This is a genomic window from Paenibacillus sp. J31P316 (assembly GCF_056269105.1).
Genome location: NZ_JBWDNI010000013.1, coordinates 57672 through 113151 on the forward strand (window position 1 = coordinate 57672; position 55480 = coordinate 113151).

Sequence of the window (55480 nt, forward strand, 5' to 3'; positions counted from 1 at the left end):
TCGACTCTAGATTGAATTCCATTTCAGCACCTTCTTCTTCCAGGCGTAGAGTAGTCCGATCAATAAAAGTCCCGTAAAGATCGCCATTTCAACAAGCACAAAAAGGCCGAGCTGCTTATACGCGACGGCCCACGGATATAGGAAAACGGTTTCGACATCAAAGACGACAAACATAAGCGCAAACAAGTAGTAGCGCACGTTGAAACGAACTTGCCCCTCCCCTACGGGCTCGTTCCCGCTCTCGTAAGTGGTTTTCTTCTCTTCGTTCGGCTTGTTCGGCCGAAGAAGCCGCCCGACGGTTAACGCGACCACCGGAAGCAAAATTCCGAGCAGAATGAAAATCGTCACGATAACGTAATTGTTGATGTACTTCTCCACAACTTTCGCCTCCATGGTTAGGGATCTATAGGGCGTTATACGTGCGGTGAACTTGGACAAAATTCCCTCACAATTATAACAAAACCTGCCACTTGCGTCTATGACCCAGTTGGATGCGCTTACTAGGCCCACCCACCAGTTATGCCCAACTCCCTTCGACTTAAGAACGCCCGCCGTTTGAAATCTATATGCTCGTTCGCGCCGATTAAGTTGTGACGAATTCCGGAACACTGCCAAAACGCAAAAAATCCCCCTTCGGATGAAAGAAGGAGGAGCTTGCTCAACAGGGCTATGGAAGGCACTGGTGCTCGAATACGAAAGGTTCGAAAGCTCGAATACGAAAGGTTGGGTTTCAGGAATAGGAAAGTCCAGATGAATGGCTTTCTTTGAAAAAGCTAAATGACTATCCCAGCGCCTTTCCGAACCGCTTCTTCATTGGCTTTGAACGGGTTTGGATTGGGATGCGGACATGGCAGGGACGGCGAATTCTACCGTTCCCGGCGAATCGGAGTCCGAATCTCCCTCTCTCGCCTTCGCCGCGGCCATTGCCGCGACTTTCTTGCCCCTCGCTATGAGGACGAAGACGAAGAGGTAATAGAGCCAATAACAGGCGAATTCTTCCAGGGACGGATCCTCCGAATAACCGAGAAACGCCTTAAGGAAGACGCCTACTTGACCATGGAACACCGGATGATGCCCGGTATCGCGTATATAATTGGCTTCATCGATCGGATGCTCGGGGAGCAGCCACGTCAAATCATACATCGCCGCGATTTGGCCGCCCGGTGTCTTATAGACGCTGCCGATCACGCGCAAATCCTGCATGACGCCGATCGCCTGCACCAACAACCCGGCTGCGATCATGATGAGGAACACGCTCGTAAGCTTGAAGAACGTGCCGATCTGAATCTTCTTGCTGCCTTTGAACACGACCAGCCCGAGGACTGCCGCCGCGGCTAGACCCGCGAGCGCTCCCCAGCTCTGAATGACCTTGGAAATATCGCCGTTCGAAATCGCCGCGAAGAAGAAGACGGTCTCCACGCCTTCGCGCAGCGTCACGAGGAAGGAGTGAACGATCATGTTGAGCGCGCCTCCGGCCGTAAGAATGAGCGCCACCTTGCTCTGCAGCTTGCTTCGCATCTCGCGGTTCTGCTTACTCATGAACAGGATCATATGCGTCAGCAATCCCGCCGAGACGAGCAGGATTCCGATCCGCATGTAATCCTTGCTGCCCATGGTCGCGTAACCGTCCAGCACGTTCTGGAACAGCATGGCGACGCCGAGGCTTGCCGCTACCGCGAGCGCGACGCCGAGCCAGACGAACTTGTTCCATTTGGACTGTCCGATCCGGTTCAAATACGAAATAATGATGCCGACGATTAATATCGCTTCGAACGCTTCGCGAAACGTGATGAGAAATGCCTGCAAGTTCATGGTGAACGCTCACTCCTTAACCTTTACCTTGTTCGCCGGCCTGCGTGGGCCGAGCAGCTACAGTAGCCCTTTGCGGCGCGCCCAATAGACGGCGCCGCCGCCAATGACGACGATTCCGGCGATGACGCCGACGGTAATCGCTGGATTTGTCTTGTTCTCCCGGGCCATGGCGGCATGCTGCTTGGTGCCGTCGATGGTATCGGGTTCGGCCGCCTGCGCGGCGTCATCCGGGTTGTTCGCGCCATCGTTCTTCCCGCCGCCTGCGGCCGCTTGGCCAGGCGTATACGGGAAGAGCGGCTTCAGCGCGCCATACGCCCGGTTGACGGCGGCTTCGAGCCCCTTCGCGTCGGCTTCCTTCTGGCCTACGCCGAATAAACCGGGATTGCCGATCGCTTCCAGCGCGGCGTCAAAATCGGCGGATACGCCGTCCAGCTCCGCCTTGGACAGCTTCGCTTCCGCGTAAGGAACAAGCGCCTCGTATGTCGCGCGGGCTTTGGCCAGCAGGAGCTTCGCCTGCGTGTAATCGGCGATGCTTTGAATCGCACTGTCGAATCGCCGATCCAAATTCATGATCATCAACGCTTTATAATTGGCAATCGTTACATCCAGATTCTGGGATTGTATATTAGCATCCAGCGTCGCGGCGACATCTTCGCCGAAATGGGAGGCAATCTCGTCCCGCCTTTCCTTATGGGCGGCTTCCGCGCCCTTCCAGTCCGCCGGCGATTTGGCGAGGTCGGCTACGACGAGCTTGAACGTCTCGGCTACGTCCTCCGTGTTGGCATCCCCATAGGAGTAAGCCCATGCGCCCGCGGGCGCCACAGCGAGGAATAGCGCAACGAGCAGCATCACGGTCTTCAACAGCATGCGCATGATTGCAATTCACCTTTTCCTGGTCGTCTTTGCTTGTTCGCAAGGCGCACCTGTGGAGTCCGCCCGCTAACAACGATAATCATTTTCAATTAGCGTGTCAATAGGTTAATTAGATGCTTCCGCTCAGCTCAAAAGCGAATATAACCGATGTGAAATCGCCACGGAACGCGCATGGAACGCGCATAGTCCGCGGCTCAGCGGCCGCCTATCCATTGGTATAGCGTAATGTCATGATAAACTGGCTCGAACAGCGGGTCACTGCTATACACCGCTATTGGCTTCACGCGATCCTTCAACGATCCGACCTGCGCTTCGAAGCCCTTCAGCACATGGTCGGTGAGCAGAATCGTAGCTCCGGGATCCGCTTGGACGTCCGCCATAAAATAATCGTACGTTTCGATCCGCCGGTTGGTTAACGGCATGCCCAGGTAATCCAGGACGCGCGTCTCCTCGTAGGTATAGACGACGAAACGCTTGTCCGGGTTAGCCTCAGCCAGCCCCCTCAGGCCCTGCTCGAGCTGGTAGACCGCCGGCGGCTCGCCAGCCTGCCGCGCGATCAGCGCGCTGCCCTGCGCGGCCTGGAGCGCGACCACGCCGGCGGCGATCAGCGCGCCGGCGGTTCGCAGCGCGCGGCGGATGCCCTCGCCGCGCGGGGATGCGCCGGCGCCGGGGTCTGCCGGCGCCGGCGTCCGCTGCGGAGCAGCGGCGTCTTCGCCGGGCGCCGCCGGCGAAGCTTGCGCGGCGGGCCGCGCTGGCGGCGCTGCCGCGCAGAGCAGCGCAAGCAGCAGCCACATCACGCCGATGAGGGGCGTGATGTGGCGCGGCTTGTCGATGTTCTGCGCCAGCAGCGCCCAGGCGCCGTAGGCGCCCGCGAGCGCGGCGAGCGCGCCCGGCAGCCCCGGGCGGCGGAGCCACGCGGCCGCCGCCCGGGGCCCGGGACGAGCGCCGGCGCTCGCGCTGCCGCGGGGCGGGCGAGGCCGCGCCCCCGCGGAGAGCACGGCGGCGAGCAGCAGCGCCGCCGCCGCAGCGAACAGCGCCGTGGACCGGGCGAACATCCCGGTCCACAGCACGTTGTCGCCCGCGAAGCGAAGCACGCGCTCCGCGAACGAAACTTCGACGCCGGCGGAAGCTACGCCGCCGCCCCACTGGCTGAAGTGGCCTTCCGTGAAGGCCACGGCCAGCTTAATGAACCCCCGCACCCCGCCTTCGCTCAGCGCGAGGCCGGCCAGCCATAAGAGCTGGAAGCCCCCCGCGATCGCGAGGAACAGAAGCAACCGCGGCCAGAGCTTTCTTCGCCCGCATCTCCAGTCCGTCAAGGCCAAGCCCAGTACCCAGGCCACGCCCAACCCGAACGGGGCGAACGACAGGCGCACGCCCATCAATACGCCGAACAGAAACGCCGCGGCGGTCATTCGGCCCCATGTTCGGCGTTCCATCGCCCGCTGCCATGCCCACAAGTACCACCACAATACGGCGATGCCTGCCGCTTCCGACATCGGACGGACGCTTTGCAGCCATAAATAAGGCGAGGTCAGCAGAAGCAGCACGACAAGCAGCGTCCACAGGGGCGATAACCGTCGCCGTGCGAGCCGCCAGATCGGATAGACGGATGCCGCTCCGAGTATGATGTTCAACGATTCATAGGCATGGACAGCGTCGCCGCCGATCAACCTTCGCATCGCCACGGCCCCCGCCACGAAGTAGGGATAACCCGGAAAATGCGGCTGCATTGCGAGCAAATCGAACCTATCCAGAGCCCGTACGAAATCCACCTCATCCCAGCTCGCGGCAAACGGGCTGCGATGAGCCCAGCTGATCGCAGCCCAAGCAAGCGCGATCAACACGGCGATCACGGGCGATACTGCTTTTAGAGCCGCGGCAGTGCGTAATTCGGCTGGCAATCTCTGACTGCCTCTTTCAACTTCAGCGCCTAATCCCTTAAATCCGCCGAGACCCGAATCACCGCCCGCTGCTCGTCGCTGCCCGTCCGTCTCTCCGCGCCCTTGTTCCGACATTCCCGTACGCTCCCATCATGCCTTTACATCTCGGTCTCGCCTTGCTTTACCCCAGAACACACACAGCGCGAATCATTGCTTTACCCATACCGCTGTTCACCCTTCGCCTGCGACTGCGCCGGCATCGCCCCGTTCCCAACACGTCTGACCACCGCAAGCGCCGCCGGCATTTCCTGCCGCGTCCACCCGCGTTTCTTCACGGGCCGTCGCATTTCCCTCCAGACCGCAGGCAGAACATGCCCCAGGTACTTGCGAAACTTAATAAACGATTGCCCATGTACGCGAACCTGATACGTAATCGGCACTTCTTCCATGACAAACCCTTGACGGACCAGGTTAAGCGTCAACACCTGCGCGTAATTATAGTCGTGGATAATCTCCGCCCGCGCCATCGCTTCACGCGAAAAGCCGCGCATACCGGATTGTCCGTCCCAAATGAAGCGCCGCAGGAGCACGGCCTGCAGCAGCGTGAAACAAATATTCCCGAGGCGCCTGTGCAGCTTCATGCCGCGGATGGTCCCTTTGAATCGGGAGCCCATCGTATAGTCCGCACGGCCCGCGCAAATCGGCGCGATGACGTTCGGAATTTCCTCTGCGGGATACTCGTTATCCGCATCGATCATCAGCCCGATATCGGCGCCCAGCCGGAGACAACCTGCAAGCCCCTCCCGCACGGCCGCACCCAAACCGCGGTTTGATGGGAAGGATAAGACATGGTCTGCGCCCGCCCGGCGTGCTTCCTCGACTGTTCCATCCGTGGAACCATCGTCGATGACCAGCACCTCGACGGTCCATTCCCGTCCTATTTCCCGGGGAATCCTCGCAATGACCTGACCGATATTCCGTTCCTCGTCGTGGGCGGGAAGAAATACGACCAGCTTTCTCTTCTTCATGCTGTTCAACTTCTTTCTAGCGATGTCATTCCATTCGTTCTATTCAAAAGCATCCGTCAGCACCGGCGCCCGACTGTGGCTAGGGAGCGGCGCCCGCAGCAAATAACTGAGCGTAGGCGCCACCGAGACGAGCGAATGCTTCGCGTCCACCTTGACGCCCGCACGTACATGAGGGCCGTGCAAGAAGAACGGCACGTAGCGCTCGCCTTCGTCCAGATGGCCATGCCCGCCGATACCATCGGCTTGGCCATGGTCCGCGCACACGATGAAGGTCGCGTTCTCCGCGTCGCCCCTCTCCGTCAGCCATGCCGCGAACTCGGCGATGAGCGCATCCGCTTCTTCAATCTTTTGCCGATATTCATCATACAATGCACCCATGCTGTGGCCCGTTTGGTCGGTCGCAATAAATTGCACGATCAGCAGATCGGGATTCTGCTCCGCCATAATCAGCTTGGCCCGTTCCATGATGTTGCGATCCGCCTTATCGTTATGCATGACGGCCGTGACACTCTCCACGTCGTCGCCCATGGCGTCGATCAAGTGCGCGATGCCGAGCAGACGACCGCGTTTACCCACCTTGCGCAGGCTGTCGAAGATGGACTCCACCTTGATGCCGAGCTTCCACACCATATTGGACGTAATGCCATGCTCGCGCGGATAAGCTCCCGTGAACATCGAGGAGAAGCACACGACCGTCCGTGCCGGGTACAACGTCTCCATCTGGGTATATTCGGTGCCTTCCGCGCGCCATTTCTTGAGAAAAGGCGCATCCGCCTCCTCGAACCGGTCTTTTCGCATGCCGTCGATGACGAGCACGAACACTTTGCCGTCGGTCCGATCCGCGGGCTTGTCGACCTTCGCCGCATGACCTGGAATCTCTTTCGGCTTCCAATCGAACAAATTGCGATGCAGCACCCAAGCATAAATCGCCGTACCGATCAGGAACAACGCATACGTCCCCCAGCCAAAATCATGGCCGACTGATGCGGCATCCGACCACCTCGCCCCCGTCGTATCAACGATGAACAGCAACAGCAGAAACTTCGGCAGCTGCTCCTGCGCGTTGCCGCTCGTGGAATCGCTGTTCTTCAGCACCAGCTTCCAAAACCGTCTGAAATTCCACCACGACGTCCCGATCCGCAAGTGGTAATAAAACGTGCCCCAGAAATAGATCGTAAAGAACAGGAACAAGCCGATGCCAAGCGCGTACAACCCCATATCAAGAGGCGCATCCCGCCACAGCACCAAAGCCGCAACGACGGGAAGCCATAGGTAATTCCGGAGGAATAACGGAAAATCATAATAAAAATATAGCGCGAAGAGCGGCAGCGCCGCGATCAGCCCCAAGCCGAACTGTGCCCAGAAGCCGCCCTCACCCCACGCTTGGATATGGTAGAGCGCATAGACCGCGATCGTGAAAATCGGCGTAAACGGCTTCCCCTCGTTCAACAAATTCCAGCAGCGCGCCGCAACGATTTCAAACCCCGACGCTTTCTTCATTCTTCTTGCCCCTCTCCTCCGCGCAGCCGCATCCGGCTCCGCAATTCCGTCCCGTTTCATCCGTTCCTTCCATGCCCTGCAATGAGAACCGTTATCATGAAGTATAGTTGCACGTACTAGCCCCGTCAAACTATTTCCCGCATGCAAAAAGGCCGACTCCCTGCAGACAATTGCTTCTGCATAAGAATCGGCCTACTCGCCCGGGCAGCGCCTTGAGCGAAACGCGCAGCGCCGCCCATTGGGCGGCGCCGGCAATGTTATATCAAATCGTTAGCCTTGTTTAACCGCGATCCGGTTCATTGCGCGCTGCAGCGAAAGCTCGGCACGCAATTGATCGTAATCGTCCTTCTTGCCGTTCAGGCGCTGTTCGGCGCGCTGTTTGGCCGCTTCCGCGCGAGCGAGATCGATATCGCCCGGCAGTTCCGCGCTTTCGGCCAAGATAACGACTTTATCCTTGCGGATTTCGAGGAAACCGCCGCCAACGGCGATTTTCTCTTCAGCGTTCTTCTTCTTGATCGTAATGGGAGCGATCTTCAAAGGCGTGACCATCGGGATATGATTCGGCATAATGCCCATCTCGCCCTCGGAGCCTTTGACGATCACCATATTTACATCCTCAGCGTAAACCTTACGCTCAGGCGTTACGATTTCCAGTAAAAAGGAGCTCATGATCTTACCCTCCCATGCGCCCTACGAGGTAAGACGCAACTTCGTTAGCTTAGGCGAATTAAACCTCTTGTGCGAGTTTTTGCGCCTTCGCAACTGCATCTTCGATCGTTCCGACGTTGTGGAATGCCGGTTCTGGAAGGTCGTCATGCTTGCCTTCGAGAATTTCCTTGAAGCTGCGTACCGTTTCTTTAACCGGTACGTACAGGCCTGGCATACCATTGAACGCTTCGGCAACGTGAAGCGGCTGCGACAGGAACAATTGGATACGACGAGCGCGGATAACGATGAGTTTGTCTTCTTCGGACAACTCGTCCATACCGAGGATCGCGATGATATCCAAAAGCTCTTTGTAGCGTTGCAGCAATTTCTTAACGCTTTGAGCGACTTGGTAATGCTCTTCGCCAAGGATCTCAGGCGTCAGGATACGGGAAGACGAAGCGAGCGGATCTACGGCCGGGAAGATACCCATGGCAGCGATGTTACGCTCAAGGTTAGTCGTTGCGTCCAAGTGGGCAAACGCCGTTGCAGGAGCCGGATCCGTATAGTCATCGGCAGGAACGTAGATCGCTTGAATGGAAGTAACGGAACCCTTTTTCGTCGAAGTGATACGCTCTTGCAGTTGACCCATTTCAGTTGCCAGCGTAGGCTGGTAACCTACTGCGGACGGCATACGGCCGAGCAATGCGGATACTTCGGAACCGGCTTGCGTAAAGCGGAAGATGTTATCGACGAACAGCAGAACGTCTCTTCCTTCTACGTCACGGAAATACTCAGCCATCGTCAAGCCTGTCAGTGCCACGCGAAGACGCGCGCCTGGAGGCTCGTTCATTTGACCGAATACCATCGCGGTTTTAGCGATAACGCCGGAATCGCTCATCTCGTGGTAAAGGTCATTACCTTCACGAGTACGCTCGCCGACGCCGGCGAATACGGAGATACCGCCGTGCTCTTGCGCGATGTTGTGGATCAGCTCTTGCATCGTTACGGTTTTACCTACGCCCGCGCCGCCGAAGAGACCGATTTTACCGCCTTTGGAGTAAGGAGCCATAAGGTCGATAACCTTGATGCCTGTTTCCAGGATTTCTTGGGAAGTCGACAGCTCTTCGAAAGGAGGAGCTTGACGGTGGATCGGGTTAGCGATCGAACGGTCAACGTCGCCGTTGTTGTCGATTGGATCGCCGAGTACGTTGAATACGCGACCCAGCGTAGCCGGACCTACAGGAACCGTGATCGGGTTGCCCGTATCTACGGCTTCCGTACCTCTGACAAGACCGTCAGTGGACGACATTGCAACGCAGCGAACCAAGTTGTCACCGAGATGAGTCGCGACTTCAACCGTCAGGTTGATGTTGACTTCGCCTGGGTTTTGCGCTTGTTTCACAATTTTGATTGCATTCAGAATCTCAGGCAGATGGCCGTTCTCGAACGCGATGTCGACAACCGGACCTGTGACCTGGACTACATGCCCCTTGCTCATTCTTGTACCTCCTAAAAGCTTTCCGGAGGAAAGCTTGCTCCGGAAGCGTAATCTTGAAAAGTTTTCCGGAGGAAAACTCTCTCCGGAAGCATAAACTTTGAGCTTTCCGGAGGAAAGCTTGCTCCGGAAGCGTAATCTTGAAAACCTTATATCACTGTTCCGAAGGAGCCCCTTCGGAACGATCGTTTGAACTTATTGCTGTGCGTTCGCACCGCCGACGATTTCCGCGATTTCCTGCGTGATCGCCGCTTGACGCGCACGGTTGTACGTCAACGTCAAGCCCGCGATCATCTTCGTCGCGTTCTTCGTTGCATTGCCCATTGCGGTCATACGTGCGCCGAACTCGCTCGCTTTGCCTTCCAATACCGCGCTGTAAATCACCGTCTCCGCGTATTTAGGCAGCAGCACGTCGAGTACCTTCTCAGGCGACGGCTCATATTCGTAGTTCGCCTTCGCGCCCGTAAACTGCGACTGATCCAGTGGGAGCAGCTGCTTGATGACAGGCACTTGGGTCATTGCATTGTAGAATTGGTTGTACACCAGGTTCAGTTCATCGTATTTGCCGCTTTCGAAACCCTTGACAGCAGCTGCCGCCAACGATTTGACATCGGCAAATTTCGGCGAATCGGAAAGTCCCGTTACTTCATCCGCAAGGGCAATGCCCCGGCGCTTGAAGTAATCGCGGCCTTTACGCCCGATGACGAACACGTCGTATTCAGCAGGAGACTTATGTTTCTCCTGGATCGTAACCCATACCTTACGAAGCACGTTCGCATTGTATCCGCCCGCCAAACCGCGGTCCGACGTGACGACCAGATAGGCCGTACGCTTGACTTCGCGGCTTTGCAGCATCGGATGCTTGATCGTGCCTCCGCCCGACGCGATGCTCGCTACGACTTCTTTGATCTTGTCGGTATATGGACGGGATGCTACCGCAGCCTCTTGCGCTTTTCTAAGCTTCGAGGACGCTACCATCTCCATTGCCTTCGTAATCTGCTTCGTATTTTGCGTGGTCTTGATCGAGCGTTTGATTTCGCGCATACCTTTAGCCATTCGTTGTCACCACCTTATTACCGGCTTTCCTGGCGAAGCTTCGCTTCGCCCTTGGCCGGTTCTATTCCGCGCTATTATTCGAACCGCACGCACGGCGTGCGGCCCGAAGGTCAAGATATGGTTTATACCGACACCGCAAAGCTGTTTTTGAAGGATTTGATCGCTTCAACCAGTACTTTCTCGTTGTCGGAAGTCAGATCTTTGGTATCGCGGATGGAAGCGAAAATTTCCGGCTTGTTGGCATCCACGTAAGCAAGGAGTCCTGCTTCGAAGCGACGTACATCCTGTACAGGAATGTCGTCCGTATGTCCGCGCGTAACCGTGTACAGCGATACGACTTGGCGTTCTACCGGCAGCGGCTGGTTAACGCCCTGCTTCAGAATTTCAAGCGTACGCTCGCCGCGGTTCAGACGGGACTGCGTGACTTTATCAAGATCGGAACCGAATGCTGCGAAGGCAGCCAATTCACGGTATTGGGCAAGGTCGGTTTTGAGCGTACCCGCAACTTTTTTCATGGCTTTGATTTGAGCGGAGCTACCTACACGGGATACAGAGTTACCAACGTTAACCGCTGGACGCTGACCGGAGTAGAACAGGTCGGACTCAAGGAAGATTTGACCGTCCGTAATCGAGATTACGTTCGTCGGGATGTAAGCCGAGATATCGCCGGCTTGCGTCTCGATGAATGGCAGAGCGGTCAAGGAACCGCCGCCGAGCTCATCGTTCAGCTTCGCTGCGCGCTCCAGCAAACGGGAGTGCAGGTAGAATACGTCACCTGGGTAAGCTTCCCGACCCGGAGGACGGCGGAGCAGCAAGGAAAGCTCACGGTATGCTGCCGCTTGTTTGGAAAGGTCATCGTAGATAACGAGAACGTGTTTGCCGTTGTACATGAAGTACTCGCCCATCGAGCAGCCCGTGTAAGGCGCGATGTAAAGAAGCGGGGACGGCTCGGAAGCGCTCGCCGTTACGACGATCGTGTACTCCAAAGCGCCTTGTTGGCGAAGGGATTCAACAACCGTACGAACCGTGGATTGCTTTTGTCCGATTGCAACGTAGATACAAATCACACCGTTGCCTTTTTGGTTAACGATCGTGTCGATCGCGATTTGCGTTTTACCCGTTTGACGGTCGCCGATGATAAGCTCCCGTTGGCCGCGGCCGATCGGAATCATGGCATCGATTGCTTTGATACCCGTTTGCATCGGCTCGAATACCGATTTACGAGCCATAACGCCCGGTGCCGGAGATTCGATTGGACGCGTAGCCGTTGTTGCGATCGGTCCGTTGCCGTCGACCGGTTGACCCAGTGCGTTAACGACGCGGCCCAGAAGCGCTTCGCCTACCGGTACTTCCATGATGCGGCCGGTTCTTTTCACTTGGTCGCCTTCGCGGATGCCCGTGTACGGTCCCATGATAACGACACCGACGTTGCTCTCTTCAAGGTTAAGGGCCATGCCCATAACGCCGTTCGAGAATTCGAGCAGTTCGCCAGCCATTGCGTTCTCAAGGCCGTGAACGCGAGCGATACCGTCACCGACTTGGATGACCGTACCGACGTCTACGACTTGAATTTCGGATTTAAATTGTTCGATCTGTTGTTTAATCAGCGTGCTGATTTCATCAGGTCTGATACTCAATTCCGTTCACCCCTATCTACAATGCTTGAGTTTTCAATGCTTGTTCAAGTCGAGCAAGCTTGCCGGAAAGGCTGCCGTCGTACAGACGGTCGCCGATGCGCACTTGTACGCCGCCGAGCAGAGCCGGTTCAACGATTTGATTCGCGATAATGCGTTTGCCGACCATTTCGCCGAATTGCGCCGAAACTTTGGCCAATTCTTCGTTAGACAACGATTTTGCCGTATATATCGTAGCGTGTGCCTGACCGAGCGCCTCTCCCGCCACTTTCGTATAAGCTTCGTATACGTCGCCGATCGCGCCTTGACGGCCGCGGACGATCAGAAGCTCTACCGTATTCAGAACCATAACCGATACTTTGTCGGACAAGGCACCTTTGATGATGGCGATCTTCTGGCTGACTTCAACGTTCGGCAATGCCAGGAATTTGCGGATTTGCGCATCCCCTGTCAAAGCTTCGACGACGACTTTCAGCTGCGTCTCGACATCAGCGACGGCGTTGTTGCTCTGTGCCAGTTCGAACAGCGCTTTAGCGTAGCGTTTAGCTACGACGCTCTCGCGGCTCATTTGCTTCCAACCTCGTTCAAGTATTGGTTAACGAGCTGCTCTTGGGACTTGTCATCGATTTGTTTCTCGATGATTTTGGATGCGATCATAACGGACATGCCGCTAACTTGGCCGCGAAGAGCCGCGATCGCTTTGTTTTTCTCGTTCTCGATATCTTTGACCGCTTCGTCCTTCAGGCGAGTCGCCTCGGATTTAGCAGTGTGTACGATCTCGTCCGCTTGCTTCGAGCTCGTTTGTTTGGCTTGCTCGATAATGTCATACGCGTCTTTACGTGCTTGCTGAAGACTGGATTTTTGCTCTTCGTATTGCTGTTCTGCTTGCTTGCGGCTGTTCTCCGCGCTCTCAAGCTGTTCCTTCACGAACTGCTTGCGCTGTTCCATGATGGAAAGCAGAGGACCGAACGCATAGCGGCTAAGCAGCCAGTATAGAATTCCGAAGGCAATCAGTTGGATGAAAAAATTTGTCCATACGATATCCAACGTACGTCACTCCTTTCCGTAAATTAGCCGGCCGCCACTAAAGCTGCCAGCAAAAGGAAGGCGCGGAGGCAATGGCACTCCCCGCCAGTTTTGCAAGTTCGCTATTAAGCTTCGCCGTAGAAAATGAACGCAAGAACGAGGGAGATAATTGGAAGTGCCTCGACCAGCGCGACACCGATGAACATTGTTGTTTGAAGCGTACCGCGAAGTTCTGGTTGACGGGAAATACCTTCTACCGTACGACCTACGATCAAACCGTTACCAATACCTGCGCCCAGTGCTCCCAGACCGAATACAATTGCTGCTGCAATTAAAGCTGTTGCTCCCATTAGAGAAATCCTCCTTAAATGTTTGAAAATAGTAGTTTTATATTGTCCCGCGTTGGAGCGGGGTTGTTACTGTGTTAATGGTCTTCGTGAACGATAGCCTGCGACATGTATACCATTGTCAGCATGACGAATACGAAAGATTGGATCGCGCCGATAAACATACTGAAGCCCTGCCACACGATCAGCGCCGGAATACCTACCCAGCTCAGCTGCATGATGACGGAAATCATAACTTCACCCGCGAAAATGTTACCGTAGAGACGCAGCGACAGAGACAACGGCTTCGAGATTTCCTTGATGACGTTCAGCGGGAAGAAAGGAATGTAAGGCTCGAAATAGTGTTTCAGGTAATGTTTACGGTTACGGCGCAAGCCCTCAACGTGCGTGAGAACGATGACGATCGCCATCAAAGCACCTGCAACGGCCACGTCTGCGGTAGGCGATTTCCACCAGGAGATGTGCGCCTCTTCTTCACCGTGGAGATTCAATTCCATGCCGAGGAAGGTCGCTCCGTGATGTGCTTCCGTGACGATGCCGAGCGGAAGGCCAAGCATATTCGCCACGAACAGATACATGATCAAGGAAATGCCGAGGACCAAGTAAGGACGACCCTTCTTGATATCCATCGAGGTTCCGATCAGGTTAATGACGAACTCGATTACCCACTCCAAGAAGTTTTGCATCTTTGTCGGATTCGTTACGGATGCACCCCGAACCGCCACTTTTGCAAGCACGAACACGATTATGCTGGTGATAACAATGGTGAGGATTGCAGCGAGGTCCCAACGCATGCCGAGCCAATGCACTTCAGGAAAAATATGTTCCATTAGTTGTTTTCACCCCTTTCATCGGAGAAATGCCTTGCTGCCGATCTGCCCTTGGATCGAAATCCCAGTATGAGTGTTGCCAATTGGGCAACAAATAATCCCGCGACCGTTCCGTAGACGTTGAAAGAAAAGTACCTGGTTGCCACGACTGCCGCAAGCAGACCGATGCACGCGCGCGTCAAAAATCCTAAATTGCCGCGCCGTTTAATTCCGGCTGCCGCGTTAGCGCCCGCCCGTTGTACTTTCCAGGAAAGATGGAAGGCGTTTACAAGACTTGCCGCAGTGCCGAGAACAAGTCCGCCGAAGAGCGATTCTCGTTCTGGAAACAGGGCCCATCCAACGAAACAGAGAGACAAAAAAAAGAACGTAATACGCATGACCGTTCGAAGGTGGCCGGACAAATCATCCATTAGTTTGCTTTGCCCCCTGTGAACGTTCGAATCAAAAGCACCGTCATAATGACGGCCACGACAAAACCCGCAGCCATGCCGACAATGCCGCCATTTCCGGCGTCAATTTTCGACCCGATCCAGTAGCCTAGTCCGAGACATGCACCTATGGTGCCGCCGACAGATCCGATGAGGCCCATTGCCCGCCACGGATTATCGCCGAGAGTGCCGTTCGCCGCGTTGCGTTTCTTGTCGTTATCGGATGGATTCATCGTTGAATCACTCCAAAACTCTTATTTATTTTAGCCAAGCTGGTTCCGATTTGTCAATTGATATAAATTCAAACATTTAGTGAACGGTCAGCCGAAAACCCTTGATTTACCTAGGGTTTCCGGTTTTCCAAACCGTACAGTAGCACTGTATGCTGTAGCGTTGGCGGGCATGCCTGCCTAGCAGCGCAAACTATGAACGTTGTGTGAACGGCTCAGGGCGTTCCGCGCGCTTTCCAAAATGATGCAGAATCGCCTGTACAATCCGGACAGAAGCTTGTCCATCGCCGTATGGATTAGCCGCTTTGCTCATTCGACTGTACAACTCTTCGTCCGACAACAACGCCCGCGCCCGATCGTAAACGACATCCTCATCGGTGCCGACAAGCTCCAGCGTCCCGGCCTGAATGCCCTCCGGACGCTCCGTCGTATCGCGAAGCACGAGCGTCGGCACGCCAAAGGACGGCGCTTCTTCCTGCAAGCCCCCGGAATCGGTCATGATCATATGCGTATGCGGATAGAAATTGTGGAATTCGAACACGTCGAGCGGCTCAATCAGCTTAATCCGCGGATGGTTGCCGAGAATTTCGTTTGCCGGTTCGCGTACGGCCGGATTCATGTGCACGGCGTAGACGATCGCGACATCCTCGAATTCGTCTGCAATCCGCTTCACCGCCCGGAAAATGTTGCGATGCGGCTCGCCCAGCGACTCCCGGCGATGCGCCGTCATAAGGATCAGCCGCTTGCCCGCAGCCCATTCGAGCACCGGATGCGTGAAGGATGCCTCAACCGTGTATTGAAACACGTCCGTCGCCGTGTTGCCCGTTATGTAGATTGCCGATTCCGGCTTGTTTTCCTTGCGCAGGTTGTCTGCCGCTTGATCGGTCGGCGCAAAATGCACGTCCGAGAGCACGCCGGCCAGCTGGCGGTTCATTTCTTCCGGATACGGCGACATTTTGTTCCATGTGCGAAGTCCCGCTTCGACATGGCCGATTTGAATTTGCTGCGCGAACGAGGCGTAGCTCGCAAGGAACGTCGTCTGCGTATCGCCGTGGACAAGCACGATATCCGGCTTCGATTCGCGAAGAACCGGCTCCAGCCCTTCCAATACGCGAACCGTCGTTTCTGTCAGCGTTTGTCTTTCTTTCATGACGTTCAGATCGTAATCCGGCGTGATTTTGAAAAAATCGAGCACTTGGTCGAGCATTTGCCGGTGCTGCGCCGTGACGCAGACGACCGATTCGATTTCATCGGGATGTTTCTCAAGCTCCAGTACGAGCGGAGCCATCTTCACCGCTTCCGGCCGCGTGCCGAAAATGGTCATTACTTTCAACTTTGCCAATGGGAGTCACTCCTAATTATTTGGTTCCGAACATGCGGTCGCCGGCATCGCCGAGACCTGGCACGATATAGCCGTGGTCGTTGAGATGGCTGTCGAGCGAAGCCAAGAAAATATCGACGTCGGGATGCGCCTCTTGAACGGCCTTCACGCCCTCCGGCGCCGCGATCAGGCACATCAGCTTGATCTGCGTGCACCCGCGGGATTTGAGCGACGCGATCGCCGCGTTCGCGGATCCGCCCGTCGCCAGCATCGGGTCGACAACGATCAGCAGCCTTTCCGTAGCGTCGGCCGGCAGGTTCACGTAATATTCGACGGGCTGCAGCGTCTCCGGGTTGCGGAACAGTCCGATATGTCCGACTTTAGCGGCGGGAATCAGCTTCAGCATGCCTTCCACCATGCCAAGGCCGGCACGCAAAATCGGAATCAAGCCTAACATACGGCCGGAGACGACTTTGCTCGGCGCTTCGACGATCGGCGTCTGGACGTTAATCGTCTCGAGCGGCAGATCGCGCGTAATCTCGTAAGCCATCATGGTCGCGATCTCGTCTACAAGCTCGCGGAAATCTTTTGTCTTGGTGTCTTTGTCGCGAATATACGTCAGCTTATGCTGAATGAGCGGATGGTCGCAAATTGTAAGAGTGCCCATTATTCATCCTCCTGAAAATCTTCTTCAACTGAGTATTATAACATTCGACATCCAATTGTGCACACGCGGCCCCGAAGCCCCCGAATCCTATGCAAAGTATGCCCGAATGCGCCGATTTCTTGCAATTGAAGAGGACCCACGGGACAGCGGATAACAGCGCGAACTAAACGCGCTAGTCGCCGCCTCCCCCGCCGCACGAGGATCCGCCTCCGCAGGACGATCCACTGTCGCTGCCACCGCCGCACGAGGCCCCGTTGTCGCTGCCGTTGTCGCAGGATGATCCATCTCCACTGTTGGAGCCATCCCCGTTGCTGCAGGCGAAAGCGTCTCCGCCGCTCCCGTTGTCCGGATCCTCATCCGGTTGGTAATCGTCCATTCGGGAAGGAAATAAATCCGCAGGACCCCAAGAAGAGAAGAAGAAGGCTCCCGACAATGCGCCCGTCATCAAACCCGCGGAATTCCAATCGGAGTCATAGGCGGCCCTTGAGGGCTCCTCATGGCGCGAAGCGGCAAGTCCTCTCCCCCGCTCGATCAAGTAATCGACCGTCGCCGCCAGATCCGGAAACAGCCCCGCGGAGCGAACGTTAAACCGATTGCCCTTAAGCGTATCCGCATCGGTCGATTCCAGCGTTTCAATCAGCTCCCGCGGCATCGGCGTCCGGTAGAACGCTCCCCACAGGCGCGCGCTTCCGACAGCAGGCAGGAACAGCTCGCCGTAGATCCAATCGAACCAGGCGCGCTCTCCAGGATCAGGCTTGGCGTCCGTCGCATGCGGCGCGTGATGGATAAGCTGTCCGCAGAAGCCGTTGCAGAAGGTCTCGTATTCCCGCGTGAACATGAGCATCTCATGCCACACGTCGTCGACCTTCGCGCTGTACATCGGTACGCCGCGAAGCACGCCGCACATCAGAAAATACCGCTTCAGCTCGAACCAGCGCCAGCTCCATTCCGCATCGCGAAGGCTAGGCTCGCCGCGAAGAACCCGGTCCTTGACGCGCACCTCGAAGTCCGGCGTCAATGCCGCTTCCAGCCGTACGGCTGCGGGATGAGCCGGGTGTCCCTCGGGTACGCCGAGGTATTCCGGCGGTACGGGAAGCGGCGCAGTGGAGCGGTTCATGCGCGGACGGCTCCCGCCGCCGCGGACGGATGCGCCATTCTTCGACTTCATGATATTCGACAGGATGACCACGGCAACCAAAACGATAATAATGAGTAACAGAGGCACTCGAACACACTCCCCCTTCCGGAATAGATATCTCCATCATAGCATGTGCGCCGCAGGCAACATGCGGTTTTTGAGGAAAAATTAACTTATGCGATCTTGCGCATTTACTTGCGCATAAAAAATCCCTCTCCGGCAAGAACAACGCTTGGCGCATTGTTCTTGCGGAAAGGGATCCATGTGCCTCCGGCTCGCGCAAGAAGCCGAGTGGCTCTTAGCCGCGGAGCAGCAGCCGATTCATATGATCAACCGTAAACTTGACGCCTTGCTCGCCAAGCTCTCCCGTCCACGTGCTGGAATGCGGCTCGATGCTCAGGCCGCCTTGGTAACCGACGCCGTACAGGATCGCCATGAACGTTCCCCAGTCGGTTTGGTCGAGACCTGCCGGCGGATCGTCGAAGCGCTTGCCGTTCACGATGACCGAGCCTTTGATATGCACATGCAGGAAACGGTGCCCCCAATCCGTCATCTCGCGCAAATAGTCCTGTCCGTTGTAACGGGCATGGGACGGGTCGAATTTGATGCCGAGCTCCGGCAGGTGGCCGTGAATGAGCTTCCACGCCGTCTCGTCGACAATATAGCTGTTCCAGTGGCAATTGTACGTCGCGATGCGGACGCCGCGGTCGCGGCCGTAATCCAACAGCTTCTCCAAGTAGGCAATGGAGGCGCGGACGTTCTCGAAATACGACAGTTCTTCAACGTAGTTGGCTCCGCAGACGAAGACCGGGCAGCCAAGCTCCTGACAAGCGTCGATCAGCGCGTAGGAAGCTTGCAGCTCTTCCTCGACGATGCTTCCGTCCTTCGCGATCCGGTCCGGGCCCCAGCGGCCGATCGAACCTACGGCGACGCCGGTGCGCTCGCTTGCTGCTTTCAATTCGGCTACCTTAGCTGTGAAATCGCTCGCCGGCGTGCCGACGTTAATGCAAAACTCCAAAAATTCCAGGCCGAGTCCGGCGGCATAATCGAAACTTTCCGCCTTCGGGTCGGCAATGATGCCCAATTTCATGTTCGAGTCTCCTCCACGATCCATAGTATGCGCGCTCAGCCGCAGGACGGCCGATCGTTTATGGATTCGACGGAGCACCGCTTTCCCCTGCCTCCGCTTCGTAAATTGAAAAACCAAAAAGCCATTGACCTGCTGCAAAGTGCAGCGGCCAATGGCTCTCGTAAAGGGCGGACAGCGCGAAGCCTAAGCTGCGGCCGCCCACATTTAGATTATCTTAATAAGCGATGCCCGGGTAAAGCGGGTATTGCGACACAAGATCGCTGACCATGCCGCGTGCTTTCTCAAGCACGGCTTCGTCTTTCGGGTTCTTCAGCGTCATCGCGATGACTTGCGCGATCGTGTTCATCGCATCTACGCCCATGCCGCGGGAAGTCGCCGCAGGCGTGCCGATACGGATACCGCTCGTGATGAACGGGCTAGTCGGATCAAACGGAATCGCGTTTTTGTTGACCGTAATTTGGACGGAATCCAGTACATGCTCGGCGTCTTTGCCCGTGATGTTCAGGTTGCGCAGATCGATCAGCATGAGGTGATTGTCCGTGCCGCCGGAAACGATGTTGATGCCTTGCGCGATCAGTCCTTCAGCCAACGCTTTGGCGTTGTCGATGACGTTCTTGCCGTATTCTTTGAACGAAGGCTGCAGCGCTTCGCCGAATGCAACTGCTTTGGCCGCGATAATGTGCATCAACGGGCCGCCTTGGGAGCCTGGGAATACCGCTTTGTCGATCGCTTGCGCCCATGCTTTGCGGCACAGGATCATACCGCCGCGAGGTCCGCGAAGCGTCTTGTGCGTCGTCGTCGTCACGAAGTGCGCGTGCGGCACCGGGCTTGGGTGAAGACCCGCGGCCACGAGGCCAGCGATATGCGCCATGTCAACGAAGAGCAGCGCGCCTACGTCGTTCGCGATTTGGCCGAGTTTCTCGAAATCGATGATGCGCGGGTACGCCGAAGCGCCTGCGACGATCATGCGAGGGCGGTGCTTGAATGCCAGCTTGCGCACTTCTTCGTAATCGATCGTGAACGTGTTCTCGTTAACGCCGTAAGCTACGAAGTTATACAGCAGGCCGGATGCATTGACCGGGCTTCCGTGCGTCAGGTGACCGCCGTGCGCGAGGTTCATGCCGAGTACGGTGTCCCCAGGATTCAAGGCTGCCAGGTAAACAGCCATGTTCGCTTGCGCGCCGGAGTGAGGCTGAACGTTGGCATGCTCTGCGCCGAACAGTTCTTTGGCACGGTTGCGCGCGATATCTTCCGCGATATCGACATGCTCGCAGCCGCCGTAGTAGCGTTTACCCGGATAGCCTTCGGCGTACTTATTCGTCAGAACGGAGCCCATGGCTTCAAGAACCGCCTCGGAGACGATGTTCTCGGATGCGATCAGCTCGATGTTGTCGCGCTGGCGTTGCAGCTCCAGGCCCATGGCTTTCAAAATTTCGGGATCTTGCTTACGTAGGTTTTCCATAATTGTATATCCTCCTAAAAGTTAGATGAGCGCAGCCCGATGCCGGGAAATACGTGATGATTCGGAAAAACAATCAACCCGACCTTGAGGCATACGCGTAGTAATGACAATGTTTAGTCACAATTGCTGCTAGTAGAGTCTGCCTCCGCCTCGCGTACATAAACCGCACGTTCCCCGCCGATCAGCTTCGGCCTCGTAAAGGCCATCGTCAAATGAGCGGATCCGATCGAACGGACGGATGGCCGTACCGGCACCGCGACGCGCTTCAAATGCATGCCGATGAACGTATCGCCGATATCGATGCCGGCATGCGCCTGCACGGTTTCGACGAGGCAAGCGTCAGGCAGCGCTCGGAACGCGTAGGCCGCCATGGAGCCGCCCGCCTTGCGTACCGGAACAGCCGATACGAGCTCGAGCCCGTAGCGCTCCGCCGCTTCGCGTTCGATGACAAGCGCCCTGTTCAAGTGCTCGCAGCATTGAAATACCGGGTAAAACCCAAGCTCGCGCCGCACCGCCTCGATGCCGGCATAGATCGCTTCCGCCGTCTCCAGCGTGCCGGACGTGCCGATCCGCTGGCCCAGCACCTCGCTCGTGGACACGCCCACGACGAGCAGCTGCCCTTGTCGAAGGCCTCCCGCTGCCGACAGCTCGCGAACGGCCGTCTCCACGTCGCTCGTCAGCCGTGCCGGCTGCCAAGCCGCTTCCGTATCCGTATGGCTCACGGTCATCCGCTCCTTATTCCGCGTGCGCGGGATGCGCGTATTTCGATTCGATCTGCTTCACTTTGCTCAAGCGGCCGACATGACGCTCGCCGCCTGAGAACGGCGTCTCCAGCCAGATGCGGATGATTTCCTGCGCCATGCCCGGTCCGATGACGCGCTCGCCCATAGCCAATACGTTGGTGTCGTTATGGTCGCGCGTAGCCTGTGCCGAAAACATGTCGTGCACGAGCGCGCAGCGGATGCCCGTTACTTTGTTCGCGGCGATCGACATGCCGATGCCGGTGCCGCAAATGAGAATACCCCGGTCAGCTTTCCCTTGCGCGACCAGCTCGCATACCGGCAGCGCATAATCCGGATAATCAACGGACTGCTCGCAGTCGCAGCCGACATCCTCCACTTCATGGCCCAGCGATTGAATGAAAGGGACTACGACTTCCTTTAGGCTATAGCCCCCGTGGTCTGCTCCGATGGCGATTTTCATCCTGCATATACCTCCCGATTGAGACCGCGCGATGGCGGAAATTGTCGATTCACAATGGTTCTAGTATACCTGATTTCGCTGGAAAAGACGAAAAAAGAGCAAGCATGCTTACGCACGCTGCTCTTTGCCCAGGCGACCGGCCGTATGATCCGATGCTCCACCGTGGTTGGACCCACTTTCGTCGCCAGTTACATCGGAAACCGTCTTTAATTGCTTTTATCATACCGGATCATGCCGGCAAAATCAATCCGTTCCGGACGAAATGCCCCACCCAATTATTTACGCTGCTGCAGCCGGTCGAGCAGCTTGTGGAGGGCTTTCTCGATCTCCGCGGCGCTCTCCTCGTAGATCTGCAGCGAGCCGCCGAAGGGATCGGCGATGTCGAAGCTCGGGATGCCAGCTTCCAGCTCCAGCAGCCTGCGGCGCTCCGCGTCCGTCAGCTGCCCGCCGAGCGCCTGCTTCATTTGAAAATCCGTGTACAGGCTCTCGAGCTCCGCGATGCGCCGCTGTCCTTCTTCGTCGTGATGCACGAATTCCAGCAGCGTATGCGTCTTGTCGACGGCCGCCGGGAAGCGCTGGAGCAGATGCCGTTTGTGGCTGGCCGTCATCGTCAATATGAGGTCGGCCCAGGTAACCGAACCGCTCTCGAGCGCGGTGGAGCCGTTGTTATGTTGAATGTCCCGGCGGCGAAGCACGGACTGCGCGTTCGTCGATACGGGCAATCCGTCGACGGTGGATACGCCGGCGGAGCGGACCTCCAGCGCCATGCCGCGCTTCTGGGCCAGAGACCGAAGCATAGCCTCCGCCATCGGCGAACGGCAGGTGTTACCGGTACATACGAATAAGATCCGTTTCATACGAGAAACCTCCTCTAGGTTGATTGTTGGCTTACTGTCTTCAGAATATGATCAACAGCCCAAACGTAAATAGAATGACGCCGCCGATCGCTTCCCCATATTCGCCCAGGCTGGAGCTGACCCTGCGGCCGAGCATCAGCCCCGCGATCGACATGCAGCCGCCGGCCAAGCCGAACAACAGCACAGCGACCAGCATATCCACGGCGAACATGCCAAGCGATAGTCCGACCGAGAACGAATCGATGCTGACGCTGAGGGCGAAGATCAGCATGCCCCATGCGCTGCGGGGATTGATCGACGTCACCGCCCCTCCGCGGAGCGAGGTGTAAATCATATGGCCGCCGAGCAAGAGCAGCAGCCCTCCCCCGGCCAGAGCGGCCACGCTGCCAAGCAGCGCGCCGACGTAATTGCCCGTAAAAATGCCCATCACCGGCATCAAGATATGAAAAAGCGCGATGAGCGCGCTCAGCTTGAGAATATCCAGCAGCCGAATGCCTTTGAGCCCGATGCCCACGCCAAGCGAAAATGCATCCATCCCGAGTGCCAGCGCGATGATAACCAGTGTCATCAACTGCCCCGCGTGCATGCCCGCCTCAACCATGCCGAACCACTCCCTGTCCATAATCTCATCCAAGCATATGCGGACAAGGTTGGAAAGATGACCGGAAGGGCTGGGGCGATTGGCGGGAGAGCTTGTGGAGGGCGGAAACGGCGATTCGAAGCGCCGGGGGCAGGTTACCGCCGGGCGCCCGGACAGTTGGCGGTTGTGATTCTATGCGTTCTGCCGCGAGGGTGCGCAATTCGTGCGGCAGACACTGCGGGCGTGGCTGGGATAAAGTGCGGCCGGCGGCACCCGGCGCACCCTTCGCCGGAATTCTGGCTGGCGTTACGCATGTGGTGCTCGAGGTGCACCTCTTGGCTGGCATCGTCCAGTTTTCGGCCAATGTGGTGCACTAGGTGCACCTCTTCAGCGAAATGGGATGCACTGCTTACCGCGCGAGCAGGCTGCGACGCGAGGGTCGCGCTAGACGCGGACGACGGAGTGGCCGGCTGCCTTGGCCAGGCGGTTCATGAGCGCGTGCCCGATGCCGTGCTCGGGGCACGTCTCGGCCCAGATGCGCTGCACCCCCTGCGCATCGAACTCGCGCAGCGAGGCGTATAAGCCGTGCGCGGCAGTGTCGAGCCGCGCCAGGCTGCCGACGACGAGCACGCAGTCGGCCTCGTACCGAGCGGCATGCTCGGCAAAGGCGAGCACGCCGGTCCGCTCGCCGCTCTCCCGCGCTTGGCGGACGGCGGCGGCGATCCAGGCCGCGACCGCATCGGGGTCGCCTTTGACCAGCTGCATCTGCCCTTGCGGCGCATAGTGCGCGTACTTCATGCCGGGCGATCGCGGAGCCTGCGCGGCACCCGCGTCTTCCGCGGCCTCCGGCGCGGCGACGGCGTCATAGACGACCGCCGCGCCGGCCTCCTGCAGCGCCTCGGCGGTCACCCCGCCCGGCCGCAAGATACGTACCGTGCCGCCGTCCACCACCTCGACGACGGTCGACTCCAGTCCCACGCCGGCGGCGCCGCCATCGACGATCCCGTCGATGCGGCCGCTCAAGTCGCCCTGCACATGCGAGGCAAGCGTCGGACTCGGACGGCCCGAGCGGTTGGCGCTTGGCGCGGCGAGCGGGCAGCCCGATTCCGCGATTAGCGCGAGCGCAACGGCGTGTGCAGGCATGCGCACGGCCACCGTATCGAGGCCTGCGGTGACGCGCGCGGATACCGCGCCCGGCTTCACGGGCAGCACGATCGTCAGCGGTCCCGGCCAAAACCGGTCCATGAGACGATCCGCTAACGCGCCGGCTCCCTCGGACTCCAGCGGCAGCGTCAGCTCCGCGAGCTGCGCAAGGTCCGAGATATGAACGATGAGCGGATTGTCCGAAGGCCTGCCTTTGGCCTCGAATATCCGCGCCACCGCTTCCGTTCGGCGCGCGTCGGCGCCAAGCCCGTACACGGTCTCCGTCGGGAAGGCGACGGTGCCGCCCGCTCTTAACAGTTCCGCGGCCGCTCTCAGCTGCTCACGATCCGGGTCCTGGCTGTCCACGCTCCAAAAGCTTGTATTTCGTACAGGTAAATTCATGTTCACGGTCGGTTCTCCAGCTTCTGCAAAAATGCTTCTTTTTATAGCTATTATACCATACGCGTCACCGCATGAAACAAAGCGCCACTTACGGCGCAGGACAGGGTGGAACAAAAAAACAGCAGGCCCATTCGCATAACGCGAGTGAGCCTGTTGCCCGTCATTAGCTGAACAGATGCTTGAAAAAGCTGAAGATCGATTTGAGCAGCTCCCACAGGAAGAACTTCACTTCCGGCTGCTGCGGCGCGCCGTTGTCGCTTCCGTCTGCCGTAGGGGCTTTCGCGTCTGCCTGCTTCACGTTTGCTGCGTTGTCCGCTTGCTTGCCGCCGCTATTTCCGGCATCGCCTGCCTTGGCTGTCGCTGTCGTCACTGCCGCTGCCGCCGGCGTCGAAGCTTCGCCGCTTACGGCATCCACGAAGCAGAGGGGAGGAAACAGCACGCACCACCAGTTTTGTCCGGCACCAGCGCCGAGGGTGATGCGAAGGGCTTCATAGTTGCCTGCGGGATAAACTTCCGTGCCATATATTTTGGTGGGGAACGGGACGATGCCGAGTTCCGCCTTGTAGCCGTAATGGAATCCGCGCGCATTCAGCTTCGCGGCAATCAGGGTGTCGATGTCGTCCATGTGGGCATTGATCGTGCTGCGGGCTTCCTCGATCGTTTGCGGACCGGTGACCCAGGTTTTCATTTCTTCGACGATCGCATCGCGAACCTCGCGTTTGACCAGTTGGTCCGTGGCGCTGTCCGAATTAGCGAGAATGCGCAGACGGATGGATTCCGTAGGAATGCTGCCGCCGGCAATCGCCGCATCGGCACGCTGGAGCTCCCAGCTCATTAGAAGAATTGCCGCAATCAGAACAACGTAGCCATACACCGGACGATAAGGAAAACGGGAATAAGTGCGGATCATTTGACACAAGCTCCTTTGTGGCACCCGTCGGTGCGGCGGCTTGCGTTCCGGAACGATAATACTCCCATTATGTCCGGCGATGGCAGTCTCTAAACCTAGCAATCTAGTGAAAATGGGATTGTTTGCGGGCCTTAGTGGCCCGTCGGCGTCAACCGCTTGCCAGCGCTCCCCCCACACGCCGACGCAAAAAAGCCAGCTCCCTCGGCAAAGGAGGCTGGCTTGTTGATTCTTATTAGGGGCAAATTCGCGCCAAGCGTCTTATTCCACCGCCAGGACATGGCGGTCGATGCCCGCATAGTCCGGGATGATGCGGACTTCGCGCCAAGCGCCGATGCCGCGAAGCAGGTCGGCGACGGCCTCGGCCTGGCCGATGCCAAGCTCGAAGCCGACGATGCGCGGTAGCGCGGACAACTGCAAGAGCTGCTCCGCCATGCGGCGGTACGGCGTGAGGCCGTCGTCGCCGCCGTCGAGCGCGAGCCGCGGCTCGTGATCGCGCACCTCCGGCTGCAGGCCGGCAATGTCGCCCGCCGGAATATACGGCGGGTTGGAGACGAGCACGTCGACGCGCAGTCCGGCTACGCCCCCGGCCGCGCCATCGACGCTGCCGGGCCGCGGCTGCGCGAACGGCCCGAGCAGGTCGCCCTGCACGAACGTCATGCGCGCCTCCGCCTCATGGCGCGCCGCGTTCGTGCGGGCGACCGCCAGCGCGTCCGGCGACAGGTCGGACGCGCACACCCGCCATCGCGGACGCAGCGTCGCCAGCGTCACGCCGATGGCGCCGCTGCCCGTGCCGACATCGACGACCGTCGGCACGGTAGAGCCGGCCGCGGCAAGCGGCTCGCCGGCTCCGGCAGCCTTTGCGCCTTCTGCTCCCGCCGGCCCGCCGGTACCAGCAGCCTCTGCGTCTTCTGCTTTCGCTGGCCTCTCGGCTCCCGTTCCTGCCGTTGCCGCCTCCGGCCACAGCCGATCGGCCGCTTCCAGCACGGCCTCCACGAGCAGCTCGGTCTCCGGCCGCGGGATGAGCACGGCAGGCGTCACCGCGAACGGCAAGCCGTAGAACCACTGCTCGCCGATCAGATATTGCACGGGCTCGCCCGCGGCTTTGCGAGCCAACAGCTCCCGCCACCGCGTATAGTGCTGCGGCGGAAACAGCTCCCGCCAATCGCGCAACAGCTGCGCGCGATCAAGCCCAAGCACATGCAGCAGCAAGAGCTCGGCATTGCTGCGCGGCTCCATGATGCCTCGCGCTTGCAGCATCGCGACCGCCTTCAGGCAAGCATCCGCAATCGTCATGGGGACGAGCAGCGACACGCCGACACCCTCTGCGTCTAACAGCGCCGCCACTTCTTCGGCGACTGCATCGCCTTCCTGTCCCGGCCGTCCGTCATTTCCCACATCGCCTTCGCGATCCTTGTGCTCCGCCATCTCTGCACGCTCCCTCCATCCATGTACCTATCCGTTTCCATCATGCGCTCCACTTCGGCATGCACCAAAAACGGGAGCGCACCAAGGGAGAACACTGAAATCCTTTCAGCGTTTTCCCAAGGCTGCTCCCGTTCATCTCAACGATTCCGAACGCTTACGCGAGGTTCTCGCGTTCCATCAATTCCGTCTGCGCCGTCAGCGTCAGCGCGTTGATGATCTCTTCCATGTCGCCGTTCAGCACGGAGTCCAGCTTATGCAGCGTCAGACCGATACGGTGATCGGTTACGCGGCTCTGCGGGTAGTTGTACGTGCGGATCCGCTCGCTGCGGTCGCCCGTGCCCACTTTGCTTTTGCGTTCGCCGGCATACTTGGCTTCTTCCTCTTGGCGCTTCAAATCCGAGATCCGCGCGCGAAGCACTTGAAGAGCCTTCGCCTTGTTCTCGTTCTGGGACTTGCCGTCCTGACACTGCGCCATGATGCCCGTCGGCACGTGAAGCACGCGCACGGCGGATTTGGTCGTGTTGACGGACTGGCCGCCCGCACCGCTGGAGCAGTAGGTATCGACGCGAATGTCTTTATCGAGAATCTCGACTTCGACCTCTTCGACCTCCGGCATAACAGCTACCGTCGACGTCGATGTGTGAATCCGGCCGCCGGATTCCGTTACCGGAATACGCTGCACGCGGTGCGCGCCGCTCTCGTATTTCAGCTTGCTGTATGCGCCTTTGCCCGTCACCATGAAGATAACCTCTTTGAAGCCGCCGAGATCGCTCTCGCTCGCTTCCATCAGCTCCACGCGCCAGCCTTGCGTATCGGCGAATTTCATGTACATCCGGTACAAATCCGACGCGAACAAAGCCGCCTCGTCGCCGCCGGCCGCGCCGCGGATCTCGACAATGACGTTCTTATCGTCGTTCGGATCTTTCGGAAGCAGCAGCACGTGAATCTCTTCTTCCAGCTCCGTCATGCGCGTGCTCAGTTCGTCGATTTCCATCTTGACCATCTCGCGCATGTCATCGTCGAGCTTCTCGTTCTGCATGACTTTCGCATCGTCAAGCTGCTCGGATACCTGCTTATATTCCGTAAATGCCGTATAAGTGGGCTGCAAATCCGACTGTTCCTTGGAGAGCTCGCGCAGTCGCTTCGGATCACTTGCCACATCCGGATCGCACAACAGCTCGCTCAACTTCTCGTATCGATCGGCGAGTGCCTGTAAACGGTCCAACACTGTCCTTCACCTCTATATTGTTTTAGAATAAATCCAATCTTCGTCTCCTTAGTATAACATAACGCGCCGCATTCCATAAACGTGACAATTTTGGAGAATTGGCATGCATCGGATATCGAAGGCAGCTTTCTTCAAAAAAAGAAACCTTCCGCTCGCGGCCGGCTTGGCGTTGTTCGCCTCAGCGGCCGCCCGGACGCATTCGCGTCCCGCGGAAGATCCCTTCTACTGGCCTTACGTCAAAGCCGATTACTCAGTCATGACATTGTAGCTCGTCACTTCGTCAACCGCCAAGCGGATCGTCGCGTGTCCCGGCTTCGCCGCTTTGCCGACCGCGATCAGCATGATCGGCAGGTAACGCTCGCTGACGCCGAACATTTCTTTGAACTTCGCGGCATCATAACCGCCCATCGGCACCGTATCCCAGCCGCGCGCGCGCGCCGCAAGCATCAATTGCATGGAGACCAAGCCGCCGTCCGTTGCCACGATCTTCGATCTCACTTCGGAAGGCAGGGCCGAATACATCCCGACCGAGCGTTCCACGAACGCTTTCGCCGTGTCGGCCGGCATGAAGCCCGCTTCGACCGCGCGACCGAAAATCGTCTCGGTCAGCTTGTAGGATTCCAAATCGCCCAGCACGGCGATAATCGCGGAGGCTTCCACCACTTGCTGCTGATTGAACGCGATCGGCAGCAGCTGCTGCTTCAGCTCCTCGGAATCGATGACGAGAAAGCGCCAAGGCTGGAGGTTCGAAGAAGACGGGGCAAGCATCGCATCGGCGAGCAGCCCGTTCATTTCCTCGCGGGAAATCTTGAAGCTTGGATCGTACGATCTAACGGAGCGACGCTCGCGGATAACCGTGGAAAACGCTTGTTCTTCGACTTGCTTTTGTTGAATAGACATCATGAATTCCTCCTATGAATTTGTCTGTGTTAAATTTTGCACAGTATGGATCAAAAAAATATGCGTCGCTTGCAGTGTATGTGTCTCCGATCAAACTGTTGCGTATAACGCACAGTATAAGACGAAAAAAAATCGATGTCAACCGCCTGTTTTTTGCTTGCTGTCGCAATTGGTGGTCCGGTCGGCCAGATCGCCAAGCGTGTATCTCCCCAGGAGCGCTTGCAGCGATTTGTCCATCTCCGTCGAAATTTCGGAGAAGATGGCATTCATCTCCACGCCGAACGGATGCGAGCCCGTCGTCTCTTTCATGCCATTGCAAAGCGGGTCCGCGACCTGCAGCGCGTTGAAGACGTCGGAGAGCGAAACCGTATAAGGGTCTTTGCGCAGGCGATAGCCGCCGTCCCGGCCTTCGCGCGTCTCTAAAATGCCTTCTCTGGCGAGAATGGCGAGGATGCGCCGAAGCAACGTCGGCTCGGATTGAAGCTGGAGAGCGAGTTCCGCGCTCGGACAAGTTTGGACTTTGTCCCGGGACAAAATGACGAGCGCCTGCAAGGCAAGCCCAAACCATTTGGGATTATGGGAGCCCGTGCATTTCTCCATGTTCATTTTGATTCCCTCCTTTAGCTTCGTGTGCTTGAATTGTATCGAATCCTCGCGCCCCCGGCAAGAGGCAAATCCCTGCCCTTGTACGCGAGGCGAGCCGTTTGCCGACATCGCCGGACGCAGGAGAAGGTGACGCGAGCCACTCCGAAGGCGGCAGCCGATACGCACGCAAGCAAAAGACCCGGTTGCCCGGGTCCCAGTCCATCGCGCGTTAGCAACGCCGATCTTATACGTTGAAACGGAAATGCATGACGTCGCCGTCCTGCACCACGTATTCTTTGCCTTCCAGGCGCAGCTGGCCGCGCTCTTTGGCCGCGTTCATGGAACCCGCCGCCATCAGATCGTCGTAAGACACGACTTCGGCACGGATAAAGCCGCGTTCGAAATCGGTATGAATGACGCCAGCCGCTTGCGGCGCCTTCATGCCCTTGCGGATCGTCCATGCGCGTACTTCCTGTACGCCGGCCGTGAAGTACGTGTACAAGCCAAGCAGCTTGTAAGCCGCGTGGATAAGGCGGTTCAAGCCCGATTCCGTCAGGCCGAGCTCTTCCAGGAACATTTCCTTGTCTTCGCCTTCCAGCTCCGCGATCTCGGCTTCCACCTTCGCGCTGATCGGCACGACTTGCGCGCCTTCCGCTTTCGCGAATTCGCGCACGAGCTCGACGTAGCTGTTGCCGTCGGAATTCGCCGCTTCGCCTTCGCTGACGTTCGCAGCGTACAGCACCGGCTTCATCGTGAGCAGGTGAAGATCGCGCACGAGCGCCTTTTCCTCGTCGGAAAGCTCGATGCTGCGCGCCGGCTGATCGTTGTACAGCGCTTCTTTGATACGTTCCAGCGTCTCCACCTCTTGGGCAACCTTCTTGTCGCCGCCCTTCAGGTTTTTGCGGGAACGCTCGATTTTGCGGTCGACGGAGTCGATGTCCGCCAAGATCAACTCCAGGTTGATCGTGTTGATGTCGCCGATCGGGTCCACTTTGCCGGATACGTGCGTGATGTTGTCGTCCTGGAAGCAGCGCACCACGTGCACGATCGCGTCTACCTCGCGGATATGGGCGAGGAACTTGTTGCCTAGGCCTTCGCCTTTGCTCGCGCCCTTCACGATGCCCGCGATATCGATGAATTCGAAGGCGGTCGGCACCGTCTTGTTCGGCACCACCAATTCCGTCAATTTATCCAAACGCTCGTCCGGCACCTCCACGACCCCGACGTTCGGGTCGATCGTGCAGAACGGATAGTTCGCGGACTCCGCGCCCGCTTGCGTAATTGCGTTAAACAGCGTCGATTTGCCTACGTTCGGCAAGCCGACGATACCAGCTTTCAAAGCCATTGCCGTACACCCCTGTTCCGTATTAAACAATCTCAGGCCATTATACATGAAGGGGCATAAATAAAAAAGGCGAATCCGTCCCCTTCCCGCAATTTGCCTGCTGCCTTTCCGCGGTCTTCGCGCCGCGGCCTCCCGGCTCCGCGCAAGGCATGGAGCCCTGAAAGCGGGTCTTTACGCCGACCCCGTTTGAATGGGCTTTTTCCCTTTTCTCGCATTTGCTCCGTTGCGGGAACCGATGCCAGCCTTTAGGACCAGCGGCCGAGCGTCCACCCGAATCAACCCGCTCCGAACGCATGCCTGCCGTGCAATCCGAACATACTACGTGCGACGCAACCTTATGGAGGTGAATCGGCATGGAGAACAAGACCCACGAAGGCAATTACAAAGGCACGACCCATATGAAAGCCAAAAACCAAGACATGGCCTTCGTCAACGATACATTGGAGGACGCCAAGTCCATCACGAATTACAGCAGCGTGAAGAAGAAAACGGATAAGTAACGCGCGAGTGGGACTTCCTGCGACGACGAAAAAAGGCGCCCATGCCGGTCTCTTCGACCGAATGGGCGCCTTTGTTGTCGTTCCATGCCGTATTCAATTAGAAGCAAGCTACGCACCGCCGCCTGCCGCGCCCGTATAAATATGGATCGCATCCCGCAGGAATTCCGCCGCCCCGGGCTGGCTCGCGTCGTAATACGCCCGGAAGCGCTCGTCGTCCACATACATCTGCGCTAGATTGGCATGTGCCTCCTTGCTGTAGCGGTCCCAATAGAAGCTCAACCACTGGCGATGAAGATCCGCTGCGCGCTGCGCGATCTCGCCTGCCGGATCCCCGGTCTTGAACGCTTCCGCAAGCGTATCGGTTACCTCCTGCGTCAGTCGGTTCAATTGCTCATGCTGCTCCTGCGTCATGCCCTTCAGCTTGGCGTTCGACTTGTTCACGGAATCGTCGCCGTATTTCTCCCGCGCTTCCTTGCCGTATTGCCGCTCGTTATCGTCGATCATCCGCTGCTTGAAGCCCTCGAATTTCTCTTGGTCGCTCATGTCCGTTCTCCCTTCGGCCGATGCGATCGTTTTCTCCACGTTCGCGATAAGCGCATCGAGCTGTTTTCGTTTATCGAGAAGCTGTTCGCGGTGCCGGCGCAGGGCCGCCTCGGAGTCGAAGGCCGGATCCGTCAGGATCGCTTTGATCTGGTCCAAGTGAACGCCCAGCTCCCGGTAAAAGAGAATCTGCTGCAGCCTGCCGACCTCCGCCTGACCGTAAATCCGATAGCCGGACGCATTCGTCCTGGCCGGCTTCAAGAGACCGATCTCATCGTAAAACCGCAGCGTCCGCGTGCTGATTCCCGCGAGCCTGCCCAGCTTTTGCACGGTGTATTCCACCTTCTCACCTCCCGATAACCTCACTCTACACGTTGACGCAACGTGAATGTCAAACCCGAATTTTCAGGGAAAATGTTTCGCTCGCCGACTCCGTACAGCAAGCAGCTCCTTCCGCTTTCTATAGCCGGCTTCTACGGCCGGCCAAATCAAAACCCGGCGCGCTGCCGCACCGGGTCATTAGAGTTGTCGCATGGTCGAGCGCCTCCGCTGCATGCGAAAACGCTTCTAGATCCACGCGTCTTTGGAATAGCCGCGCTCTTCCCAGTACCCGGTATGATCCTCCGCGATCAGCTCGATCCGGTTCAGCCACTTGACGGACTTGTAGGCGTACATCTTCGGCACGACGAGCCGCACCGGACCGCCGAAATCGCTTGGAATCGGCTTTCCGTCGTGCATGACGGCAACGATGATATCGTCCATGTCTGCTTGCTCGAGTGTCAGCGAATCCGTGTAGACGCCGTCGCCCGAATAGAACTTGACCATTTGAGCGCTCGACTTCACCCCTGCCATGCGCAGCAGGTCCTTCAGCTTGATGCCTTCCCACGTATTGTTGTACACGGACCAGCCCGTGACGCAGTGAAAGTCGCTGACCTGCACCTCGCGCTTCAACGCCACGAACTGCTCCCAGTTCCATTGCAGCTTCTTGTCGACCAAGCCGTCGACGGCGAAGGAGAAAGTGCCGTTATCGAACTTCGGGATCGGCGTGACCGTGTAGACGCGAAACGAACCTTTGCTGCCTCCTCCGATCGGCGGACTGGAAGCCGGCAGCGGCGACGGCGCGGGAAACAGCCGGTTCGCATCCTTCTCCACCGCCAAGTTGTAATCCGTGCCGGAGCCCAGCTGATTGCCGAGCCATTTCAGGAACGACGGCCCCGCCGCGATGGCGATACCAGCGCCAATCGCCGTCTTGATGAAGGTCGCCCGCGACATAACGGGCGTAGGCTTGGCGGCGGGATGCAGACCGTCGTTCCTGCCCGAGCCGGCGGCAGCCGCCGCGCCTTCGCCGACCCGCCCGGTCTTCACGGTGCGGCGGTGCGGCTCCTTGAGCCATTTGAGCCGGGTAACGGAATGATAGACGACGTACGGCAGGCCGATCCACGTGAGCAGATCATGAATCAGCAGCGCATTACTCGACCAGCGCGGTCCGATGGCCCGGAACTGCCAGAGCAGGAGGCCCGAGATCAGCCAACCGACGAGCAGCGCAAGCACGATGACGACGTTGGCCTTTTGCGCCGTTTTCCCTCGCAGCTGCTTCCAGTGCTTTCCGGCAAGCAGCAAGTAATATGCGACCGGCACGAGCGACGCGATCCCGACGATGATGTGAACGTACCGGATGATGACGCGGCCTTCGCCGAGAATGCCGCGCCATAGCCCTTGAAACAAAATCAACCCCGTAAACGCCAGCACAACGACAATCCAACCGTTCCAGGCATGCAGGGACACCAGCTTCTTGCCATAGCCCTTGCGTACCGCCGCCAGCCACTTCGGCATGGAATCGACTCCCTTTCCGCATGAGTTCACTTATAGTAACGCTTGCCGCATGATTACGGTTCGATAATACCGGCCGTACCATGAATCCGGACTCGCTTTTCCTTGTTATTCCTATTATAACGCTTCGGGCCATTTGAAACGAACAGGCTTGCTGTTTGATTCCGCAAAAATCAGGAGTTTTCTTATTGATTGGACCATGTTTTTGCCCGAAAGAATACGAATCATTTCAGGGAAAGTATTTTATTCGAAATACTACCTTGACAGTCATAGTAGTATATCGTATTATACAGACATGGAGGTGATGAGATGAGCGAGAACAAAATCACATCCGATCTGCTTCGCGGACATACGGATACCATGATATTAAGGATCTTGTCCGAAGCAGACCGCTACGGATACGAAATTGTCAAGCTGATTGCCGAGCGTTCGGGCGGCGAGTATGAGTTAAAAGAAGCGACGATGTACTCCAGCGTCAGACGTCTTGAGACCGACGGCGATATCGAGTGGTACTGGGGCGATGAGTCTCAAGGCGGTCGGCGCAAGTATTTCAGGATTACCGACAAGGGCAAGGGTACGTACACCCGGAACAAAAGCAACTGGGAGTATGCACAGCGCGTACTAGAAAACTTATTATAAGGAGCGATTGTGATGACGAATCCGAAATTGACGAACTACTTGAACGGTGTTTTCGCAGCATACGACGAGGTAAAAAGCGTCACCGAGTTAAAGGCCGACCTGCTTATCGATCTGCAGGAGCGTTACCGCGAACTCAAGGCCGAAGGCAAGGATGACGAAACGGCCTTCGAGATGACCATCGACAGCATCGGCGACATCGAGCAGACGGTTATGGAGGTCGCCAACCTCTCCCGTTCGTTGGAGCGGCAAGTGGTAACCAACCTAAGCGCGAGCAATCTGGCTAAGAGCGACTTTGCGGGCGTTACGGCGCATAAGGGACAATTCAATGCCAGCGCGATGCGCGGTTCCGACTTTGCTGGCGCGGACTTGACCGGAAGCTCATTCAAGAGCAGCGACATTCGCGATGCCAATTTCGACGGCGCGAATCTGACCGACTGCATCCTGACCGCCAATGACCTTTCGAACGCGAGCTTCAATAAAACGATTCTCGTCCGCACCAACTTCAGCGTATCCGGCCTGGACGGCGCCAAATTCACGGGCGCAAGGCTGACCGACGTCACGCTAACCAAAACGGACCTGAGAAAAACAATCTTCGACGGCTGCATCTTCGACGGCGCGGTCTTCGAAAGTTCCGACCTGAGCGGGCAGCGTTTCGACGGGCAAACCTTTATCGGCGTCAAGTTCGACAAGTCGGCCTTGAACGAGGCTTCGTTTAGAGGCGCCACATTCAAGAACGTGTCTTTCCAAGCGTATTTCTCGCTGACCAATAAATATTACCGTTCCATCAAAACGATCTGCTTCGACGATGCCGTCATGGATAAGCTGACCTTTGCCGCGCTTAAAGGCATGGGAGCCGATTTGTCCAAAGTTACTGTTCGCTAAGGTATACGAAACGCTAAGTGAATGCTTTCGGTGCTGCGTTTCTTACGGAACGCCAAGAGTATGCTTTCGATGCTGCGTTTCTCACGAAACGCCAAGCTTATGCTTTCGATGCTGCGTTTCTTACGAAACGCCAAGCTTATGCTTTCGATGCTGCGTTTCTTACGAAACGCCTGAGGAGGAAACGGAAATGCCCATTCATTCGATTCAAGTAAAAGGACTGCACAAGGCCTACAAGCAGCATCAAGTGCTGAAAGGCGTTGATTTCGAGGTGGAGAAAGGCAGCATCTTCGCCCTGCTCGGCTCCAACGGGGCGGGCAAGACGACGGTCGTCAAAATCCTCACCACGCTGCTTAAGCAAGACGGCGGTACGGCCACGATCAACGGGTTCGACGTCGCGTCCAAACCCGACAGCGTGCGGCAGGCGATCAGTTTGACCGGGCAATTCGCCGCCGTGGACGAAATTTTGACCGGACGGGAAAATCTGATCATGATCGCCAAGCTGCGCTACCTCAAAAATCCGCGCCAGGTTGCGGAAGACTTGCTGAAACGCTTCGGCCTCACAGAGGCAGCCGACCGCAGGGCGTCTACGTATTCGGGCGGCATGCGCCGCAGGCTCGACATCGCTTTGAGCCTTGTGGGCCAACCGCAGATTATTTTCCTCGACGAGCCGACCACCGGGCTTGACCCCGAGGCGCGCATCGAGGTGTGGAAGATCGTGAAGGAGCTTGCGAACGGCGGCACGACGGTACTCCTGACCACGCAGTACCTGGAAGAAGCAGAGCAGCTTGCCGACCGAATCGCCATCCTTCACGAGGGTAGAATCATCGCCAGCGGCACGCTTGCGGAGCTAAAAAGCTTGTTCCCATCCGCAAAGGTGGAGTACGTGGAGAAACAGCCGTCATTGGAAGAGATCTTCCTTTCCATTATCGGCAAGAAGGAGGGCGCCTAAATGGAGGCCGTAAAAAAACATTTTTTCAACGATTTGAGCGTGATGCTCGGACGTTCCATGCGTCATATTTCCCGCAGCTTGGACACGATCATCTCGGTAACGATCATGCCGATCGCCATGATGCTGCTGTTCGTCTACGTGTTCGGCGGCGCCATTCAAGCCGGAACGGATAACTACGTGAATTACCTGCTGCCCGGCATATTGTTGATCGCGATCGCGAGCGGCGTAGCCTACACGGCTTTCCGATTGTTTACGGATGTGCAGCGAGGCATATTCGAACGGTTTCATACCATGCCGATTTCGCGTTCCACCTTATTGTGGGGACATGTGCTGACTTCCCTGGTATCCAACGCCATCTCCCTTCTCGTCATCATTCTCGTAGCGTTGATTATGGGCTTTCGTTCGCCGGCGGGAATCTTGTCATGGCTCGCAGTCGTCGGCATACTCGTGCTGTTTACGCTGGCATTGACTTGGGTCGCGGCCATTGCCGGGCTTTCCGCCAAAACGGTGGATGGCGCAAGCGCCTTTTCCTACCCGATCATCTTCCTGCCGTTTATCAGCTCGGCGTTCGTGCCGACCGAGTCGATGCCGAAGGTCGTGCGAGCCTTTGCCGAGAACCAGCCGGTGACCTCGATCGTGGAAGCGATCCGCGCGCTGTTGTCGGGACAGCCGGTGGGCAATGATATCTGGGTCGCTCTTGCGTGGTGCGTCGGAATTATGCTCGTAGCCTATTTCTTCGCGATGAGGGTGTATAAAAAGAAAGTATGAACATGAAATGGAACTTCGCGGATTTCGATTCCTTCAGAAGCATCGCAAAAAAGCAGCATCAAACGCTATGATCATCCGTTCCGATCAAGCGTTTGATGCTGCTTATTATTTTGCAACGGTAGTTGTGGGCGGCCGACAGCGCAGCTGTCCGCACACCGCGAAGCCAAGCGAAGCTAGCCCAAAATAAAACGGGGCGAGACGAAGGAGAGCGACCTTGGTGCGAAGCACCACGGAAGCGCTAATTCGTCTCGCCCCGGATCCCGGGCTAGCGAGCTCCCCCAAGGGGGAGGGGGCATCGCCCCAATATCCACGCCGCGGAGGTTTGCGAATGGGGACGACTTTGGTGCGGAGCACCACGGGAGTCCCCATCGCAACACCGAAGCTTAGATCTGGCCTTGGATTTTATTCTTCAGCGAATCCTTGGATTGCAGGCCGACCATTTTGTCGACAGGCTGTCCGTCTTTGAACAGGATCAGCGTAGGGATGGACATAACGCCGAATTGGGAAGCCAATTCAGGCTCTTCGTCCACGTTGATTTTGCCGATGCTCGCCGTGCCGGCAAGCTCAGTGGAAAGCTCCTCTACGATCGGAAGCTGCATTTTGCAAGGTCCGCACCATGGTGCCCAGAAATCTACGAGCGTTACGCCGCTCTCGATGCTTTGGTTAAAGTTGTCTTTCGTCAATACTTGTGCCATAACACAATCATCCTCTCTACAGATAAGTTCGAAACTATGGGAAGGGACAAACCCGTCTCACCGATAAAAAGCTAGCATTCCTTGCATTCCTTGATCTGGCCTAAAACATCGGAAATCGTAATTCCGCCGAAGTAAGCCTCCAGCTGCTTCTCCGCCTTGCAGAAGATCCCATCCATCACTTCCTGCATGTTGGAGCCGACGACACAATCCATATCCGGATTGCCCGAGCACCAGCTCGGGATAACAGAGCCCTGCGCCATGAGCCGATAGATATCGGCCAAATTAACGATCCCCGGGTCCAATGTCAGCCGGTAGCCGCCGCCCGCGCCTTCCCGCGTATCGACATAGCCGCCGCGCTTCAAGCAGCTCATGACTTTACGAATCCGGGCAGGATTGGTAGAGACGTTCTCGGCGATGGCCTCGCTTGGCGCCATTCGCTCCGGCAAGTAAGCCAAGTAAACTAAACTGTGGACGGCAATCGTGAATTCGCTGTTCATGGTTTAAGGCACCCCGCTTTGTACTGTAATCATATCAGTTACAGTTGAAGCTGTCAACGGCGTTTGCCTTATTATTTTGCGAAAAACGTCATCTTCTTATTCACGATCCGCCGGCTAATCCAGCTCGAACAGCTTCAACTGCTCCGGCTCCTCCTTCGGCGGCGGCAGCTCGAAGGAGCCTCTTGGCGGGAGCTGCCCCAGCATGGCCATCAGCTGCAAGGCATTGTCGGCAGCATCGCCGCCGGAATTATTGTTGAATAACACGCACACCTCATTCGACAGCTGCTCGAGCCGCCGCAGCCGTTCGGCCCACTCCGCAAGCTCCTGCTCGTTGTACCGGTACAAGTAACGTACATCGCGCCAGTTCGGCTGTCCCGCCGACACCCAGCCGTCCGCGTTGCGGCCGTGGAATCGCACGATCGTGAGCGCATCGTCGGCTGCTCCCTCCACGATCGGAACGGAACCGTCCCCAACCTGCGGCTCGTCGCAGACGGTATGGATCCACCCCTCGCGCCGCGCGAAGGCCAGCGTCTTCTCCCGCATCTCGCCGGCAAACCAGCTTTGGTGGCGGAACTCCAGCGCGCACCGAACATCGCCCATGCGGGCTTTGGCGGCTCGCAGCACCTCGACGTTCTGGCGCGTGCAGTTGAACCAAGGCGGATATTGGAACAGCACGGCCATCAGCTTCCCCGCCGCCCGGATCGGTGCAATGGCTTCCAGAAACGCGCGGAACATCGCTTCCTCTCCATCGAACGGATGGCTGCCGTTGCCGCCGCGGGCATGGCCCGTCATGCCCTGGTAGGCTTTGATGACGAAACGAAAGCCTTCCGGTGTATCGCTCGCCCATTTCTCCATGATGTGCGGCGCTTGGATGGCGTAGAACGTGCTGTCTACCTCTACTACCCGAAACCAATGCGCATAAACCGGCAGTTTGTTGCGCGAAGCACCGGCTTCCCGGTACAGCTCGGAATGGTCGCCCCAGCCGCACAGCCCGATTTCAATCACAGCCATCCCCTCCTCACGTTCGCCATTCTGGTCACCTTCGCCGTACTTTATTCCGAAAAAATGTCATTTTCCATCCTTCGCTCGTGCAGCATGAATGCGATAAAAGCACGAACCTGGCGCGAAATCTGTTCCTCGTGCCGGTATACGAGGCAGATATGGCGCCGGTTCGCGTACTGCGGCAGGTCTCGCATGACGAGTTCGCCGGACGCCGCTTCCCGCACGAAGCTCCGTCTGGGCAGCACGCCGACGCCGATGTTGCATTTAACGGCTTCCTTGATCGTCTCGATCGCACCCAGCTCCATGAACGCGTCCCACCGCAATCCGATGCCCGCCGCCCACTCGTCCGTCAGCTTGCGCGACGTGGAGCCGGCTTCGTGCAGGAGAAACGTCTGACGCCTCAGCTGCTCCACCGTCAGCTCGGGGCTATGCGCGAGCGTGTGGGTTGGCGAGAACACCAGCATTAATTCGTCCTCCAGCAGCTTCTCGACGACGAACCCTTCCAGATCGCCGGACGGCAGCGATACGACCGCCGCGTCGATCTCGTATTTGCGCAGCATCTCCAGCAGGCTGTCGGCCTTCTTAACGGACAGTTGGATGCGGACGCGCGGGTGGCGGCTTCCGAATTCGGCCATGTGCGGCGGCAGAAAGTACGTCGCCGGGGTGTAGCTGGCCCCGAGCTTCAGTTTCCCTTCCCCCTGGTCGCGCCTCTCCGCCATCATCGTGCCCACTTCCTCCATTAACGCGACGATCCGTCTGGCGTAAGGCAGCAGATCCGCGGCGTTGTCCGTCGGATACAGACTTCGCGACGGCTTGTGAAACAACTTGACGCCGAGCTCCTCCTCCAGCTTGCGAAGATGAAAGCTAACCGTCGGCTGCTTCAATCCGAGATTCTCCGCCGCGCCTTGAAGCGTTCCCCCGCTGCACACTTCCACGAATACGCGCAATTGCTGTACGTTCACTTCTTCGCCCCCTTGCCGGTCTTGTCTATTTCGAATATAGACGACATCTATGTTTATATCAATATATATAGATAACACTTCACAATATCTAGACGTTCCGTTAACGTTCGTCTGATACTTCTCCAGTACATTGGACATAGACCATAAGGCAGGGGAGAGATTATTCCAATGAAGAGCAAAATGAATGGCAAGACCAGCATTGCAGGTACGCTGCTGCTGCTCGCGATCGTCACCACCGCGTGCGGACAAAGCAACAACGAAACGAACGGCGGCAACGCAGCGGCAAACGGAGCGACCAACGCCAACGGCGCGAATGCGGCCGAAGCGACGAACAACGCCGGCGGCAATAACGCCGCGGCGGGCACAAACGCGGCAGGCGCGAACGCGGATCCGTCAGCCGGCAATAAAGGCACGTTGACCGTCTATCTGAACGACTTCGACGACATCGTCAAACCGATGTTCGAGGAACAAACCGGCTATACGCTCAACATCGTCAGCGGCAACGGGGCCGAGATCATGTCCCGGATCGAGGCGGAGAAAGGCAACCCGCACTGGGACGTCGTGTGGATGGATTCCATGCCGTCCATCAACGGCCTGGACAAGCAAGGACAGCTGCTCACCGGCTGGACGCCGGTCAACGCAGCGGGCTTGACGGACTTCGCCAAGTCGTTCGTGCCGGCCGACGGCGGTTACTACCCGACCGGCGCGCATGCCGCGGGCGTTATCGTATATAACAAGAACGAGATTCAAGCCGCGGACGCACCGAAGACATGGGCGGACTTCGCGAGCGACAAGTACAAGAACGCCATCGGCATGGCCGATCCGGCCGTCGCGGCGCCAGCCTATCCGTTCGTCTCATGGTTCTTCCAAGATCAAGGCATGGATAAAGCGAAGAGCTACTTCAGCACGCTGATGAAGGACGGCCTGCATGTCTATCCGAAGAACCCGAACGTCGTCGAAGCGCTGACCGGCGGCGAGATCAAAGTGGCAGCCCTGCAAGAGAGCAACGCGTACGTCATGAAAGCGAAAGGCGATCCGGTCGAAATCGTCTGGCCGGCCGAAGGCGCTCCCGCCTCCGTTCGCGTAGCCGCGATCCAGAAGGATACGAAGAACGCCGACGCCGCCAAAGCGTTCGTCGACTTCCTGCTTGATCCGAAGACGCAGCAAGCGCTTATCGACAAAGGCGACGAGAGCTACTTCGAGCCTTCCGTGGCCGGCGTGAACGCCAAAGCCGACCGCGAGAAGAACGCGAAGCTGGTCGTGGCCAAAGCCGATTGGGCTTCGGACAATGAAGCCGACATCAAGCAGTGGTTCTCGGACCAGTCGGTGAAATAATGTTCGCCCGTTCGGTCGACGGCCGCCTTGGATGGCCGATCATGCTTCTGTTGTTCATTCTCGTGCTGTGCCCGCTGGGAGCCGTCATCGTGCAGGTGATGCTCCCCGGCGTTTTCTTCGGAAGCTTGAAATTCGGCGATTGGCGCATCCTGCTCGAAATCACACAGCGTCCGCTCTGGCAGAAGTCGCTGGAGAACAGCGTCCTGCTCGCAACGGGCACGACGCTGTTCGCGACGGCGCTGGGCGGCATTCTGGCGATGGTCCGCGCGACCCGGGCATTCCCGACGGCGCGCCTGCTGGACGCGGCCGTGTGGGCGCTGCTCATTACGCCCTCATTTATTTTGTCCCAAGGCTGGGTCATGTTCGCCGCGCCCAGCGGCCTTGCGGCTTCCGTCTTCGGCTCGCATTGGGTGCACGCCTATATCTTCAGCCCGGCCGGCCTGATCACGGTCATGACGCTCAGCAAATTCCCGCTCGCCTACTTGAGCGTGCATGCTGCCATGGAGTGGAAAGTCGATACATTATCGCAGGCGGCCAGGCTGAGCGGCGCTTCGCCGTTCGCCGCTTGGCGGACAATTCAGGCGCCGCTGCTCCTGCCCGCCATTCTGTCCGGCGCGGCGCTCGTGTTCATGGACACGATCGGCGACTTCGGCCTGCCGGCCTCGATCTCGGCCGTATACCGATTCCCGACGCTGCCTTATTCCATCTATTCGGCGATCTACACGTCCCCGATCCGATTCGACATGGCCGGCGTCCTGTCATTCTATCTGGTCATCCTGATCGGCGCGGCGATGGCGCTGCAGTTCTACGCGATGCGCCGTTCGCGTTATGACTTCCTGAACGGCCGCGCGCAGCGTCAGGTCCCGCAGCCGGCAGGCCGTCTCTCGCTGCCCTTGGCCGCGGGAAACCTGCTCATCTTGGCCGTCATCATCGGCATCCCGCTCGGCACGAACGTCTGGATGTCCTTTGCCAAGACCTCTGGCGGCGGCATGCGTCTGGCCAACTGGACGCTCGCGAATTACAAGTCGTTGTTCGGCGATGGTCAGCTGCTGCTGAAGGGTCTCGGCCATTCCCTGATGATCGCAGCCTGCGCCGCTATTCTGGCTCTGCTGATCGGTGCGGGCGTCGCTTACATCCTGACGTATTCGACTTTTCGGTTCAAACGGTTCATCGAGACGATCTCTATCTTGACGCTCGCCGTGCCGGGCGTCGTGCTCGGCATCGGTTACATTTTCGTCTGGAACCAGCATTGGCTGGAGAAGATCGGGCTGCTGCTGTACGGCACGCCGTGGATTCTCGTGCTCGCCTCCGTCGCCGGCGCGATTCCCGTCATTACGCGGATGCTGGTCGGCGCGATGGCCAAGGTGCCCGCGCAGCTGCTGACCGCCGCGCAGCTCTACGGCGGTTCGTTTATCGGCCGTATCCGCGTCATTCTCGTGCCGCTTATCCGCGGCGCGCTCCTGTCGGCGGCGCTGGCCGCTTTCGGCTCCGGCGTGTTCGATCTCGCGGTCAACTCCATCCTGTTCCCGCCGAACTACGTCACGCTGCCGGTCACGATCAACAAAGCGTTCGAGGATCTGAAGTTCGGCTATGCATCGGCCGCGACCGTATTCGGCTCCGTCGTCGTCGTTCTCATTATTCTTGGCGTCGAGCTGCTGCTCCGCCGCAAGGAGGTTAAAGCATGAGCCCATCCACCGCCGCCGCTTCCGCGGCTGCCGGCGCGGAAGCGGCGCGCCAAGCATCGGGATCCGCCGCGCTTCGCGCGGCGACCCTCAAACCGACCGAGGCGCCGCTCCTTTCCGTCCGTTTCTTAAGCCGCAGCTACGGCGACTTTCAAGCGTTGAAGGGCATCTCGTTCGATATGCGGCCCGGTGAAATCATCAGCGTGCTCGGCCCTTCCGGCTGCGGAAAATCGACTTTGCTGCAGCTCGTCGCCGGCCTTCTGCAGCCGGACGGCGGGGAATTGCTGCTGAACGGCACGACCATCGCCTCCTCCCGCACCATGCTCGCGCCGGAGAAGCGCGGCGTCAACATGGTCTTTCAGGATTACGCCTTGTGGCCGCATCTGTCCGTCTTCGACAATATCGCCTATGGCTTGCGGAGGCAACGGATGTCCCGGCCCGATATCGCCCGAACGGTCGGCGAACTGCTCGAGCTGCTGCGCCTGAACGGGCTCGAGAAACGGCTGCCCCCCGAGCTGTCCGGCGGCCAGCAGCAGCGCGTGGCCATTGCCCGCGCGCTCGCCACGCGTCCGCAGCTGCTCCTGCTCGACGAGCCCCTGTCCAACCTCGACATGCGCCTGCGCGTCGAGATGCGGACGGAGATGGCGGAGCTGTTCCGCAAGCTGGGCACGAGCGTATTCCACGTGACGCACGATCCGGAGGAAGCGTTCGCCATGGCGGACCGCCTGCTCATCATGCGGGAGGGTCAGATCGACCAGATCGGAACGCCGGAGGAGTGTTACCGTCGCCCGGCCAGCCGGTGGGTCTGTTCGCTGCTGGGCGGAATCAACCAAATCCAGGGCCGGTTGGCGTACCTCCCGGACGGGACGACCGGCTTGACGCTGCAGGAAGGCGAACAGCCGATACGCGGAAGCTTCCCGGATGGCGCGAGCTTGCCCGACGGCCCTGCCATCGAGCTGCTGTTCCGGCCGGAGGATGCATCGCTGCTGGATTGGGATACCGCGGAAGCCGGGGCAGCGCAGGGCATACGGCCGAACGGCCTGCCCGTGACCGTCCGGAACCGCATTTTCGAAGGGAAACATTGGCGCAGCAAGCTCGAAACGGACTGCGGCCAACGTATCTATCTGCTGCATGACGGCCCGGTCGAGCCGGGAAGCCGCTGCTGGCTGACCGTGCCGGAAAGCTCCGCTTACTTGTATGAAAAGGCTGAATAGAAAAAGGAGAAGAGGCAGTGCGCGCTAACGCGAGTATACAATCACGGCTGCTGGCCATCTCCGACATCCACGGCTGCGAAGACGAATTGAAACAGCTGCTCGCGGCCGCCGATTACGAGCCGTCGCGCGATCGGCTGATCTTGCTCGGGGACTATATCGATGCCGCGTACCCCTTGACCTTCGGGACGCTCCGCTATATCCGGACGCTCGTGGAGCAAGGCGCATGCGCGCTGCTCGGGAACCACGAGCTGAAGCTGCTTCGGCAATTCGACCATGCCGACTCGCCCAGCGGAGAGTCGGCGGAGTGGAGCGGCTGGATTCGAGCCCTGCCCCGCTACCGGATGGAGGACGGCTACTTGTTCGTCCATGCCGGCATTCGGCCGGGCATCGGGCTGCATGCCCAGACGCTTACGGATTTGACCGAAATCCGCGACGATTTCCTGAATCACGCCAATGAGACGGAATATACCGTCGTGTTCGGCCATACGCCGACTTTTAAGCTGGGCGCCCGCCCGGGGAAACTATGGTTCGGCGCAGGCAAGATCGGCATCGACACCGGCGCGAAGCACGGACAGCGGCTGACGTTGTTCGACGTGCATGAGCGGATCAGTTATTGGTGCTCGACGTCCGGACTGGGCTGGGGAGCGTCGGAAGTGTACCAGTCGGCGTATTGAATCGGATGGCCGCTAGAATCGGAAGCACCTCATGCACGCGTCGCCAATGGCCGTTCCGGCCAGCGGACGGCGGTGCAGGGTGCTTTTTTTACGGCCGACGGCGCGGCGCACGACGAGCATACGATCGTCGATTGCCGTGACGGCGGCCCGCTCCCCGTTTCAGCTTTGCCCTCTCTCTTGGCATGCCGCCTTTTCCCGCAGCCGCCCCCTCCGCTCTTGCTTGATTTCCGAATCTGCATTAGCATGGATAGAGAACGATTGAAGACCATGCCATTCCGAAGCTGGTTCAAAATACACTCAGGGAAAGGTTGTCGCGATCAGATGCATATAGACCTCTATTCCGATATCGCTTGTCCATGGTGCCGAATCGGGAAACAGAACCTTGCCCGCGCTCTGCAGCTATGGGCCGAGCAGAACGACGAACCCGTTACCGTTGCTTATCATGCCTACCAATTGGATCCCGGTCTGCCGGAAGAAGGTCAAGCGTTCGACGAAGCGATGATACGCAAAATGGGCGGCGCGGAGTCTATGAAACGAGTCGTTGAGCATGTGACGGGCGCAGGCGCGGCGGTCGGGCTGACCTTCAGGTTCGACCGGGTCGGCAAAATGCCGAACACGCGGCTGGCGCACCGGTTCGTGGCTCTCCTTCCCGAAGAGAAGAAAGAAGAAGCCGTCGAGGCCTTGTTCAAGTCCTACTTCGAAGACGGCGGAGACGTGACGCAAATGGTCGAAATCCTAGCCATTGCGGAGCGGATCGGCGTGCAGGCGCCTGACCTGCAGGAACGCCTCGAACGGGGCGAGGGCGAAGAGGAAGTCGAAGCCGATCTGAAGCGCGGGCGCCAAATCGGCGTGCAGGGCGTGCCGTTCTTCGTGTTCAATAACCGCTACGCGCTGTCTGGCGCCTATCCCGCGGAAGAGCTGTTCGGCTTGATGGGCGGCGCCAGAGTCTAATAAACGAATGATGAGCGCCTGTGAAGCGCAAAAAACGTCCGAAATCGGCTGCCGACGGTTTCGGACGTTTTTCATTTGCGGCGCGCGCTTTACTTTGCCGCTTTTGCCGCGTAGACGTTGATATGATCGATATGCGCCACTTTACCCTTGGCAACCGTGCTCGGACCGACGAATTTCAACTCGTAAGCAGCAGCCGGATGGTAGACGTAGATCTTATCCGTGCCGCTGAAGCGAACTTCCTTCGGCATGCCGAGCGTCTTGATGACGGAGGCGAACGTCAGCGACTTGATGCCTACCGACTGATCGACGGATTCCCCGAAATTGCGGAGATCGTAGATAATTCCCGATGCGTTGACGCCGAAGGCGAAAGCGCCTTTGCCCATGCCGAAGTTGTACGATTCGTAATGATTGCCTTTGCCGGCGCCTTTATCGGGCTCGCCCCATTTATAATGGACCGCCGAAATCGGCGTTTTGCCCGCGATGGCGTTCAACCCCGGAATCTTGCCTTCCTTGGCGAGCGAGTAAATGGTCTTGATATATGTGCTGCCTTGTTGCGCGCTGAGGCTGGCCGCGGTTGTCGATGCTTTGCTTGCGGTCGCGCTCGCCGCATGGGCTTGCGGATGCGGGATGAATGCGGCGGAACCGGCCACGATGACGCCGGCCAGGGCCAGCTTGCTCCAAAGTTTCAAAGACGTATGATTAGTGCTCTTCATGATGCACACTCCTCTTTCGTTTGATTGCGACTAGGGACGATGGCTTGACTGCTTTTCTCTACATCCTCATATTACCCATCCTGCCCAGCGGTTCCGTTACAAAATAGTAACGAAATAGCTACAATAAAGTAACAAGTAACAATAGGAAAGTAAGTTGGCAAATATCCCGCAGCGACGAAAGGGCATCGGGGCGAATTGCCGCTGGCGCGATGCATGGGACGACTCTAAATAAACATAAAAAAGACGGCCTGCTTAATGCACGCCGCCTACGAATTTGAGCCCTGCCACGCCGATAATAATCATCGCTATAAAGACCAGTTTTCGTTTGTCCCGAGATTCGCCGAACACCAGCATGCCTAGAATGACGCTGCCGACGGAACCGATTCCCGTCCAGATCGCATAGGCCGTGCTGATGGGAATATCCTGCAGCGACCGCGATAAGCAGTAGAAGCTGACAAACCCCGAACCCAGCGCGAGCAGCGTGCCCCTCCAATTTTTAAAGCCGTTCGACATCTTGATGCCCGTGACGCCGCCGACCTCCCCGAGTCCGGAAAGCAGCAGAAACAACCATGCCACGACCGATCCCCCCTTTCATGCGTTCTCTCTTATTCTGCTGAGGATTTCGTCGATTGGACCGAATGAAGCGTTTGGGGCGATTGGTTTGAACCCTCTGCCTCATCCCTGCCGGAAATGACTTTCAGTCCGACGATGCCGCCCACCAACAGGGCGATAAACAGCAGCTTCAATATATTTACTGGCTCATCCAGCACGACGATGCCCACAATAACCGTACCTACCGTTCCGATTCCCGTGAAAACCGCGTAAGCCGTACCGATCTCGACACGCTTCATCGCTTTGGCGAAGAAGACGAAGCTCACCGCCAGGAGCGCGATCGTGATCAGACTCGGCAGCCACAGGGTGAATCCCTCCGATTCCTGCAGGCCATAGGCCCATGCCACTTCCAGGCAGCCCGCAATGAGCAAATACATCCATGCCATGGCAGGTTCATCCTCCTTATCTCGCTTGCTCCTAACGAAGCGCATCCTGCAGCCAGCCCCATAACAGGGTCTGCCGCCGGCGATACAGCTCCGTATCGTACAGCTTGTGTTCCACGAGCAGCCCGTCGATGACGGCGTAGAAGAGCGCGAGCAGCCGCTCGACCTGCTCCTCGCCGCTCGCTTCCGTGCCCGCGCATTCGCGGAGCAGCTTCATCATCGGACCGGTAAATGAAACCTCGTGCCCGATAAACTCGCTCCGCAGACGCTCTTCCAAATTCCGCGGCGGCATGAGCATCGTACGCTTCAGGAACGACTGCCCGTTAGTCAACCCGTCGAGGTCGGTGAAGAAGCGAAACGCCGCGTAGTAACGCTCTATAGGCGGCTGATCCTCCATGCTTTGGAGCAACAGCGTGAATTTCTCGTGTTCCTCGTGAACCGCATCGTCCAGCAGCGCAAGAAACAGCTGCTCCTTGGATTCGAAATGCGCATAGATCGAAGGCGTCTTGATGCCGACGGTTTTGGCGATTTCCGACAAGGAGACGCCTTCATAACCCGACTCCGCGAACAGCGTCAGGGCAGCTTGCTTGAGACTTTTGGCCGTCATGGAAATACACTCCTTTTATGCGGAAAACATATTGCCTAACGAACGTTAGTTAACCTCTGGCTATGATAGCTTGGTATGGGGGTTCTGTCAAGGGGCTCCGGTTTTGAGGCTTCGGTTTTGCGATGGGCGCTCCCGTGGTGCTTCGCACCAAAGTCGCTCCCATTCGCAAAACCTGCGCGGCAGGTTAGTGCGCAAACCCTGGGGGCTTCCCCCTTCTCCCCCGGGGCGAGCTGTGCTTGGCTGCCCCTTGCTTGCGGGCTCCGGTTTTGCGATGGGCGCTCCCGTGGTGCTTCGCACCAAAGTCGCTCCCATTCGCAAAACCTGCGCGGCAGGTTAAGTGCACAAACCCTGGGGGGCTTCCCCCTTCTCCCCCGGGGCGCGCTGCGCTTGCCCCTTACTTGCTGGGCTCCGGCTTTGCGATGGTCGCTCTCGTGGTGCTTCGCACCAAAGTCGCTCCCATTCGCAAAACCTGCGCGGCAGGTAAGTGCACAAACCCTGGGGGCTTCCCCCTTCTCTCCCCCTTGGAGCGCGCTGCGCTTGGCTGCCCCTTGCTTGCTGGGCTCCGGTTTTGCGATGGGCGCTCTCGTGGTGCTTCGCACCAAAGTCGCTCCCATTCGCAAAACCTGCGCGGCAGGTAAGTGCGCAAACCCTGGGGGTTTCCCCCTTCTCCCCCGTTGGCGCGCTGCGCTTGGTTGCCCCTTACTTGCGAGCTTCGGTTTTGCGATGAGGCTCCGGTTTTGCGATGGGCGCTCCCGTGGTGCTTCGCACCAAAGTCGCTCCCATTCGCAAAACCTGCGCGGCAGGTAAGTGCACAAACCCTGGGGACTTCCCCCTTCCCCCCCGTGGCCGCGCTGCGCTTGGTTGCCCCTTTCTTGCGAGCTTCGGTTTTGCGATGAGGCTCCGGCTTTGCGATGGGCGCTCTCGTGGTGCTTCGCACCAAAGTCGCTCCCATTCGCAAAACCTGCGAGGCAGGTAAGTGCGCAAACCCTGGGGGCTTCCCCCTTCGCCCCCGTTGGTACGCTGCGCTTGGCCGCCTACCGTACGGCACCATTTAAATTTTCACTGGAAGCCATTACCTTATTATGTTATTATGTAATTACGTAATTACGAAATAATAATTCGTGAGGTGATCAGAATGAATGACGAACGGGATTTCGGAGCAGAGTTAGATTGGCTGAAAACGCAGGTTCTGCAGCTGCAGGACCTGCTCGGGCGGCCGCCTGCCGCTAGGGCAGGCAGCACTCCTACGGTTGCCGCCGAGACACAGGCGCCGCAATCGCAAGGGGCCGTGCATTATGTCGGTACTTTCCGGCAGGAGGAAACTCTGCTGAAGTGGGAGCCGCAGGAGCGCGCTGTCGACGAGCTGCTTCGATTCGACAGCGAGCGCGTGGCGAAGGTACTGGCCGCGCTCGGCCATAAGCAGCGGCTGGATATTTTACGCGCGCTTCTCTCGCAGCCGCAGACGGGAACCGCGCTGGTCGAGCAGCTGCAGATGGGCACGACCGGACAGTTGTACCACCATATCAAAGCGTTGGCCGGGGCCGACCTGCTGCGGCAGGAAGAACGAGGCGGCACGTACTCCGTGCAGCCGCAGCGTCTGCTCCCGATCCTGCTGCTCCTCGCGGCATCGAATGACCTTAGCGATACGAGCGACTATTTGGAGATGACCGCGGCAAGGGAGCGGGCGGGCGACTACTTTGGTCCGACAATCGAGCCCGGCAGCTGCGATCCGCATGCCTTGTTATGGGCGGTGCTCGAGAACTCCCTGTTAGAACACGAGGCGGGCCATTGCAGCGACATCCACCTTTTTATCGACGACGCCTCCATCACGGTCGCGGACAACGGTCGAGGCATTCCCACCTCACTGCTCGGCGGCACTGGCACGGGACGCACTTGGCTGCACGCCGTCATGACCGACCTTCGGCAGCTGGCCATTCAGGGAGCGGAAGTTACGGTACCGGGCAGCGCCAAAGGCATCAACATCGCCGTCGTCAATGCCATGTCCGCGCAGCTGCAGGTGGAGGTGCGGCGGGAAGGCAAAATAGCTCGCCAAAGCTATAAGCACGGCATTCCGCAGCATCCCCTGCGCACAATCGGCATGACGGGAGAGACCGGATTAAGCGTGACGTTCGAGCCTGATCCGGAGCTATTTGCCGGGCGCTTCGATCCAGCACGGATAAACGCGCGAGCGGAGGCCATCCGCGCCGCCTACCCGAAGCTCAACATCCATGTCCATGCCTAACCGCCGAAAGGAGCTCCCATGATCATCGCCATCCTGCTCTTCCTGCTTGCCGGCATCGCCGAGATCGGCGGCGGCTACCTCGTATGGATTTGGCTCAAAGATGCCAAACCGCTGTGGTTCGGACTCATCGGCAGCCTCATCCTTGTCGCTTACGGCGTCATTCCGACGTTTCAAAGCTTCCCCTCGTTCGGCCGAGTCTATGCCGCTTACGGCGGCGTGTTCATCGTCCTTGCCGTTCTGTGGGGCTGGCTCGTCGATCGTAAAACCCCGGATGCTTACGATTGGATCGGCACAGCGATTTGCCTTGTCGGCGTGTCCATCATGCTGTGGGCACCCCGTTCGGCGTAACTTCGGCAGACACCCTGATGCACGGCCGCAAACCATAATAACCCGCGCCGACTCCGGCACGGGTTTGTTTATTGGGTGTTATGGTCACTATCATCCTTGCCCCTCAAGTCCTCTCAGGAATGGTCAGTTCCTCGTCGAAATGCCCCGAGCGGTTCACTTTCGTCTGCAAGTATTTGCGGTTGAACTCGGAAATATCGCCCCACAGCGGCACGCGGCCGCCCACGTTCATACCGGACGCCTTAAGCGCATCCAGCTTCCGCGGATTGTTCGTAATCAAGGTGACCGGCTTGCTCCGCAGATGCTTCAGCACGACCAGCGTATCGTCGTAGCTGCGCGTATCGTCCTTGAAGCCGAGCTCGAGATTCGCTTCCACCGTATCGTAGCCCTTCTCCTGCAGCAGATAAGCCATCGCCTTGCTGAACAGCCCGATGCCGCGGCCCTCGTGGTTGGCGAGGTAGAAGAGCGCGCCGTTTCCGTGCGAGACGATCATTTTCATCGATTGATGCAGTTGAAAACCGCAATCGCATCGCTTGCTGCCGAAGATGTCGCCCGTGTGGCAGATGCTGTGCATACGGATGAGCGCATCCTCGCCATTTGCAAAATCGCCGTGCACGAGCACGCTCGACTGCTGTTTCTCCGCCAAATTCGAGGCCGACAGCTGCTCGATCAGAAACTCCGTCCGTTCCGTCTCTTTGCAGCCGCCCTCCTTATGAACGAGATCTTTGCACGGCAGCCAGCAATACCATTGAAATTCGACCGTTTCTCCGTCCAAATTGACGGGGAGCTTAATCGGGCCCACCAAAATAATCGTTCCGTTCTTGCTTTTGATCGTCTCGATGTTCTGATCGAGCATGGAGACGATACTCTCATCGATAACCGGCATTCCGCACCTCCTTGAACTTCGGCATTCGTCGAACAACCGTTTTTGCATTTTTCCATCCATCATGCTTTACCCGCTTAGGGTTCCCACGGAATAAAAAATCAGCCGTTCCCCGCAGCAGCCTGCGCTGTCGCCGAGAACGGCCTCCTGTCATGCCTTTTTGCGGCTAATCCATTAGACTGCCGTACGATGTCCGGTGTCAGTGCGCGGCGACTGCTTTCTTGATGGCCGCGTTCACGCCGCTGACGTCAGGATGCGCCGCAACCGCAGCGTCGGTCAGCTTGTATTTCTGCTTCAGCGTCAGAATGCGGATGATACTCTCGTCGATCCGTTTCTCCGTCAGCCCGCCCTTCTGGATGCTTTGCTTCAAAGCGGTCAGTACCGTCTTCGCGTCCTCGTAGCCATGCGCGAGCAAAATAATATCGCTGCCTGCCTGCACCGACTTGACCGCAGCCTGCGCCAGCCCGAAATGATTGGCGATCGCGCCCATGGTCATATCGTCCGTGATCACGACGCCGCCGTAGCCGAGTTCTCCGCGCAGTTGATCGATGATGATCGTCTTGGAGAGGGAGGCCGGATTGTTTTTATCGATAGCGGGGAATAGAATATGCGCCACCATCACCATGTCGACGCCGTCCTTGACCGCGGCTTTGAACGGCACCCATTCGAACTTTTTCAGCTGGGACAAGCTTTTGTTCACGACCGGCAGCTCCAGATGGGAATCCACCGACGTATCCCCATGCCCCGGAAAATGCTTCACGACCGAAATGACGCCCTTCTTCTGAATGGCCTCCATAACCGCCAAGCCCATATCCGTTACCCGCTTCGAGGTCGTGCCGTAGGAACGGTCGCCGATGACAGGGTTGTTCGGATTGCTGTTGATATCCAGCACCGGGGCAAAATCCACGTTGAAGCCCATCAGCTTGCTCGCCTGCCCGAGCGCGCTTCCGATCGCGCTTGCGTACGAGACGTCGCCCGTATCGCCGATCACTCTCGCCGCAGGAAACTTGACCAGGCCCGGCAGTCTGCTGACACGGCCGCCCTCTTGGTCCACCGAGATCAGCAAGGGCGAGGGATTGGCCTTGTTCCACGCTTTGAGCTGATTGACGTACGCGGCCACGCCCGCAGGCGTCGTGACGTTGTTTTTATAGAAAATAAAGCCGCCGACGTGCTGCTGCTGAATCAAAGCTTTCGTCTGCGCGCTGGCCGCAGTTCCGTCGAGCCCGGCGATGACCATCTCACCCAGCTTCTCGTCGAGCGTCATCTCCTTCAGCTGCTGTGCGGCAAGCTCCGCCGGCGTTGGCTCGACCGGCTCTTCAGGGGTCGACGGCTGCGACGGCGCGTTGCCGGAATTGTCGTCCGGTTCCGCCGGTGTTTGCGAAGGAGCGTTGCCGGATGAATCGCCCGATTGGCCGGGGGTTTGCGAAGGCTGGTTCTCATCATCAGGCGTTTTCGGCGGCTCGACCGTGCCCGAAGGCGTCGTCCCGCCGCCGGTCGTTCCCTCATGATTGCCGCTAGATCCGCAGCCTGCAAGGCCGACCGTTAGGACCAGCAGCATAAGCCATATTTTTCTCATCATCGATGTCTCCAGTCGTTTCAAGGATGTCTTCCCTAGTCTTACCCTATCCGACGAAAGAAGACGCTTGAAATGTTGCAGATCGGCCGGAGGCACCGGAAGCGAGCGAACCATCTCGCGACAAAAAGGATGAATGCTGCATTCCCTGTCATCCGACAACGAACGCAAACCAATCATCCTACGTAAACCAATCCATGCTGACGAAGTAGGCGAATGCTGCATTTCCGTCTCGCGACGGAAACGCAAACCAATCGCCCTACGTAAACCAATCCATGCTGACGAAGTAGGCGAATGCTGCATTTCCGTCTCGCGACGGAAACGCAAACCAATCATCCTACGTAAACCAATCCATGCTGACGAAGTAGGCGAATGCTGCATTTCCGTCTCGCGACGGAAACGCAAACCAATCGCCTTAAATCGTCCACTGGCTCCAATCGCCCCGGCGTTTGCCGATACCGTCGATCCAGCGAAGCGAGACATCGAACAGCTCGTCGCGGGAGGCTTTGCTGGAGAAGGTATGGTTTCCTTGCAGGATGACTTCCTTATCGCAATTGCCCTCCTTGCGGAGCCAGAACATTTTCTGATACAAGAAGCAATAATCCACAGGAATGACCGTGTCCCCCGAGCCGTGTACGATCAGCACGTCGCCGGCGTAGGCGCGCGTTTCTGTCAAGGGCTGGTATTGGGCAAGCGAATCGGTGAAGCGCTTCGTGAACAAATAGTGCAAATGGTCGGTCTGGCCGACCGTCTCGATCTCCTTGATCGCCTGAGTACCGATAATGTTGCGGATATCCATATACGGATGCGCCACCGGCGCCCACAGCACGAGCGACCTCACGCGCGCATCCCGCGCAGCCGTCAGTACGGCAACCGCGCCGCCGAGGCTATGCCCCAAAAGAATGAGCCGTTCCGAATCGACCAGATCAAGACTCGACGCATAATCGATGACCGTGCGCGTCTGGGCGATGAGTTCATCCAAGCCGCCGCTGCCGTAATCGCCGGTGCTTTCGCCGCAGCCGCCGTAGTCGAAGCGCAGCACGAGATAGCCACTATTGGTCAATCGTTCCGCGGCTTCTACGAACAACCGGTCCGTTCCCATCCGATTGCCTACAAAACCGTGGCATATGATGACGATCGGATATTTGGCCGCATATCTAGTGCCTTCCTTTACGACCGGATACTGCAGCACGCCTGCCAGCTCGATATCGCCGCTCTTGATTGTTATGGGATGATTCATGTTCGGCACCACCTTATTCCTATAATTCCTACCTACTTTGTTGGAATTAAGAATACCACGGTTGCCGGACTCCGTCAATTGGCATTTTGGCTAAGCCTTAGGCAGTCGGAGGCTTGCTTGGCGCCATCATTCGCCGATATGCTTAAGCGCTTCGCGCACGCTGAGCGGCGACAGCTCCGTCTCGCGGACGAAAGCACGCACCGCGTCCGGGTCGGTCTTGCCATACTCTCGCAGCGCCCAGCCGATTGCCTTACGCATGAAAAAATCGCTCTCGTGCGCCGTGCGCCGGATGAGCGCGAACAGAAGCGCCGCGTCCGTGCGGCCCTTGTACCCAAGCTGAAACAAAATCGCACTGCGGCGGAGCCACAGATTGTCCGAGGTGATCCATTTCTCCGCGTACGCCTGAACAAGGTCCGGATGCTTGCCGAACAACGTGCCCGCCAAATGACTAGCCAGCAAATCCACCGTGTCCCACCAGGAATGCGTGGTTATCAGATGTTCAAGCAGCTCCATGTGCTCCGGACCCAAATCCTTCTTTCTTTTGTCCATAAGCAGCATCGCCGAATAATGGAATTCCCGCTCCGGCAGCGCCCACAGAAGGCGAACGACCGACTCCAGGTCCGCTCCGGCCGGCACGCCTTGCTCCTTCATGAATCGCTTCGTCAATGCAGTCCGTTCAGGCGTACGGATACCCAGAAAAGAAAACTGATCCCGCATGT

At 58.0% G+C, this 55480-nt stretch carries 59 protein-coding genes and 1 riboswitch (2 of these 60 only partly in view); of the genes, 12 read left to right on the forward strand and 47 right to left on the reverse strand.

Annotated elements, in window-relative coordinates; translation table 11 throughout:
* The 33 genes from AC0YNU_RS25225 to ychF form a co-directional block, all read right to left on the reverse strand.
* On the reverse strand, positions 1-22 hold the 5' end (the start) of the coding sequence (locus AC0YNU_RS25225) for a NuoB/complex I 20 kDa subunit family protein (RefSeq protein ID WP_090642552.1). The gene continues 497 nt to the left of window position 1, outside the view; the window shows 22 of its 519 coding nt (coding positions 1-22); the start codon lies at positions 20-22; the stop codon falls past the left edge of the window.
* Positions 7-393: an NADH-quinone oxidoreductase subunit A gene (locus AC0YNU_RS25230; protein WP_475761444.1), complete on the reverse strand. Its 387-nt coding sequence runs from the start codon at positions 391-393 to the stop codon at positions 7-9. The genes AC0YNU_RS25225 and AC0YNU_RS25230 overlap by 16 nt, the downstream gene beginning before the upstream one ends.
* 417 nt (positions 394-810) lie before the next feature.
* Complete coding sequence (locus AC0YNU_RS25235; protein WP_475761445.1) at positions 811-1812, reverse strand: FTR1 family iron permease; 1002 nt, start codon at positions 1810-1812, stop codon at positions 811-813.
* A 57-nt stretch (positions 1813-1869) separates the two neighbouring features.
* Positions 1870-2685, reverse strand: a complete 816-nt coding sequence (locus AC0YNU_RS25240; protein ID WP_475761446.1) for a hypothetical protein — start codon at positions 2683-2685, stop codon at positions 1870-1872.
* Positions 2686-2879: 194 nt separating this feature from the next.
* The gene (locus AC0YNU_RS25245) at positions 2880-4700 is read right to left on the reverse strand and encodes an ArnT family glycosyltransferase (protein WP_475761447.1); all 1821 of its coding nucleotides are present in this window, start codon (positions 4698-4700) and stop codon (positions 2880-2882) included.
* A gap of 80 nt (positions 4701-4780) precedes the next feature.
* A complete protein-coding gene (locus AC0YNU_RS25250; protein WP_475761448.1) occupies positions 4781-5593 on the reverse strand; it encodes a glycosyltransferase family 2 protein in 813 nt (270 codons plus the stop codon).
* 39 nt (positions 5594-5632) lie between these two features.
* Complete coding sequence (locus AC0YNU_RS25255; protein WP_475761449.1) at positions 5633-7093, reverse strand: alkaline phosphatase family protein; 1461 nt, start codon at positions 7091-7093, stop codon at positions 5633-5635.
* A 270-nt stretch (positions 7094-7363) separates the two neighbouring features.
* Positions 7364-7762: a F0F1 ATP synthase subunit epsilon gene (locus AC0YNU_RS25260; protein ID WP_475761450.1), complete on the reverse strand. Its 399-nt coding sequence runs from the start codon at positions 7760-7762 to the stop codon at positions 7364-7366.
* A gap of 58 nt (positions 7763-7820) precedes the next feature.
* Entirely contained in the window at positions 7821-9239 is a 1419-nt protein-coding gene (atpD, locus tag AC0YNU_RS25265; protein ID WP_475761451.1) for a F0F1 ATP synthase subunit beta, read from the reverse strand.
* 192 nt (positions 9240-9431) lie between these two features.
* On the reverse strand, positions 9432-10292 hold the full coding sequence (gene atpG / locus AC0YNU_RS25270) for an ATP synthase F1 subunit gamma (protein WP_475761452.1): 861 nt from the start codon (positions 10290-10292) through the stop codon (positions 9432-9434).
* Between the two features lie 122 nt (positions 10293-10414).
* Positions 10415-11929 carry a F0F1 ATP synthase subunit alpha gene (atpA, locus tag AC0YNU_RS25275; protein ID WP_475761453.1) on the reverse strand — a complete coding sequence of 505 codons (1515 nt, stop codon included), beginning with the start codon at positions 11927-11929 and terminating at the stop codon, positions 10415-10417.
* 16 nt (positions 11930-11945) lie between these two features.
* On the reverse strand, positions 11946-12494 hold the full coding sequence (locus tag AC0YNU_RS25280) for a F0F1 ATP synthase subunit delta (RefSeq protein ID WP_475761454.1): 549 nt from the start codon (positions 12492-12494) through the stop codon (positions 11946-11948).
* Positions 12491-12973, reverse strand: a complete 483-nt coding sequence (gene atpF / locus AC0YNU_RS25285) for a F0F1 ATP synthase subunit B (protein ID WP_475761455.1) — start codon at positions 12971-12973, stop codon at positions 12491-12493. Before atpF ends, AC0YNU_RS25280 begins: the two co-directional genes overlap by 4 nt.
* 104 nt (positions 12974-13077) lie before the next feature.
* Positions 13078-13302 (reverse strand): F0F1 ATP synthase subunit C, encoded by a 225-nt coding sequence (gene atpE / locus AC0YNU_RS25290; RefSeq protein WP_110041963.1) that lies wholly within the window; start codon positions 13300-13302, stop codon positions 13078-13080.
* A 74-nt stretch (positions 13303-13376) separates the two neighbouring features.
* Positions 13377-14129, reverse strand: coding sequence for a F0F1 ATP synthase subunit A (gene atpB, locus AC0YNU_RS25295; RefSeq protein WP_475761456.1), 753 nt, complete (start codon positions 14127-14129; stop codon positions 13377-13379).
* A complete protein-coding gene (locus AC0YNU_RS25300) occupies positions 14129-14539 on the reverse strand; it encodes an ATP synthase subunit I (RefSeq protein WP_475761457.1) in 411 nt (136 codons plus the stop codon). Before AC0YNU_RS25300 ends, atpB begins: the two co-directional genes overlap by 1 nt.
* Positions 14539-14790: an AtpZ/AtpI family protein gene (locus AC0YNU_RS25305; protein ID WP_475761458.1), complete on the reverse strand. Its 252-nt coding sequence runs from the start codon at positions 14788-14790 to the stop codon at positions 14539-14541. Before AC0YNU_RS25305 ends, AC0YNU_RS25300 begins: the two co-directional genes overlap by 1 nt.
* 190 nt (positions 14791-14980) lie before the next feature.
* The gene (wecB, locus tag AC0YNU_RS25310; RefSeq protein WP_475761459.1) at positions 14981-16129 is read right to left on the reverse strand and encodes a non-hydrolyzing UDP-N-acetylglucosamine 2-epimerase; all 1149 of its coding nucleotides are present in this window, start codon (positions 16127-16129) and stop codon (positions 14981-14983) included.
* A 16-nt stretch (positions 16130-16145) separates the two neighbouring features.
* Complete coding sequence (gene upp, locus AC0YNU_RS25315; protein ID WP_475761460.1) at positions 16146-16775, reverse strand: uracil phosphoribosyltransferase; 630 nt, start codon at positions 16773-16775, stop codon at positions 16146-16148.
* Between the two features lie 172 nt (positions 16776-16947).
* Positions 16948-18000 carry a glycine-rich domain-containing protein gene (locus AC0YNU_RS25320; RefSeq protein WP_475761461.1) on the reverse strand — a complete coding sequence of 351 codons (1053 nt, stop codon included), beginning with the start codon at positions 17998-18000 and terminating at the stop codon, positions 16948-16950.
* A 211-nt stretch (positions 18001-18211) separates the two neighbouring features.
* Positions 18212-19003 carry a sugar phosphate isomerase/epimerase family protein gene (locus AC0YNU_RS25325; protein ID WP_475761462.1) on the reverse strand — a complete coding sequence of 264 codons (792 nt, stop codon included), beginning with the start codon at positions 19001-19003 and terminating at the stop codon, positions 18212-18214.
* Positions 19004-19217: 214 nt separating this feature from the next.
* Positions 19218-20465 (reverse strand): serine hydroxymethyltransferase, encoded by a 1248-nt coding sequence (locus AC0YNU_RS25330; RefSeq protein ID WP_475761463.1) that lies wholly within the window; start codon positions 20463-20465, stop codon positions 19218-19220.
* Positions 20466-20578: 113 nt separating this feature from the next.
* Complete coding sequence (locus AC0YNU_RS25335) at positions 20579-21193, reverse strand: TIGR01440 family protein (protein ID WP_475761464.1); 615 nt, start codon at positions 21191-21193, stop codon at positions 20579-20581.
* Positions 21194-21200: 7 nt separating this feature from the next.
* Positions 21201-21668 carry a ribose 5-phosphate isomerase B gene (rpiB, locus tag AC0YNU_RS25340; protein ID WP_475761465.1) on the reverse strand — a complete coding sequence of 156 codons (468 nt, stop codon included), beginning with the start codon at positions 21666-21668 and terminating at the stop codon, positions 21201-21203.
* A 119-nt stretch (positions 21669-21787) separates the two neighbouring features.
* Positions 21788-21870: riboswitch (ZMP/ZTP riboswitch) on the reverse strand.
* A 73-nt stretch (positions 21871-21943) separates the two neighbouring features.
* Positions 21944-22525 carry a low molecular weight protein arginine phosphatase gene (locus AC0YNU_RS25345; RefSeq protein ID WP_475761466.1) on the reverse strand — a complete coding sequence of 194 codons (582 nt, stop codon included), beginning with the start codon at positions 22523-22525 and terminating at the stop codon, positions 21944-21946.
* 40 nt (positions 22526-22565) lie between these two features.
* Complete coding sequence (locus tag AC0YNU_RS25350) at positions 22566-23126, reverse strand: manganese efflux pump MntP (protein WP_475761467.1); 561 nt, start codon at positions 23124-23126, stop codon at positions 22566-22568.
* Between the two features lie 423 nt (positions 23127-23549).
* Entirely contained in the window at positions 23550-24650 is a 1101-nt protein-coding gene (locus AC0YNU_RS25355) for an L-threonylcarbamoyladenylate synthase (protein ID WP_475761563.1), read from the reverse strand.
* A gap of 163 nt (positions 24651-24813) precedes the next feature.
* Positions 24814-25560, reverse strand: a complete 747-nt coding sequence (gene spoIIR, locus AC0YNU_RS25360; RefSeq protein WP_475761468.1) for a stage II sporulation protein R — start codon at positions 25558-25560, stop codon at positions 24814-24816.
* Between the two features lie 258 nt (positions 25561-25818).
* Positions 25819-26853, reverse strand: a complete 1035-nt coding sequence (locus tag AC0YNU_RS25365; RefSeq protein WP_475761565.1) for a N5-glutamine methyltransferase family protein — start codon at positions 26851-26853, stop codon at positions 25819-25821.
* 286 nt (positions 26854-27139) lie between these two features.
* Entirely contained in the window at positions 27140-28213 is a 1074-nt protein-coding gene (gene prfA / locus AC0YNU_RS25370) for a peptide chain release factor 1 (RefSeq protein ID WP_475761469.1), read from the reverse strand.
* 246 nt (positions 28214-28459) lie between these two features.
* Positions 28460-29113, reverse strand: coding sequence for a nitroreductase family protein (locus AC0YNU_RS25375; protein ID WP_475761470.1), 654 nt, complete (start codon positions 29111-29113; stop codon positions 28460-28462).
* A gap of 138 nt (positions 29114-29251) precedes the next feature.
* Positions 29252-29719, reverse strand: coding sequence for an RrF2 family transcriptional regulator (locus AC0YNU_RS25380; protein WP_475761471.1), 468 nt, complete (start codon positions 29717-29719; stop codon positions 29252-29254).
* Positions 29720-29942: 223 nt separating this feature from the next.
* Complete coding sequence (ychF, locus tag AC0YNU_RS25385) at positions 29943-31043, reverse strand: redox-regulated ATPase YchF (protein ID WP_475761472.1); 1101 nt, start codon at positions 31041-31043, stop codon at positions 29943-29945.
* A 353-nt stretch (positions 31044-31396) separates the two neighbouring features.
* Between ychF and AC0YNU_RS25390 the strand changes: the two genes are divergently transcribed.
* Positions 31397-31543: a hypothetical protein gene (locus AC0YNU_RS25390; protein WP_170312376.1), complete on the forward strand. Its 147-nt coding sequence runs from the start codon at positions 31397-31399 to the stop codon at positions 31541-31543.
* A 108-nt stretch (positions 31544-31651) separates the two neighbouring features.
* On the opposite strand, the gene AC0YNU_RS25395 is transcribed toward AC0YNU_RS25390, so the two are convergent.
* Positions 31652-32425, reverse strand: coding sequence for a MerR family transcriptional regulator (locus AC0YNU_RS25395; RefSeq protein WP_475761473.1), 774 nt, complete (start codon positions 32423-32425; stop codon positions 31652-31654).
* 225 nt (positions 32426-32650) lie between these two features.
* Positions 32651-33916: a molybdopterin-dependent oxidoreductase gene (locus AC0YNU_RS25400; protein WP_475761474.1), complete on the reverse strand. Its 1266-nt coding sequence runs from the start codon at positions 33914-33916 to the stop codon at positions 32651-32653.
* A gap of 306 nt (positions 33917-34222) precedes the next feature.
* On the opposite strand from AC0YNU_RS25400, the gene AC0YNU_RS25405 reads away from it, so the two are divergent.
* The 4 genes from AC0YNU_RS25405 (at position 34223) to AC0YNU_RS25420 (ending at position 37151) form a co-directional block, all read left to right on the forward strand.
* Positions 34223-34552, forward strand: coding sequence for a PadR family transcriptional regulator (locus tag AC0YNU_RS25405; RefSeq protein WP_475761475.1), 330 nt, complete (start codon positions 34223-34225; stop codon positions 34550-34552).
* A 12-nt stretch (positions 34553-34564) separates the two neighbouring features.
* Positions 34565-35434: a pentapeptide repeat-containing protein gene (locus AC0YNU_RS25410; protein WP_475761476.1), complete on the forward strand. Its 870-nt coding sequence runs from the start codon at positions 34565-34567 to the stop codon at positions 35432-35434.
* Between the two features lie 187 nt (positions 35435-35621).
* A complete protein-coding gene (locus AC0YNU_RS25415) occupies positions 35622-36383 on the forward strand; it encodes an ABC transporter ATP-binding protein (protein WP_475761477.1) in 762 nt (253 codons plus the stop codon).
* Entirely contained in the window at positions 36384-37151 is a 768-nt protein-coding gene (locus AC0YNU_RS25420; RefSeq protein WP_475761478.1) for an ABC transporter permease, read from the forward strand. It begins immediately after the preceding gene.
* Between the two features lie 383 nt (positions 37152-37534).
* On the opposite strand, the gene trxA is transcribed toward AC0YNU_RS25420, so the two are convergent.
* From trxA to AC0YNU_RS25440, 4 genes are all read right to left on the reverse strand, one after another.
* Positions 37535-37846 (reverse strand): thioredoxin, encoded by a 312-nt coding sequence (trxA, locus tag AC0YNU_RS25425; protein ID WP_475761479.1) that lies wholly within the window; start codon positions 37844-37846, stop codon positions 37535-37537.
* Between the two features lie 71 nt (positions 37847-37917).
* The gene (locus AC0YNU_RS25430) at positions 37918-38343 is read right to left on the reverse strand and encodes an RrF2 family transcriptional regulator (protein WP_475761480.1); all 426 of its coding nucleotides are present in this window, start codon (positions 38341-38343) and stop codon (positions 37918-37920) included.
* Between the two features lie 114 nt (positions 38344-38457).
* Positions 38458-39348, reverse strand: a complete 891-nt coding sequence (locus AC0YNU_RS25435; protein ID WP_475761481.1) for a DUF72 domain-containing protein — start codon at positions 39346-39348, stop codon at positions 38458-38460.
* A gap of 47 nt (positions 39349-39395) precedes the next feature.
* Positions 39396-40307 carry a LysR family transcriptional regulator gene (locus tag AC0YNU_RS25440; RefSeq protein ID WP_475761482.1) on the reverse strand — a complete coding sequence of 304 codons (912 nt, stop codon included), beginning with the start codon at positions 40305-40307 and terminating at the stop codon, positions 39396-39398.
* Between the two features lie 168 nt (positions 40308-40475).
* On the opposite strand from AC0YNU_RS25440, the gene AC0YNU_RS25445 reads away from it, so the two are divergent.
* The 5 genes from AC0YNU_RS25445 to AC0YNU_RS25465 all read left to right on the forward strand — a co-directional run bounded on the left by AC0YNU_RS25445 (position 40476) and on the right by AC0YNU_RS25465 (position 46163).
* Positions 40476-41642, forward strand: coding sequence for an extracellular solute-binding protein (locus tag AC0YNU_RS25445; protein WP_475761483.1), 1167 nt, complete (start codon positions 40476-40478; stop codon positions 41640-41642).
* A gap of 41 nt (positions 41643-41683) precedes the next feature.
* A complete protein-coding gene (locus AC0YNU_RS25450; protein WP_475761484.1) occupies positions 41684-43327 on the forward strand; it encodes an ABC transporter permease in 1644 nt (547 codons plus the stop codon).
* The gene (locus tag AC0YNU_RS25455) at positions 43324-44538 is read left to right on the forward strand and encodes an ABC transporter ATP-binding protein (protein ID WP_475761486.1); all 1215 of its coding nucleotides are present in this window, start codon (positions 43324-43326) and stop codon (positions 44536-44538) included. The genes AC0YNU_RS25450 and AC0YNU_RS25455 overlap by 4 nt, the downstream gene beginning before the upstream one ends.
* Positions 44539-44555: 17 nt before the next feature.
* Positions 44556-45212, forward strand: a complete 657-nt coding sequence (locus AC0YNU_RS25460; RefSeq protein ID WP_475761488.1) for a metallophosphoesterase — start codon at positions 44556-44558, stop codon at positions 45210-45212.
* 321 nt (positions 45213-45533) lie between these two features.
* Entirely contained in the window at positions 45534-46163 is a 630-nt protein-coding gene (locus tag AC0YNU_RS25465; RefSeq protein ID WP_475761490.1) for a DsbA family oxidoreductase, read from the forward strand.
* Positions 46164-46252: 89 nt separating this feature from the next.
* On the opposite strand, the gene AC0YNU_RS25470 is transcribed toward AC0YNU_RS25465, so the two are convergent.
* From AC0YNU_RS25470 to AC0YNU_RS25485, 4 genes are all read right to left on the reverse strand, one after another.
* Positions 46253-46876, reverse strand: a complete 624-nt coding sequence (locus tag AC0YNU_RS25470; RefSeq protein WP_475761492.1) for a YjgB family protein — start codon at positions 46874-46876, stop codon at positions 46253-46255.
* Between the two features lie 252 nt (positions 46877-47128).
* Positions 47129-47452 (reverse strand): DMT family transporter, encoded by a 324-nt coding sequence (locus AC0YNU_RS25475; RefSeq protein WP_475761494.1) that lies wholly within the window; start codon positions 47450-47452, stop codon positions 47129-47131.
* Positions 47453-47481: 29 nt separating this feature from the next.
* Positions 47482-47874 carry a DMT family transporter gene (locus AC0YNU_RS25480; protein WP_475761496.1) on the reverse strand — a complete coding sequence of 131 codons (393 nt, stop codon included), beginning with the start codon at positions 47872-47874 and terminating at the stop codon, positions 47482-47484.
* Between the two features lie 31 nt (positions 47875-47905).
* A complete protein-coding gene (locus tag AC0YNU_RS25485; protein WP_475761498.1) occupies positions 47906-48478 on the reverse strand; it encodes a TetR/AcrR family transcriptional regulator in 573 nt (190 codons plus the stop codon).
* Positions 48479-49613: 1135 nt separating this feature from the next.
* Here AC0YNU_RS25485 and AC0YNU_RS25490 point away from each other — a divergent pair.
* Together AC0YNU_RS25490 and AC0YNU_RS25495 are read left to right on the forward strand one after the other, a co-directional pair.
* Complete coding sequence (locus AC0YNU_RS25490) at positions 49614-50720, forward strand: ArsR family transcriptional regulator (protein ID WP_475761500.1); 1107 nt, start codon at positions 49614-49616, stop codon at positions 50718-50720.
* Between the two features lie 18 nt (positions 50721-50738).
* Positions 50739-51068 (forward strand): YnfA family protein, encoded by a 330-nt coding sequence (locus tag AC0YNU_RS25495; protein ID WP_475761502.1) that lies wholly within the window; start codon positions 50739-50741, stop codon positions 51066-51068.
* A gap of 103 nt (positions 51069-51171) precedes the next feature.
* On the opposite strand, the gene AC0YNU_RS25500 is transcribed toward AC0YNU_RS25495, so the two are convergent.
* The 4 genes from AC0YNU_RS25500 to AC0YNU_RS25515 all read right to left on the reverse strand — a co-directional run.
* A complete protein-coding gene (locus AC0YNU_RS25500) occupies positions 51172-51921 on the reverse strand; it encodes a GTP cyclohydrolase II (protein ID WP_475761567.1) in 750 nt (249 codons plus the stop codon).
* Between the two features lie 226 nt (positions 51922-52147).
* Positions 52148-53524, reverse strand: coding sequence for a beta-N-acetylhexosaminidase (nagZ, locus tag AC0YNU_RS25505; RefSeq protein WP_475761504.1), 1377 nt, complete (start codon positions 53522-53524; stop codon positions 52148-52150).
* 412 nt (positions 53525-53936) lie between these two features.
* Positions 53937-54761, reverse strand: a complete 825-nt coding sequence (locus AC0YNU_RS25510; protein ID WP_475761506.1) for an alpha/beta hydrolase family protein — start codon at positions 54759-54761, stop codon at positions 53937-53939.
* Positions 54762-54887: 126 nt separating this feature from the next.
* A protein-coding gene (locus AC0YNU_RS25515; protein WP_475761508.1) for a DNA alkylation repair protein crosses the window boundary here: on the reverse strand, positions 54888-55480 show its 3' portion. Its footprint extends 106 nt past the window's final position; the window shows 593 of its 699 coding nt (coding positions 107-699); the start codon falls outside the window, past its right edge; it ends in the stop codon at positions 54888-54890.

What these genes read in the sequence shown, in the direction of transcription:
- AC0YNU_RS25420 (WP_475761478.1), top strand. Translation starts at nt 36,384, where the DNA reads ATGGAGGCCGTAAAAAAACATTTTTTCAACGATTTGAGCGTGATGCTC.
- AC0YNU_RS25410 (WP_475761476.1), top strand. Translation starts at nt 34,565, where the DNA reads ATGACGAATCCGAAATTGACGAACTACTTGAACGGTGTTTTCGCAGCA.
- AC0YNU_RS25230 (WP_475761444.1), bottom strand. Translation starts at nt 393, where the DNA reads ATGGAGGCGAAAGTTGTGGAGAAGTACATCAACAATTACGTTATCGTG.
- AC0YNU_RS25485 (WP_475761498.1), bottom strand. Translation starts at nt 48,478, where the DNA reads ATGACGGCCAAAAGTCTCAAGCAAGCTGCCCTGACGCTGTTCGCGGAG.
- AC0YNU_RS25510 (WP_475761506.1), bottom strand. Translation starts at nt 54,761, where the DNA reads ATGAATCATCCCATAACAATCAAGAGCGGCGATATCGAGCTGGCAGGC.
- AC0YNU_RS25350 (WP_475761467.1), bottom strand. Translation starts at nt 23,126, where the DNA reads ATGGTTGAGGCGGGCATGCACGCGGGGCAGTTGATGACACTGGTTATC.
- rpiB (WP_475761465.1), bottom strand. Translation starts at nt 21,668, where the DNA reads ATGAAAATCGCCATCGGAGCAGACCACGGGGGCTATAGCCTAAAGGAA.
- AC0YNU_RS25380 (WP_475761471.1), bottom strand. Translation starts at nt 29,719, where the DNA reads ATGAACATGGAGAAATGCACGGGCTCCCATAATCCCAAATGGTTTGGG.
- AC0YNU_RS25345 (WP_475761466.1), bottom strand. Translation starts at nt 22,525, where the DNA reads ATGAAACGGATCTTATTCGTATGTACCGGTAACACCTGCCGTTCGCCG.
- AC0YNU_RS25495 (WP_475761502.1), top strand. Translation starts at nt 50,739, where the DNA reads ATGATCATCGCCATCCTGCTCTTCCTGCTTGCCGGCATCGCCGAGATC.
- AC0YNU_RS25355 (WP_475761563.1), bottom strand. Translation starts at nt 24,650, where the DNA reads ATGAATTTACCTGTACGAAATACAAGCTTTTGGAGCGTGGACAGCCAG.
- atpB (WP_475761456.1), bottom strand. Translation starts at nt 14,129, where the DNA reads ATGGAACATATTTTTCCTGAAGTGCATTGGCTCGGCATGCGTTGGGAC.
- AC0YNU_RS25250 (WP_475761448.1), bottom strand. Translation starts at nt 5,593, where the DNA reads ATGAAGAAGAGAAAGCTGGTCGTATTTCTTCCCGCCCACGACGAGGAA.
- AC0YNU_RS25400 (WP_475761474.1), bottom strand. Translation starts at nt 33,916, where the DNA reads ATGCCGAAGTGGCTGGCGGCGGTACGCAAGGGCTATGGCAAGAAGCTG.
- AC0YNU_RS25235 (WP_475761445.1), bottom strand. Translation starts at nt 1,812, where the DNA reads ATGAACTTGCAGGCATTTCTCATCACGTTTCGCGAAGCGTTCGAAGCG.
- atpD (WP_475761451.1), bottom strand. Translation starts at nt 9,239, where the DNA reads ATGAGCAAGGGGCATGTAGTCCAGGTCACAGGTCCGGTTGTCGACATC.
- AC0YNU_RS25465 (WP_475761490.1), top strand. Translation starts at nt 45,534, where the DNA reads ATGCATATAGACCTCTATTCCGATATCGCTTGTCCATGGTGCCGAATC.
- AC0YNU_RS25375 (WP_475761470.1), bottom strand. Translation starts at nt 29,113, where the DNA reads ATGTCTATTCAACAAAAGCAAGTCGAAGAACAAGCGTTTTCCACGGTT.
- AC0YNU_RS25335 (WP_475761464.1), bottom strand. Translation starts at nt 21,193, where the DNA reads ATGACCGTGAGCCATACGGATACGGAAGCGGCTTGGCAGCCGGCACGG.
- AC0YNU_RS25430 (WP_475761480.1), bottom strand. Translation starts at nt 38,343, where the DNA reads ATGAACAGCGAATTCACGATTGCCGTCCACAGTTTAGTTTACTTGGCT.
- AC0YNU_RS25325 (WP_475761462.1), bottom strand. Translation starts at nt 19,003, where the DNA reads ATGAAATTGGGCATCATTGCCGACCCGAAGGCGGAAAGTTTCGATTAT.
- trxA (WP_475761479.1), bottom strand. Translation starts at nt 37,846, where the DNA reads ATGGCACAAGTATTGACGAAAGACAACTTTAACCAAAGCATCGAGAGC.
- AC0YNU_RS25365 (WP_475761565.1), bottom strand. Translation starts at nt 26,853, where the DNA reads ATGACGATTGCGGATGCTTGCCTGAAGGCGGTCGCGATGCTGCAAGCG.
- AC0YNU_RS25305 (WP_475761458.1), bottom strand. Translation starts at nt 14,790, where the DNA reads ATGAATCCATCCGATAACGACAAGAAACGCAACGCGGCGAACGGCACT.
- AC0YNU_RS25260 (WP_475761450.1), bottom strand. Translation starts at nt 7,762, where the DNA reads ATGAGCTCCTTTTTACTGGAAATCGTAACGCCTGAGCGTAAGGTTTAC.
- AC0YNU_RS25330 (WP_475761463.1), bottom strand. Translation starts at nt 20,465, where the DNA reads ATGGAAAACCTACGTAAGCAAGATCCCGAAATTTTGAAAGCCATGGGC.
- AC0YNU_RS25445 (WP_475761483.1), top strand. Translation starts at nt 40,476, where the DNA reads ATGAAGAGCAAAATGAATGGCAAGACCAGCATTGCAGGTACGCTGCTG.
- AC0YNU_RS25500 (WP_475761567.1), bottom strand. Translation starts at nt 51,921, where the DNA reads ATGCTCGATCAGAACATCGAGACGATCAAAAGCAAGAACGGAACGATT.
- AC0YNU_RS25470 (WP_475761492.1), bottom strand. Translation starts at nt 46,876, where the DNA reads ATGAAGAGCACTAATCATACGTCTTTGAAACTTTGGAGCAAGCTGGCC.
- ychF (WP_475761472.1), bottom strand. Translation starts at nt 31,043, where the DNA reads ATGGCTTTGAAAGCTGGTATCGTCGGCTTGCCGAACGTAGGCAAATCG.
- AC0YNU_RS25390 (WP_170312376.1), top strand. Translation starts at nt 31,397, where the DNA reads ATGGAGAACAAGACCCACGAAGGCAATTACAAAGGCACGACCCATATG.
- AC0YNU_RS25490 (WP_475761500.1), top strand. Translation starts at nt 49,614, where the DNA reads ATGAATGACGAACGGGATTTCGGAGCAGAGTTAGATTGGCTGAAAACG.
- AC0YNU_RS25405 (WP_475761475.1), top strand. Translation starts at nt 34,223, where the DNA reads ATGAGCGAGAACAAAATCACATCCGATCTGCTTCGCGGACATACGGAT.
- AC0YNU_RS25255 (WP_475761449.1), bottom strand. Translation starts at nt 7,093, where the DNA reads ATGAAGAAAGCGTCGGGGTTTGAAATCGTTGCGGCGCGCTGCTGGAAT.
- AC0YNU_RS25280 (WP_475761454.1), bottom strand. Translation starts at nt 12,494, where the DNA reads ATGAGCCGCGAGAGCGTCGTAGCTAAACGCTACGCTAAAGCGCTGTTC.
- AC0YNU_RS25240 (WP_475761446.1), bottom strand. Translation starts at nt 2,685, where the DNA reads ATGCGCATGCTGTTGAAGACCGTGATGCTGCTCGTTGCGCTATTCCTC.
- upp (WP_475761460.1), bottom strand. Translation starts at nt 16,775, where the DNA reads ATGGGCACTCTTACAATTTGCGACCATCCGCTCATTCAGCATAAGCTG.
- nagZ (WP_475761504.1), bottom strand. Translation starts at nt 53,524, where the DNA reads ATGAGAAAAATATGGCTTATGCTGCTGGTCCTAACGGTCGGCCTTGCA.
- atpE (WP_110041963.1), bottom strand. Translation starts at nt 13,302, where the DNA reads ATGGGAGCAACAGCTTTAATTGCAGCAGCAATTGTATTCGGTCTGGGA.
- spoIIR (WP_475761468.1), bottom strand. Translation starts at nt 25,560, where the DNA reads ATGATCCGCACTTATTCCCGTTTTCCTTATCGTCCGGTGTATGGCTAC.
- AC0YNU_RS25455 (WP_475761486.1), top strand. Translation starts at nt 43,324, where the DNA reads ATGAGCCCATCCACCGCCGCCGCTTCCGCGGCTGCCGGCGCGGAAGCG.
- AC0YNU_RS25480 (WP_475761496.1), bottom strand. Translation starts at nt 47,874, where the DNA reads ATGGCATGGATGTATTTGCTCATTGCGGGCTGCCTGGAAGTGGCATGG.
- AC0YNU_RS25415 (WP_475761477.1), top strand. Translation starts at nt 35,622, where the DNA reads ATGCCCATTCATTCGATTCAAGTAAAAGGACTGCACAAGGCCTACAAG.
- AC0YNU_RS25450 (WP_475761484.1), top strand. Translation starts at nt 41,684, where the DNA reads ATGCTTCTGTTGTTCATTCTCGTGCTGTGCCCGCTGGGAGCCGTCATC.
- AC0YNU_RS25300 (WP_475761457.1), bottom strand. Translation starts at nt 14,539, where the DNA reads ATGGATGATTTGTCCGGCCACCTTCGAACGGTCATGCGTATTACGTTC.
- atpG (WP_475761452.1), bottom strand. Translation starts at nt 10,292, where the DNA reads ATGGCTAAAGGTATGCGCGAAATCAAACGCTCGATCAAGACCACGCAA.
- AC0YNU_RS25245 (WP_475761447.1), bottom strand. Translation starts at nt 4,700, where the DNA reads ATGTCGGAACAAGGGCGCGGAGAGACGGACGGGCAGCGACGAGCAGCG.